Below are 57,362 nucleotides of genomic sequence, written 5' to 3'. Positions count from 1 at the left end.
ACTTTCGCCTCGGTCGCGCCCGACAGATTCAGGCGCGGCGCCGACGGCAAACGGCTCACTTCATTCGCACCGCAGATCGGACATTCGACGAGCTTGCGGGACTGCTGCGACTCGAAGTCATCAGCCGAAGCGAACCAGCCTTCGAACCGATGGCCAAGCGGACACTGTAAATCGAGGACCTTCATGTGGAATCAGGGCTTGCGTGCCAGTTTAGCGCAAAATGGAAATTTGTGAACGGTCGTTCGTAAATTTTTACGGACGGCGCGTTGACGCCAGGCGCCGGTGACAAATCGAACGCGGTGGGCGATTTTAACGCTTTGCGCAACTGACTGCCGAAGATGGCTCAGCCGGCGAACGGCACACCGGACCCGCAGATGAAAGGGAGCGCTGATCGTATGGGGTTCATGGGCCTGCGCGCTTGCCACTGCGTTCCTTCTTTTAAGCCACAAGCAACTCGAGCCGGCGATTAAGCCGCGGCTCGAGTTCGAGCGCCTCTTTGGCAAGGTTAATCTGCTTGGCCGATTTCGCGACGTCGAATATGTCCGCCTTGATGTCATACCCGCCGCGCGCGATCAGCCAGTCAAGAATGTCCGATAGATGCCACACCGACGCGCTGCCCTCGTGAACCGGTGGCGGAAAATCGATTGCATGGCTCAGCATCAGCTTGCGCATGTTTTGCCGTGACACGCCCGCTACCTCAGCGGCATCCGTGAGGCCGACGAAATCCGGCCCTGCCTCGACAAGACGCGCAGACGGCACTGCCTGCTTGATATCTTTGAGTGCGCTGACAAGTGCTTCAAACGCCGACGCGCCTTCGCGAGCAAAAACCAGCGCAATGCGCCCCGGTTGCCCCACGCCGATAGTCGCGTCGTCGCATCCGGCTTCGCCCAGCCGCTCGACAATCCCGTCAAGATCGCAATCTTCCGCAGCGAGCCGGTACTTCAAGGTGAACACATATTCCATAAGCTACTCCTGCCTTCATTCAGCTTCGGGCTTTTGCCCTTTGAACACTTTTACTGCCGGCGCGTCGTGCAGTTGTCGACGATGCGCCTGAGGTGCTTTGCGTGATTGCCGGGACTCTTGGGCGTACTCCACACACTCGAAATACAGAACTCGCCGCAACGACATTCCGCGTCGTTGTAAGGACAGTACATCTTTCCCCAAGCGTGACCTTTACCGCCGCCCTGGACACGCCAGCCGTTTCTTTCCGCGTAAGCCAGCGCGGCCTCGACCTCTTTCTTGGAATGGATCCCACGAACCATCTATACCCTCCAATTTAGAGCACGCGCGTATGGTTGTCAAATGACAACCATACGCGCGTGCAACCACAATCGAATCCATCTCACACCCTTCGTTATCCAAAATAAGTTTGATAACAAACCCGGTTGCCAGACTTCGATACTAGAGCGGCAACGGCCGTGAGGCGAGACTGTCAGATGGCATAGGACGGGACCCACTTTTCAGACATGGGGGTAACGCTTTGAGTCGATTTCATGGCTGCAATGACAAAGCCCCTGACGGTCGTAGACCAACAGGGGCTTTTTGCGAATTTTGCAGTCGGCGCCTGACTCGCGCCCGCTCTGCGTTCTGAACCGAGCGCTCTATTGCGACTCGGCCATCGGCCAGGCACCCGACAACACCTTCTCCAGCCAGAACGTACCGATGATGGTTTTCACGTCCGTCACCTTGCCCGTACGTACCCATTCCAACATATCGGTCACGCTGGCGGTGAACAGTTCAAGGAATTCACCGTCGTCGAGTTTGCGCTCGCCGGCAGTCAGCCCACGCGCCAGGTAAATATCGATGAACTCCGTCGAGTAGGAAATGATCGGATGAATGCGCGTCAGATAAACATACTCGCGCGCCGTATAACCTGTCTCTTCCTGCAGTTCGCGTTTCGCGCAGGCCAGCGCGCCTTCGTTCGGATCGAGCTTGCCCGCCGGATACTCGACCATGACCTTGCCCATCGGATAGCGGTACTGGTTTTCCAGCAACACGCGGCCGTCGTCGAATAACGGAATCACCATCACGGCACCCGGATGCTGAACGTACTCGCGCGTGGCCTGCTTACCGTCCGGCAAGCGGACGGTATCGCACTTGAGCGTGAGGAACGGCCCCTGGTGGATCGTTTTGCTCTCGAGACAGGTCTCGGTGAGCGCGGCGTCGTGATCGGGAAGTTCAGCCATATGCGACCTCAGGACAGCTTGGTGCGCGACGGCGAGACGCCGTCAGCGACGTTTGACGAGATACTGGAAGGTAAAGCCGGGGAATGCGAACACAACGAACAACGCGAACGTGATCGCGTAGAACTGCCACCCCTGTTCGAAGCGGTTACCCGCGCGCGCTTCCAGCAGAAAACCGAGCGTGCCGACCACAAAGTACAGCACGATCAACTCGGCGATCCGGATCCAGGCGCTCTTCTTCGCCGCTTTCAACGGCACGGCGGCGAAGAGGCGCTGATTCAGAAACGGCAGATTGGCGCCGACCAGCGCCAACAACACGATAAACCAACCCGCAGCCGACATCAGAGCAGCAGCGTGTGCTGGATAGCCTGCAGGCAGGCCTTCAACAGCGGATCCGGCACGATACCGAGCACCAGCACGGCAACACCATTGAGCGCCAGCAAGGCACGCGTGCTGGTGTCAGCAACGATCGGCGACTTGTCTTGCGGTTCGTCGAAATACATCAGCTTGACGATACGCAGGTAGTAGAACGCACCGAACAGCGAAGTGATCACGGCCAACACGGTCAGCCAGGTCAAACCGGCATTCATGGTTGCCTGCAGCACCGCGAGCTTGGCGTAGAAGCCGACTGCAGGCGGGATGCCGGCGAGCGAGAACATCATCACCATCATGACGAACGCGAACACCGGGCTGCGTTGATTCAGGCCCTTGAAGTCTTCGAGCGTGTCCGCCTCGAAATCGCGGCGTGCCAGCAGCATGACGACGCCGAAGGTGCCCAACGTCGTAATCAGGTAGACGATGCTGTAGTACATTGCCGAACCGTACGCATTGGCCGCGCCGGTCGTCTTCTGATCCACCACGCCGGCCAGCAGGCCGAGCAGCACAAAGCCCATGTTCGAAATCGCCGAGTACGCGAGCATACGCTTGACGTTGCGTTGCACGATACCGGTGATGTTGCCGACGATCAGCGACAGCGCGGCCAGGATCACCAGCATTTCCTGCCATTCGACCGCCAGCGGCAGCAGGCCCATCACGAGGAAGCGCAGGCCCCACGCGAATGCCGCCACCTTCGGACCGCCGCCCACCATCAGCGTCATGGCCGTCGGAGCACCCTGATACACGTCAGGCACCCACATGTGGAACGGCACCGCGCCCATCTTGAACGCCACGCCTGCCACGATGAAGATCACGCCAAACAGCAGCACGCTCGGATCGTAGTGGCTCGTGCCAATCGCCTTGAATACTTCGTTCAGGTCGAGCGAACCGGTCGCGCCATACAGCATAGAAATGCCATACAGCAGGAAGCCGGAAGCCAGCGCACCAAGCACGTAGTACTTCATTGCCGCTTCGTTCGACTGCGCCGCGTCACGACGCAATGCAATCGCAGCGTACAGCGACAACGACATCAGTTCCAGACCAAGGTACAGCGTCAGGAAGTTGTTGCCGGAGATCATCACGAGCTGGCCGAGCAGCGAGAACATGCCCAACAGGAAGAAGTCGCCGCGGAACAACCCGCGATCCTCGAGGTACCGGCGCGAATAAACGATCGACACGGCATAGCCGAGCGTCACCACTGCTTTCATCACATTGGCGAACGAATCCACCACATACATGTGACCGAAGAAGTAGTGCACCTGCGGGTCGAACGCGTTCACCGCAAACCAGATGCCGGCAATCAGCGTCGAGAAGAACGCGATGAAATACGTGGTACGGCGACCGGCCTGGCCGACGAACGTGTCGTTGAGCCACGCAACGACAACGGCAAGCATCACCAGTGCGTCGGGCAACAAGGCAGTCATAGGGGCGTTTTGCATGATCTTTAGATTCCTCCGCTCTGCATTACTGTGGCAACGGCAGCTTGGACTGCGCGACGTGGGAGAGGAGGTTTTCCACGGATACGTGCATCACATCGGTAAAGGGCTTCGGATACAGGCCCATGAACAGCGTCAGTGCAGCGAGCACTGCCAGCATGAAAAATTCGCGACGGTTGATGTCGAGAAGACCCTTCACGTGATCGTTGGCAACTGCGCCGAAGTACACGCGCTTGTACATCCACAGCGTGTAGGCCGCACCGAGAATCAGCGTGACAGCCGCACCGCCTGCGATCCAGAAGTTGTACTGGACAGCAGCCAGAATTACCATGAACTCGCCGACGAAACCGGAAGTACCCGGCAAGCCGCAATTGGCCATCGAGAACAGCATCACGAACGCTGCGAACTTCGGCATCACGTTGACGACACCGCCGTAATCGGCGATCTGACGCGAGTGCATACGGTCATACAGCACGCCGATACACAGGAACATCGCGCCCGACACGAAACCGTGCGAGATCATCTGCACGATCGCGCCTTCCATGCCGAGTTGGTTGAAGATGAAGAAGCCGAGCGTCACGAAACCCATGTGCGCGATCGACGAATACGCGACCAGCTTTTTCATGTCCGTCTGCACCATCGCGACCAGACCGATGTAGATCACCGCGATCAGCGACAGCGTGATGACGACCGGGGCGAGAAAGTGGCTTGCGTCAGGTGCGATCGGCAGCGAGAAGCGCACGAAACCGTATGCACCCAGCTTCAGCATGATCGCGGCCAGCACGACCGAGCCGCCGGTCGGCGCTTCCACGTGGGCGTCAGGCAACCACGTGTGAACCGGCCACATCGGCACCTTCACCGCGAAGGCCAGGAAAAACGCTATGAATAGCAATATCTGCGGCGTCATGCCGATCTGCGCGTTCTGCCACGTAGCCAGATCGAACGTGCCGGTCTGAACGTACAGGTACAGCAACGCGACCAGCATCAGCAGTGAGCCCATCAGCGTGTACAGGAAGAACTTGAACGCCGCATACACGCGGTTCGCCCCACCCCACACGCCGATGATGATGTACATCGGGATCAGCGTCGCTTCGAAGAACACGTAGAACAGCATGCCGTCCGCTGCGCTGAACACGCCGACCATGATGCCGGACAGGATCAGGAACGAAGCGAGGTACTGGGCCACGTTCTTCGTGATGACTTCCCACGCGGAGATCACGACGATCACCGTAATCAATGCGGTCAACACAACGAACCACATTGAGATGCCGTCGACACCCAGGTGGTACGTGATATTGAAGCGCTCGATCCAGTTCGCCTTTTCGACGAACTGCAGATCGGCCGTGCTCGAATCAAAACTCGTAATCAGCGGGATCGTCACGATGAAGCTGACGACCGAGCCGATCAGCGCAATCCAGCGCGCCGGAGCAGGGTTCCGGTCGGAACCGATAGCCAGGACCAGGAGACCTACGAGGATCGGTAACCAGATCGCGATACTGAGAATCGGATAAGCGTGCATTAGTGTCCCTCGCCTTATTTGCCGCCGAGCGTTACAAACAGGGTCAGGAGCCCCAACATGCCAATAATCATGGCAAACGCGTAGTGGTAGATGTAGCCGGATTGGAGGAAGCGGATCACGCCGGCAAACCAGCCGATAAAGCGTGCACTGCCGTTGACGATGCCGTCGATAACCACGACGTCGCCTTCCTTCCAGAGACCACGGCCAATTGCCACAGCGCCCCGTGCGAACACGACTTCGTTGATCTTGTCCATGTAGTACTTGTTGTCGAGCAGCGTGTAGATCGGACCGAACGCACGCTTGACGACAGCCGGCAGATCAGGACGAACCAGGTACAGGAACCACGCGACCACCACACCCGCGAGCGCCAGCCAAACCGGCAGACCTGAGACGGAATGCAGGCCCATCGACGCCCAGCCCTGGAATTCTTCAGCCATGTCATGCAGCGCCAGATGGTTTTCGCCGACAAAGATCACCTTGTCGAACGCCACACCGTGCTGGAAGAAGTCACCGAACAGCAACGGACCGATAGCGATCGCGCCGATCACCACCGACGGAATCGCCAGCAGCACGAGCGGCAGCCACACCACCCACGGCGTTTCATGCGGCTCGTGCGCGTGGTCGTCGTGACCATGACCATGGCCGTGTGCGTCATGGCCGTGACCGTCATGCGCATGCGCTGCGGCTTCGATGCCCATCGGCGATTCCGGATGCTTAGGATCGCGGAAGCGCTCCTTGCCGTGGAACACCATGAAGTACATACGGAACGAATACAGCGCAGTAACGAACACGCTCGCCACCACTGCGAAGTACGCGAAACCCGAACCCGGCAGATGCGAGAACTTCACTGCGTCGATGATCGAGTCTTTCGAGTAGAAGCCTGAGAAGAACGGCGTACCGATCAGCGCCAGCGAACCGACCAGCGACGTGATCCACGTGATCGGCATGTACTTGCGCAGGCCGCCCATGTTGCGCATGTCCTGATCGTGGTGCATACCGATGATCACGGAACCCGCGCCGAGGAACAGCAACGCCTTGAAGAACGCGTGCGTCATCAGGTGGAAGATGGCGACCGAGTAAGCCGATGCGCCAAGTGCGACCGTCATGTAACCGAGCTGCGACAGCGTCGAGTAAGCCACCACGCGCTTGATGTCGTTCTGGACGATCCCGAGGAAGCCCATGAACAGCGCCGTGATCGCACCGATCACCATCACGAACGACAGCGCCGTATCCGACAGTTCGAACAGCGGCGACATGCGCGCGACCATGAAGATACCGGCCGTCACCATGGTTGCCGCGTGAATCAGTGCGGAGATCGGCGTCGGGCCTTCCATCGAATCAGGCAGCCAGACGTGCAGCGGGAACTGCGCCGACTTACCCATCGCGCCGATGAAGAGGCAAATGCAAGCGACCGTCAGCAGACCCCAGTCTGTGCCCGGGAAGCTCAATGCCGCGAGTTCGGTGCGCTTCGCGAACACGTCGCCGTAGTTCATCGAACCGGCGAAAGCGAACAGCAGGCCGATACCGAGCAGGAACCCGAAGTCGCCGATGCGGTTCACGATGAACGCCTTCATGTTCGCGTAGATCGCGCTTTCACGGGTGAAGTAGAAGCCGATCAGCAGGTACGACACCAGACCCACCGCTTCCCAACCGAAGAACAACTGCAGGAAGTTGTTGCTCATCACGAGCATCAGCATCGAGAACGTGAACAGCGCGATGTACGAGAAGAAGCGCTGGTAGCCGTCGTCGTCGGCCATGTAGCCGATCGTGTAGATGTGCACCATCAGCGACACGAAGGTCACCACGCACATCATCATCGCCGTCAGCGAGTCGACCAGGAAGCCGACCTCGAACTTCGTCTTGCCGATCGCCATCCATTCGTAGACGGTCGCGTTGAAGCTCGCGCCGTCCATCACCTGGAAGAAGACGATGACCGAGAGGATGAACGAGATCGCGACGCCGAGGATCGTGACCGAATGCGCGCCGGCTCGCCCTACCGCTTTCCCAAACAGCCCCGCAATCAGGGAGCCGGCCAGCGGTGCCAGCGGGATCGCCAGCAGCAGGTTTTCATTGAGTGTCGTTGACATAACCGCTTTACCTGAAATTAACCTTTGAGCTGATCGAGGTCCTCGACATTGATCGTGTCGAGGCTACGGAACAGGGTCACCAGAATTGCGAGTCCGATCGCCGCTTCCGCTGCTGCAACCGTCAGCACGAAGAAGACGAAGATCTGGCCATGCACGTCGCCGAGGTAATGCGAGAACGCGACGAAATTGGTGTTCACCGCCAACAGCATCAGTTCGATCGCCATCAGGATGATGATGACGTTGCGGCGGTTCAGGAAAATACCGACGACGCTGATCGCAAACAGGATCGCGCCGAGGACAAGGTAATGAGCAAGGGTCAACATGATTTTTATCTCCTGTCCGCTCAGCTGTTTTTAGCGGGTGCCGAGTCGGCCGCTGCGGCGGCTTCTTCCGCCGCGACAGTTGCCGCGGTCTTTTCAGATGCCATCTTCACGATGCGCACGCGGTCTTGAGCACGCACCTTGACCTGCTCGCTGACGTTCTGGCGCTTGCTGTCTTTCTTGTGACTCGTGGTCAGCGCAATCGCCGCGATGATCGCCACCAACAGCACGAGGCCGGCGACTTCGAACGCGAAGATGTAGTCGGTGTAGATGACCTTGCCGATGATGCGGGTGTTCGACCAGCCCGCCATCCCGTTGGCCGCAGCCGTGGTGTCACGCAGCACCGTGGTGGTCGCGCCGTAGCCGTGCCACAGGATCAGCGCCGTCTCGATCACGATGATCGCGCCCACTAGCGTAGCCATTGGCACGAAGCGTTTGAAGTCTTTTCGCAGCACGTCGATGTTGATGTCCAGCATCATCACGACGAACAGGAACAGCACCATCACCGCGCCAACGTACACCAGCACCAGCAGGATCGCGAGGAACTCGGCTTGCAGCAGCATCCAGATCGCGGCTGCGTTGAAGAACGCCAGCACCAGAAACAGTGCGGACGAAACCGGGTTGCGCGAGGTGATCACCTTCAGCCCTGAAACCACCAGGAGCAGCGCGAAGATGTAGAACAGTACGGTCGTGAATTCCATGATTACCGGTTCATCGTTAGGCCATCGTCAGGCATTGTTCTTTGGCACGTGTGGCGGATAAAAGCGGCCGAAACCGCCAGAACAACCGCACAAGTGCGCCGTGCCGCGGCGGTCAGACCGCGGCGCTCGGCCCGACAACAGGCCGTGTTACTGCTGCATTTACTGCTTCAACAGAAGCGCTTCAACGATACGGTGCGTCGGCTGCCTTGTTCGCAGCGATCTCCGCTTCGTAGCGATCGCCCACGGCCAGCAGCATGTCCTTCGTGAAATACAGGTCGCCGCGCTTTTCGCCGTGATATTCGAGAATGTGCGTCTCGACAATCGAATCGACCGGGCAGCTCTCTTCGCAGAAACCGCAGAAGATGCACTTGGTCAGGTCGATGTCGTAACGCGTCGTGCGGCGCGTGTTATCCGCACGGGTTTCCGATTCGATCGTGATGGCGAGCGCCGGGCACACCGCTTCGCACAGCTTGCACGCGATGCACCGCTCTTCGCCGTTTTCATAGCGGCGCAGCGCATGCAGGCCGCGGAAACGCGGCGAAATCGGGGTCTTCTCTTCCGGAAACTGCACCGTGATCTTGCGCTGGAACGTATAACGTCCGGTCAGCGCGAGGCCTTTGAGCAGTTCCGTCAGGAAGAAGGTCTTGAAAAAATTTTGGATTGCGGTCATGGGTTCATCCGCCCTTTATTTCCAGATATTCAACGGCGACATGATCCAGAAGCCGACCACGATGAGCCACACCACGCAAACCGGAATGAAAATCTTCCAGCCCAGACGCATGATCTGGTCATAGCGATAGCGCGGGAACGTGGCACGCGCCCAGATGAATACCGACAGCAGCAAGAAAACCTTGGCGACGAGCCAAACGATGCCCGGGACAAACGACAGGAAGCCGAACGGTGCGCTCCAGCCGCCGAGGAACAGTGTTGCAGCCAATGCCGAGATCACGATCATGTTGATGTACTCGGCGAGGAAGAACAGCGCAAACGCCATCCCCGAGTAATCGATCATGTGGCCCGCGACGATTTCCGACTCCCCTTCCACCACGTCGAACGGGTGACGGTTCGTTTCGGCGATGCCCGAGATAAAGTACACGACGAACATCGGCAAGAGCGGCAGCCAGTTCCACGACAGGAAGTTCAAGCCGTAGCCGGCGAAAATGCCGCGCTCTTGCGACGTCACGATATCCGACAGATTCAGGCTGCCCGAGGTCATCAGCACGACGACGAGAGCAAAGCCCATCGAAATTTCGTACGAGACCATTTGAGCGGCCGCGCGCATGGCACCGAGGAACGCGTACTTCGAGTTCGACGCCCAGCCGGCCAGGATCACGCCGTACACGCCGACTGACGAAATCGCGATCGCGTACAAGAGACCCGCGTTGATGTCGCCGAGAACCGCGCCAGCCTGGAACGGAATCACCGCCCAGACCGCGAAGGCCGGCACCACCACCATGATCGGCGCGATCATGTAGATCCAGCGGCTTGCCTGAGCCGGCTGAATCACTTCTTTCAGCAACAGCTTCAGCACGTCGGCGATCGGCTGCAGCAAACCTGCGGGGCCCACGCGGTTCGGGCCGAGACGCACGTGCATCCAGCCGATCAGCTTACGCTCCCAGAGAATCAGGTAAGCCACGCACAGCAGGATCACGACGGCCACCACCAGGATGCGCACCAGTGCCCACACCGTGGGCCATGCCACACCGAGAAGCTGGGTGCCGCCCGAGTTGATCGTATCGAACAAGCTCATTTACGCCTTCTCCACCAGCAGTTCACCGAACAGGCTGCCCAGCGCGGCACCGGCGGGCGTAGCCGCCGATACGCGGACGACCGTCTCCGCAAGATTCGCGTCGCGCACGGCCGGCAACTGCACCGATTGCTCGCCCTGGCGCACGCGCACTGCGTCGCCTTCCTTCAAACCCAGTTTGTCGAACAGCGCAGCCGGCAGACCGACCGAATTCGCTGCGCGCGCCGCTGCCGTCAGGTGCAGCGACTCAGCGCGACGCACCAGCGCGTCGGCGTGATAAATCGGCACGTCGGCGATACGCTCGAACTTGCCTTCCGCTGCCTTCGCTGCCTTGCCGCATGCAACCGTGACACCCGTCTTGTTCGACAGACGCGACTTGATCTCGCCATCGCCGAGGGCTGCCGCGCGCACTTCTTCCGACGTGTCGAATTCGAAGCCAGGTACGCCGAGCAGGCTGCCCAACACACGCAAGACCTTCCATGCCGGACGCGTGTCGCCGAGCGGGCGCACGACGCCGTTGAACGTCTGCACGGTACCTTCAGCATTGACGAACGTGCCGGCCGTTTCCGTGAACGGTGCGATCGGCAGCAGGACGTCAGCGTATTCAGCACCCATCTGGAACGGCGACATCACGACGACCATTTCAGCTTGCTTCAGCGCGGCCAAAGCCTGCGCCGGATTGGCCGCGTCGAATTCCGGCTCGACGTTCAGCAACACATAACCCTTGCGCGGTTGCTCGAACACTTCGCGAGCGTTCAAACCACCCTCGCCCGGCAACGCGTTCACGAGATGCGCACCGACCGTGTTGGCCGCTTCCGTCAGGAAACCCAGCGTTGCGCCGGTCGCGCCTGCAATCCATTGCGCCGCAGCGTGAATCGCGGCGAAGTCCGGATGACGGACCGCGCCGTTGCCGAGCAGCACCACACGGTGTTCGCCGGTGGCGAGCGACTTCGCGACTTGTTTGTTGGCGTCCGTCGGCTGCGTGCCGGCGAAGGCTTCCGGCAGTGCCACGCCGTTTGCTTCCGACACCGCGCCGGCGATGCCGGCCAGTGCGTCGAGCCATGCCGACGGCGCAGCAACGACACGTCGCGCTTGCGGGATCATCGCGTCGTCGTTGGTGGCTTGCACCAGCGTGAGCTTCGTACCGCTCTTGGCGGCTTGACGCAGACGCGCGGCAAACAGCGGATGATCGCGGCGCAGATCCGAACCGATCACGAGCGCCGAATCCACGTTCGACAGATCGGCGATCGTCGTGCCAAGCCACGGCGCACCGTTGACGGGCGCGGAGAAATCCGACTGACGCAGACGGAAGTCGACGTTAGGCGTACCGACCGCTTGCGCCAACTGCTTCAACAGGAAAAGTTCTTCGACGGTGCTGTGGGCGCTACCGAGAACGGCCAGCGCGTTCGCGCCGTGGTCGCCCTTGATGCCCTTCAGCCCCTTGACCACATATTCGAGCGCGGTTTGCCAGTCAGTCTCGACCCACTTGCCGCCTTGCTTGAGCATCGGCTGCGTGAGACGTTCCGGGCTATTCAGCGCTTCGTACGAGAAGCGGTCCTTGTCCGAAATCCAGCATTCGTTGATGGATTCGTTTTCGAACGGCAGAACCCGCATCACGCGGTTGTTCTTGACTTGCACCACAAGGTTCGCGCCGACGGAATCGTGCGGGCTCACCGACTTGCGGCGCGACAGTTCCCACGTGCGGGCGCTGTAACGGAACGGCTTGCTGGTCAATGCGCCGACCGGGCACAGATCGATCATGTTGCCCGACAGTTCGGAGTCGACCGTCTTGCCGACGAACGACGTGATTTCCGAATGCTCGCCGCGGCCCAGCATGCCGAGTTCCATCACGCCGGCGACTTCCTGGCCGAAGCGGACGCAACGCGTGCAGTGAATGCAGCGCGACATTTCTTCCATCGAGATCAGCGGGCCGACGTTCTTGTGGAACACCACGCGCTTCTCTTCGCTATAACGCGACGACGATTTGCCGTAGCCCACGGCCAGATCCTGCAGCTGGCACTCACCGCCCTGATCGCAGATCGGGCAATCCAGAGGGTGGTTGATCAGCAGGAATTCCATCACGGCTTGCTGGCCCTTCACCGCCTTCTCAGACTTGGTGCGCACGATCATGCCGGCCGACACCGGCGTGGCGCATGCAGGCACGGCCTTCGGCATCTTTTCGACATCGACTAGACACATCCGGCAGTTGGCCGCAATCGACAGCTTCTTGTGATAGCAGAAGTGAGGAATGTACGTGTCGACCTTATGCGCAGCCTGGATCACCATGCTGCCTTCAGGCACCTCTACTTTCTTGCCGTCTATTTCAAGTTCAACCATGATGGTCAATCTTCCTTAACCTGTTACCGCTCAATCGTTCGCCCTGTTCAGCGCCCGTTTCAGGCGATGAATCCCGCGGTTGACGTGTTCTGGTGCGCTGTTCGGCGTACTCAGGCAGCCACTGTTTCTGACGCCGTTGCCGCACCAGCGTGACCGCCGACGAGGCAATGCTTGTGGGCGACGTGGTATTCGAATTCGTCCCAGTAGTGCTTGAGCATGCCGCGAACCGGCATGGCCGCTGCATCGCCGAGCGCGCAAATCGTGCGGCCCATGATGTTCTCAGCAACCGAGTTCAGCAGATCCAGATCTTCCGGACGGCCGAGCCCGTGCTCGATACGATGCACGACGCGATACAGCCAGCCGGTGCCTTCGCGGCACGGCGTGCACTGACCGCACGACTCTTCGTAATAGAAATACGACAGACGCAGCAGCGAACGCACCATGCAACGCGTCTCGTCCATCACGATGACCGCGCCGGAACCGAGCATCGAGCCAGCCTTGGCGATCGCGTCGTAGTCCATGTCGGTCTGCATCATGATGTCGCCCGGGATCACCGGCGCCGACGAGCCGCCAGGAATCACCGCCTTGATCTTCTTGCCGCCGCGCATGCCACCGGCGAGTTCCATCAGCGTTGCGAACGGCGTGCCGAGCGGAACTTCATAGTTGCCCGGACGCTCCACGTCGCCTGCCACCGAGAAAATCTTCGTGCCGCCGTTGTTCGGCTTGCCGATCTCGAGGTAGTTCTGCGGACCGATCGCGAGCAGGAACGGCACGGCCGCGAACGTCTCGGTGTTGTTGATCGTGGTCGGCTTGCCGTACACGCCGAAGCTCGCCGGGAACGGCGGCTTGAAGCGCGGCTGACCTTTCTTGCCTTCGAGCGATTCGAGCAGCGCGGTCTCTTCGCCGCAAATGTAGGCGCCGTAACCGTGGTGCGCATGCAGTTCGAACGAGAAGCCCGAACCCATGATGTTGTCGCCGAGGAACCCGGCGCGGCGAGCCTCTTCCAAGGCTTGTTCAAAGCGCTTGTAGACTTCCCAGATTTCGCCGTGGATATAGTTGTAGCCGACCGTGATGCCCATCGCATACGCGCCGATGGCCATGCCTTCAATCAGCGAGTGCGGATTGAAACGCAGGATGTCGCGGTCTTTGAACGTGCCCGGTTCGCCTTCGTCCGAATTGCAGACGAGGTACTTCTGCCCCGGGAACTGACGCGGCATGAAACTCCACTTCAGACCGGTCGGGAAGCCCGCACCGCCGCGGCCGCGCAGACCCGACGCCTTGACGTCGGCGATCACCTGTTCGGGCGGAATCTTTTCTTCCAGAATACGGCGCAGCTGAGCGTAACCGCCGCGCGCCACATAGTCTTCGAGATGCCAGTTTTCGCCGTTCAGGCCGGCAAGAATCAGCGGTTTGATGTGACGATCGTGTAAAGACGTCATTTCGAAAGTTCCTCGAGCAGCTGGTCGATCTTCGCGCGGCTCATGAAGCTGCACATGCGATGGTTGTTCACCAGCATCACCGGCGCATCGCCGCACGAGCCCATGCACTCACCTTCTTTCAAGGTGAACTTGCCGTCAGCCGTGGTTTCGCCGAAGTCGATGCCGAGCTTCTGCTTCAGATATTCAGCGGCGCTGTCAGAGCCGCCGTCCGGGCCGAGCTGGCACGGCAGGTTCGTGCAGAGCGTGATCTTGTACTTGCCGACCGGCGAGGTCTCGTACATCGTGTAGAAGGTAGCCACCTCCTGCACGGCGACCGCCGGCATGCCGAGATAGTCCGCGACGAACTGCATGAGTTCGGGCGACAGCCAGCCATGCTCTTCCTGAGCAGTAGCCAGCGCCGACATCACGGCGGACTGTTTCTGATCGGCGGGATACTTCGCGATCGCACGATCGATTTCTTTCAGGCCTTCAGCTGAGATCATTTTCAGACACGACTCTTTCAATTCCTACCGAACGAAAACCCGTCGCTCACATCATGCTGCGACAGACCCGGCGTTCCTTTTCTTGACGCGCGCTTCGGTGCAATCTGAAGACGCGCGCCGATGAATACGTCCTAGCGATCCACTTCGCCGAACACGATGTCCTGCGTACCGATGATCGTCACAGCGTCGGCGATCATGTGACCGCGCGCCATTTCATCGAGCGTGGACAGATGCGCATAGCCCGGCGCGCGAATCTTCAGGCGATACGGCTTGTTCGCACCGTCCGAGATCAGGTAGATACCGAACTCGCCCTTCGGATGTTCGACGGCCGCATACGCTTCGCCTTCCGGTACGTGGAAGCCTTCCGAGAAGAGCTTGAAGTGGTGAATCAGCTCTTCCATGTTCGACTTCATGCCGACCCGCGAAGGCGGCGCAACCTTGTGATTGTCGACCATCACCGGCCCCGGATTCTTACGCAGCCACTCAATGCACTGTTTCACAATTCGCGTGGACTGGCGCATTTCTTCGACGCGAACCAGATATCGGTCATAACAGTCGCCGTTAACGCCGACCGGAATGTCGAAATCGAGCTTGTCGTAGACTTCGTACGGCTGTTTCTTGCGCAGATCCCACTCGATACCCGAGCCGCGCAACATCGCGCCGGTCATACCGAGGTTCAGCGCGCGTTCCGGGCTAACCACACCGATACCGACCAGACGTTGCTTCCAGATCCGGTTGTCGGTGAGCAGCGTTTCGTATTCGTCGACGCACTTCGGGAAACGCGTAAAGAAATCGTCGATGAAGTCGAGCAGCGAACCTTGACGGTTCTCGTTCATCCTCGACAACGCCTTCGCATTGCGGATCTTCGACGCTTTGTATTGCGGCATTGCGTCAGGCAGATCGCGGTACACGCCACCCGGACGGTAGTAAGCCGCGTGCATCCGCGCACCGGAGACCGCCTCGTAGACGTCCATCAGGTCTTCGCGCTCACGGAACGCATACAGGAACACCGCCATCGCGCCGACGTCGAGCGCGTGTGCGCCAATCCACATCAGGTGGTTCAGCACCCGCGTGACTTCGTCGAACATCACGCGGATGTACTGCGCGCGAATCGGCACTTCGATGCCAAGCAGCTTTTCAATCGCCATCACGTAGCCGTGCTCGTTGACCATCATCGACACGTAGTCGAGGCGGTCCATATACGGCACGGACTGGATGAAGGTTTTGGTTTCCGCGAGCTTTTCAGTCGCGCGATGCAGGAGGCCGATGTGCGGATCGGCGCGCTGGATGACTTCGCCGTCGAGTTCGAGCACGAGGCGCAGCACGCCGTGCGCGGCCGGGTGCTGCGGACCGAAGTTGAGCGTGTAGTTCTTGATCTCTGCCATGGCGTTCTCTTAGTGTTTCAGACCGCCATAGCGATCCTCGCGGATCACGCGCGGCGTGATTTCCCGCGGCTCGATCGTCACAGGCTGATAGACGACGCGCTTCTCTTCCGGGTCGTAACGCATTTCGACGTAGCCGGAGACAGGGAAATCTTTACGGAACGGGTGACCAATGAAACCGTAGTCGGTCAGGATGCGGCGCAGGTCCGGGTGACCCTCGAAGACGATGCCGTACAGGTCGAATGCTTCGCGCTCGTACCAGTTGGCCGAACTCCAGATATCGACGACTGACGCGACGATCGGCACTTCGTCGTCGGGTGCAAACACACGCAGACGCAGACGCCAGTTGTTCTGCACCGACAACAAATGCAGAACGGCCGCGAAACGCGGACCGTCGTATGCGCCATCGCCGTAGGTCTGATAGTCGACGCCGCACAGATCCATCAACTGCTCGAAACCGAGCGAGCGGTCGTCGCGCAGACGCGTTGCCACGTGAATGTAGTCGCTCGCCTTCACGACGATCGTCAACTCACCGATTGCCTCGGTGGTGCTCAGCAGGAGGCCGCCAAAGGCCGCCTCGAGGTTCGCTTTCAGGGTCTCGAGTTTGCTTGCCATATTGTGGGGGAGGCGTTGGCCTTATTGACGGGCGATGGTGTTGGTGCGACGGATCTTGGCCTGCAGCTGGATCACGCCATACACCAGCGCTTCCGCCGTAGGCGGGCAACCCGGCACATAGACGTCGACCGGTACGATCCGGTCGCAGCCGCGCACTACCGAATAGGAATAGTGGTAGTAGCCGCCGCCGTTCGCGCACGAGCCCATCGAAATCACCCAGCGCGGCTCGGCCATCTGATCGTAGACCTTACGCAGAGCCGGCGCCATCTTGTTGCACAGCGTGCCGGCGACGATCATCACGTCCGACTGACGCGGACTCGGACGAAACACCACGCCGAAACGGTCAAGGTCATAACGGGCAGCGCCCGCATGCATCATCTCGACCGCGCAGCACGCGAGACCGAACGTCATCGGCCACAACGAGCCGGTGCGCGTCCAGTTGATCAGTTTGTCTGCCGTCGTGGTGACAAACCCTTCCTTCAAGACCCCTTCGATACTCATTTGCTTTCCACTCCAGACGGGGTGGCAAGCCTTGGCCACCCACGCAAACCGGCGATTAATCCATCATTCCCAGTCGAGGCCGCCCTTCTTCCAGATATAGGCGAAGCCCAACAGGAATTCGAGCAGGAAAATCATCATCGCCATGAAGCCAGGCCAGCCGATGTCGCGCAGGGCCACACCCCACGGAAACAGGAACGCGGTTTCAAGGTCGAAAATGATGAAGAGAATGGCGACGAGGTAGTAGCGCACATCGAACTTCATGCGCGCATCTTCGAATGCTTCGAAGCCGCACTCGTATGGTGCGTTTTTCTCGGTATCGGGCTTGTTGGGACCGAGGATCTTGCCAATGCTGACCAGTGCTACGCCTAAACCGGTGCCCACAACGAGGAACAACAAGACGGGGAAATAGGCTGCGAGGTTCAAGACTATCCTCTATCGGTTGGTTCTGAATGCCGCCAAGAGCATAGCACTCCTGACGCGAAATCACTTCGGCAACGCACATGCCGCAAGCCCAACGCAAGCCGCGCGTCAGAAGTGAAAATGCCAGCCGAAGCGAAGCAAGCGGCTGGCATTTAGATAACATTTGGTGCCGACGGCGAGACTCGAACTCGCACAGCTTTCGCCACTACCCCCTCAAGATAGCGTGTCTACCAATTTCACCACGTCGGCACTAACTGCAATCCGGGAAAACAACTTATAAAACCCGCGAATCGCTTCAAGACTTAGATTGTAACTGGTCTAAACAGTTTGTTCAACGCACAAAAGCACTTTGAACGAAAATTTATTTCGGTACGTCCGTAGCGGGGACAGATGCAGCCGACGCCGGCAATACAGCCGAGCCACCTACCGGCGCGGCCGCGGCGGAAGCTGCGACCGGCGCAGTCACAGCCGTGCCCAGCAAGCCTGCGGACGGTTTTGCACGATACGCACCGAGGTACGTGAGCGTCAATGTCGTTACAAAAAACACGGCTGCGAGGACGGCCGTGGTACGCGACAAAAAGTTGGCCGAACCGGTCGCGCCGAACAGGCTGCCCGATGCGCCGCTACCGAAAGCAGCGCCCATATCGGCGCCTTTGCCGTGTTGCAGCAAGACAAGGCCGATGACCCCGAGTGCCGACAACAGCTGAACGACGATAATCAATGTTTTCAAATACAGCATCACACTCACCTGAGTCTTTATTTAACCGCGCCACACAAACTGTGCCGCGCGGGATTGGGTCATCCTCGCCGAGGCGCCCTGCTTAACCGGCGACGCTCGTCGCGGCCGCCGCCTTGCAGATCGCCAGGAAATCCTGGTCTTTCAACGACGCGCCGCCGATCAGGCCGCCGTCGATATCCGGCTCGCGGAACAACTCTTCCGCGTTCTCCGGCTTCACACTGCCGCCGTACAACAACGGCACATCCGCCACCGCCGCGCCCTTTGCCGCCAGACGCGAACGCAGGAACGCATGCACTGCCTGCGCCTGGTCCGACGTAGCGCTCTTGCCCGTGCCGATCGCCCAGACCGGCTCATACGCGACAACGATACGTGCCGCGTCCTCCACCGACAGCTTAGCCAGCACTTCATCCAGTTGCGCGCCGACCACCTGCTCGGTCGAACCGGCCTCACGCTCTTCGAGCGTTTCGCCGACACACACGATCGGGGTCAAACCCGCTTCCAACGCCCGCTGCGTCTTCACCGCCACCAACTCTGAGCTTTCACGATGGTAAGCACGGCGCTCCGAGTGCCCAACGATCGCAAGGGTGGCGCCGAAATCCACCACCATCTGCGCCGCCACTTCGCCGGTATAGGCTCCATGCGTGAACGCGGAAACGTCCTGCACGCCCCACACGACCTTGCTGTCTTCCAGCAACGCTTGAGTCTGCGCAAGATAAGGGCACGGCACACAGACACCGACGCGCACATCAGCCGGCAATTCGCCCGCGCCTTGCGCCACCGCCTGCAACAGCGTTGTGTTCGCGGCGAGGCGCCCGTGCATCTTCCAGTTACCGACTACCAGCTTGGCTCGTTGTTTCGACATCGTCTCGTCGTCTCATCTTGTATTGGCGGCGGACTTGGTTTGCGCTTACAGCCCGCCTTTCGGATTCATGCGGCGTGCGCAAAACGCGCAATTTTACTGCGTGGGGTGGATCGGGTCAAACCGACCGTGTCAAGCGTCCTGACCCCAAGTCAATACGATCTTGCCGACGTGCGTGCTGCTTTCCATCAGCGCGTGCGCTTCGGCGGCCTGCGCGGCCGGAAACACACGATGCACCACCGGCTTGATACGGCCATCTTCGAGGTGCGGCCACACGCGCTCTTTCAATTGCGCGGCGATCTTCGCCTTGAACTCGATCGGCCGCGGGCGCAACGTCGAACCCGTCACCGTCAGACGGCGGCGCAGCACTTCGTTCAGATTCAGCTCCGCCTTCGCGCCGCCCAGCAAGGCGATCAGCACGATGCGGCCACCGTCGGCCAACGCCGTCAGCTCGCGCGGCACATAACTGCCCGCCACCATGTCGAGGATCACGTCGACGCCGCGATCGTTCGTCAGCGATTTGATGACCTCGACGAAATCTTCAGTCTTGTAGTTGATCGCACGTTCGGCGCCGAGCGCTTCGCAGGCGCGGCACTTTTCGTCCGATCCGGCCGTGGCAAACACGCGAAAACCGAGCGCATGCGCGATCTGGATCGCCGTCACGCCGATACCGCTCGAGCCGCCCTGCACCAGCAGCGTCTCGTTCGGAGCGCCTTCGCCTTTGCCGAGCTGCGCGCGGTCGAACACATTGCTCCACACCGTGAAGAATGTTTCCGGCAGCGAAGCCGCCTCGACGTCCGACAAGCCCGTGGGCACCGGCAAGCACTGCAACAGCGGCGCGGTCGCATATTCCGCGTAACCGCCACCGGCGAGCAATGCACACACGCGGTCGCCCACTTTCAGACCGAACGGGTTGTTCTTCTCGTCGATAGTGCCGCCGACGATCTCACCCGCCACTTCCAGCCCCGGCAGATCCGAAGCACCCGGCGGCGGCGCGTAGCCGCCTTTGCGCTGGAACACGTCCGGACGGTTGATGCCGGATGCCGCCACCTTGATCAGTACCTCGCCCGCTTTCGGCTGCGGCATGGGCCGCTCCGCCAGCTTGAGGACTTCCGGCGCGCCGAATTCGGTGATTTCGATCGCTTTCATCTGCGTCTACTCCAAGATTGGATTGCGTTGCCGACTGACGGAAATCGTCTGAGCTGCGACGAAGCGCTTCAGGCAAACAGAGTACCCGCTTATGCCGGTTTGCACCTGCTCGCGTCTGTTTGCGCTTGCCTGCGCCTGTTCGCAACGCAATCCACCCTGCACCCTTCATGAAAAACGGCCGGCGCGCATTTGCGCTGCCGGCCGTCGCCCTGCTACCGCATTACTGCGGCGTCGGTTCGCCTTGCGGCGCGCCGTTCGCGGCGTCGTTCAGCAACGCCTTGGCCGACAAACGCACGCGGCCCTTTTCGTCCGTCTGGATGACCTTGACCTTCACTTGCTGGCCGTCCTTCAGGTAGTCGTTGATGTCCTTGATACGCTCGTTGGCGATTTCGGAGATGTGCAACAGACCGTCCTTGCCCGGCAGAATGTTCACGATCGCGCCGAAATCGAGCAGCTTGAGCACGGTGCCTTCATACACCTGGCCCACTTCGACTTCCAGCGTGATGTTCTCGATACGCTTCTTCGCTTCGGCCATCCCTTCGCTGCTGGTGCTGGCGATGGTGACGACGCCGTCGTCCGAAATATCGATCGTCGTGCCGGTTTCTTCCGTCAACGCGCGGATCACCGAACCGCCCTTGCCGATCACGTCGCGGATCTTCTCCGGATTGATCTTGATGGTGATCATGCGCGGTGCGTAATCCGACAGCACCGTGTTCGCGCCCGACACAGCCGAGGTCATCTTGCCGAGGATGTGCATACGGCCTTCCTTCGCTTGCGCGAGGGCGACCTGCATGATTTCCTTGGTGATGCCCTGGATCTTGATGTCCATCTGCAACGCGGTCACGCCTTGCTCGGTACCTGCCACCTTGAAGTCCATGTCGCCGAGGTGATCTTCGTCGCCGAGGATGTCGGTCAGCACGGCAAACTTGTTGCCTTCGAGGATCAGGCCCATCGCGATGCCGGCGACGTGCGCCTTCATCGGCACGCCGGCATCCATCAGTGCGAGGCAGCCGCCGCACACCGAAGCCATCGACGACGAACCATTCGATTCGGTGATTTCCGACACCACGCGAATCGAGTAGCCGAATTCGTCGGCGCTCGGCAGGCATGCAGCCAGCGCGCGCTTGGCCAGACGGCCGTGACCGATTTCACGGCGCTTCGGCGAACCGACGCGGCCCGTTTCGCCGGTCGCGAACGGAGGCATGTTGTAGTGGAGCATGAAGCGTTCGCGGTACTCGCCTTCGAGCGCGTCGATGTTCTGCTCGTCGCCCTTCGTGCCCAGCGTTGCGACCACCATGGCCTGCGTTTCGCCACGCGTGAACAGTGCCGAACCGTGCGTACGCGGCAGCACGCCGGTACGGATTTCGATCGGGCGCACGGTACGCGTGTCGCGGCCGTCGATACGCGGCTCGCCGTTCAGGATCTGGGTACGGACGATCTTCGCCTCAATGTCGAACAGCACATTGCCGACGCTAGCCTTGTCGGCTGCAACCGTGCCGGCTGCCGCGGCTTCTTCTTCCAGCTTGGCCGACGTCGCTGCGTAGACTTCCTTCAGCTTGGCCGAACGCGCTTGCTTGTCGCGGATCTGATAAGCGGCGAGCAGATCGGCTTGCGCCAGTTCCGACACGCGGGCGATCAGCGGCTCATTCTTGGCGGCCGGCTTCCAATCCCATTCCGGCTTGCCACCTTCGCGAACCATCTCGTGGATCACGTCGATCGCGACCTGCATTTGCTCGTGGCCGAACACCACTGCGCCGAGCATCACTTCTTCGCTCAGTTGTTGCGCTTCCGATTCCACCATCAGCACCGCGCGTTCCGTACCGGCGACGATCAGGTCGAGTGCCGATTCCTTCATCTGCGGACGCGTCGGGTTCAACACGTATTCGTTGTTGATGTAGGCCACGCGTGCTGCGCCGACCGGGCCGTTGAACGGCAGACCGGAGATGGCGAGCGCCGCCGACGCGCCGATCAGCGCGGGGATGTCAGCGGGGATTTCGGGGTTCAGCGACAGGACGTGGATCACGACCTGGACTTCGTTGTAGAAGCCTTCCGGGAACAGCGGACGCAGCGGACGGTCGATCAGGCGCGAAATCAGCGTTTCGCCTTCCGACGGACGGCCTTCACGGCGGAAGAAACCACCCGGGATCTTGCCTGCAGCGTAGGTCTTTTCGAGGTAATCGACGGTCAGCGGGAAGAAGTCCTGGCCCGGCTTGGCGGTCTTGGCGCCGACCACAGTAGCCAGCACAACGGTGTCTTCGACGTCGACGATCACCGCACCGCTCGACTGACGAGCGATTTCGCCCGTTTCGAGGCGAACGTTGTGTTGGCCCCACTTAAATTCTTTGACGATCTTGTTGAACATAGTCATTGCTTTTCCTCTTCGTTATGCCGCGCGGACCAGAAGCGGCGCGGCAACGCCAGGACCGGCGCCACATGGGAAGAGTAGTGTTATGCCATTCCAGAGAACCACGCTCTACGCGCGCGAACCGCTGGAATGACACAAAGCTCTGCCCTGAGGCCCGGCCATATTTCTGCTTTTTTGCTGCTTTTTTACTGCTGTCTTCCTGCTAGCCGCCGCATGAATCGTCACGCTACCGCGACCGGCAGGCAGTGCGCATCACATGAAGCGCACCGTGCAAAAACAAAATGCCTGTATCAGTGGAACTGACACAGGCATCTTGCTGAACGACTGGCCGATTACTTACGCAGACCCAGCTTCTCGATCAGTGCGCGGTAACGATCCGCGTCCTTACCCTTCAGGTAGTCGAGCAGCTTACGACGGCGGCTCACCATGCGCAGCAGACCGCGGCGGCTGTGGTGATCTTTCGTGTGTGCCTTGAAGTGAACGGTCAGTTCGTTGATACGGGTCGTGAGCAGCGCGACCTGAACTTCGGGGGAGCCGGTGTCGTTAGCTGCGCGTGCGAATTGCGCAACGACTTCGGACTTCTTGCTTGTTTCAACTGCGGACATGTCGATTTCCTTAAGAACTAGACAGGCGGTCACGGAAGAAAGGCCGTGCCGTGGGTTACCCGTGTGTGCTTTCGCATTCAATCGCGCTGCAAGCATTAAAAACATGCAACACGCCTAACAACGGGACGCGTATTGTAGCACAGCCCGATCCGGCCGCGAACCCCGCTGTGCCGGGGGATCGTGGGTGGCTTGTGTTTGCTCAGGGTCCGCTTTACGGCCGTTTCATCTTGCACACGGTTGGCGGCACAGTGCGCTCGGGCGGCAAAGCCAGCACCGTGCGAAAACCGTAGCCTGAACCTTCGTTATCGAACTTGACGCCCGGCGTGCCGGCCTTGTCCATCTCCATTACGTAAAGGGGCTGGATCAGCTGGTGGTCGTCGGCCCGCATCCACGAAGCGTGGAAACCGTTGTCGAACTTGATACCCTCCAACGCCCGGGCGACGGCCGTCGGGTCGGCACTGCCGGCGCGGCTCATCGCCGCGGCCAGGGTTTCGATCATCAACGGCATGCGCAACACCGGGTAATCGTCCTGCGCGGCCGGGAACCGGGCTCGAAACGCCGCATACCAGGCGTCGGAGGCCGCGCCGCCGGCGTTCGGGTGCCAGTCGGCTACCGCGATCACGTGTTTGACGCCGGCATCGCCTAAAGCAGCAGGCGCGCCGAGGCTGTTACCGTAGAAGGTGTAAAACTTGGTGTCCAGGCCCTGCTCTCGCGCAGCCTTGACCAAAAGCGTCAAATCGTTACCCCAGTTGCCGGTGATAACCGCGTCCGCGCCGCTCGCGCGGATCTTGGCGATGTACGGCGCGAAGTCCTTCACCCGGCCGATCGGATGAAATTCGTCGCCGACGATGGCAATATCCGGGCGCTTTGTCGCCAGCGTCGAACGCGCGAGACTGCTGACGTCGTGGCCGAAGCTATAGTCCTGGTTCAGCAGATAAACTTTCTTCACCGCTTTGTCGCGCTGGATCACATCAACCAGCGCATCCATCCGCATGCCCGCGTGCGCGTCGAAGCGGAAGTGCCAGAAACTGCAATTAGCGTTGGTCAGCGCGGGATCGTCGGCGGAATAATTGAGGAACAGTTCGCGATTGCCCGGCTCGCGGCTGTTTTGCTTATCGATCGCGCCGATCAGCGCGGCCGCCACCGCCGAGCTGTTGCCTTGCATGATGTAACCGATGTGCCGGTCCGCGGCGGCGCGCAGTTGCACCAACGCCTCCTCGGCGCTGCCCTTGCTGTCGAGCACGACCAGCTCGAGCGGATGCGCGCCGTCGGCGAGCTTCACGCCGCCTTGCGCATTCACCTGTTCGACACCGAAGCGCAGATTGCGCTCCACCGCCGCGCCCGCGTTCGCGAATGGGCCGGACATGCCTTCGATCAGCGCCAGCTGGATCGGCGTGCCCGTGGGCTGACCTATCGGCTTGCTTGCCGGACCAGACGCCGTTTCTCCCGCGGCGTAAGCCGCAGCGGCCATCGAAATCGCCGCCAGCGCCACGACTGCCGCTGCTGTCACCCGTTGCCACTTCGCCATCATCATTGCCCCGCTTGATTCGTCGAAGCGCGGATCATAGGGCGTTCCAGACGGAATAAGCAAGCCGGCAAATCCGTTACTGTGATTCCAGCGACGCCTTGTACGAAGCGCCAAATCTTTTGCTGCCGCCCGTGTCAAAATAATGCGTCTCGATGATAAAAACCGCTACTCAAATGCCATCGGAGGAATTCATGTTCAACCGCCACCCATCCCCGGCGGCCTCGATCGAAGCGCCGCCCGCAGCACGCCTGCGCCGCGCCGCGCTCGTCTGCCTGAGCGCGCTCGCGCTCACGGTGACGCTCGCCGGCTGCGTACAGCCTTGGCAGCAATACAGCCAGGGCGCGGACGAATCGACCATCATCGCCCGCCTCGGCGCGCCGCGTGAAAGCTACGACCTGCCCAACGGCGGCAAGCGGCTGATGTGGCCTACCCAGCCGATGGGCGAAACCACCACCGCCGCCGACATCGACGCATCCGGCAAGATCGTCACCGTGCGCCAGGTGCTTCAGCCCATGGAGTTCTACCGGGCGGAAATCGGCAAGTGGACGAAGAGCGACGTGCTGGTGAACTTCGGCCGCCCCGTCGAAACGTCGTACTTCCCGTTGATGAAGCGCGAGGTCTGGACGTATCGGTATATGGAAGACAACGTCTGGTACATGATGTACAGCTTTTATTTCGACGATCAGGGCATTGTGCGGCTCACGCAAAAAACACCTGATCCGCTGCACGATCCGGATCGCCGCAGCCTGTTCTGAGCACCCGCTCGAACCCATTGCGCATGGATTGAAAAAACCGCCTCTTCAGGCGGCTTTTTCTATTTATTGCGCAACGGCGGCGAGTTTTATCTCGCGCCCCGCCTCTGCGTCACTCCGAACGTTGCGGATTCAACTTATCGAAGTTCGAATGCAGCTTGTTCAGCGCCGAGATATACGCCTTCGCGGAAGCCGCGACGATATCCGGATCGGTGCCCACGCCGTTGACGATGCGCCCGCCCTTCGACAGCCGCACGGTCACTTCGCCCTGCGCCTGCGTACCGGTTGTAATGGCGTTCACCGAATACAGCAGCAATTCCGAACCGCTGCCCACTTCCGTTTCGATCGCATTGAGCGTGGCATCCACGGGACCGTTGCCGCGTGCTTCCCCGGTCACTTCCTTGCCCTCGACCGCGAACACGATCTTCGCGTGCGGCTGCTCGCCGGTTTCCGAATGCTGCGACAGCGACAGGAACTTGTAGTGCTCCTTCTCCTGCGCCTCAGCCGATTCCTCAGTGACGATCGCGATAATGTCTTCGTCGAAGATTTCCGACTTGCGGTCCGCCAGTTCCTTGAAGCGTGCGAACGCGGTATTCAACTCGCCTTCGCTATCGAGCGCGATTCCCAACTCCTGCAGACGCTGCTTGAACGCATTGCGGCCCGACAACTTGCCGAGCACGATCTTGTTCGCGCTCCAGCCCACATCTTCGGCACGCATGATTTCGTACGTGTCGCGCGCTTTCAGCACGCCGTCCTGGTGAATGCCGGACGCGTGCGCAAATGCGTTCGCGCCAACCACCGCCTTGTTCGGCTGCACGACGAAACCGGTGATCTGCGACACCAGTTTCGACGCGGGCACGATCTGCGTCGTATCGAGACCGATATCGAGGCCGAAGTAATCCTTGCGGGTCTTCACTGCCATCACGATTTCTTCGAGCGACGTATTGCCCGCGCGCTCACCGAGACCGTTGATCGTGCACTCGACCTGACGCGCGCCGCCAATCTTCACACCGGCCAGCGAGTTCGCCACCGCCATGCCGAGGTCGTTATGGCAATGCACCGAGAACACCGCCTTATGCGAGTTCGGAATACGCTCACGCAGCGTCTTCACGAGCTGGCCGTACAACTCCGGCACGCCATAGCCGACCGTATCCGCGATGTTGATCGTGGTCGCACCTTCGGCGATGACCGCTTCCAGCACACGGCACAGGAAATCCATGTCCGAACGGCTGCCGTCTTCCGGCGAGAACTCCACGTCGTCCGTGAACTTGCGGGCGAAACGCACCGCCAGCTTTGCCTGTTCGAACACCTGATCCGGCGTCATGCGCAGCTTCTTTTCCATATGCAGCGGCGACGTTGCGATGAACGTGTGGATGCGGAAATGATCGGCCGGCTTGAGTGCGTCAGCAGCGCGTTGAATGTCTTTGTCGTTTGCACGGGCCAGCGAGCAGACTGTGCTGTCCTTGATCAGGCCCGCGATAGTGTGGATCGAATCGAAGTCGCCATTCGAGCTGGCCGCAAAGCCTGCTTCGATCACGTCCACTTTCATCCGTTCGAGTTGCTTCGCGATACGGATTTTTTCTTCCTTCGTCATCGACGCGCCGGGCGATTGCTCGCCGTCACGCAACGTGGTGTCGAATATGATCAGTTTGTCGGCCATGTCGGGTCTCCTGAGGAGTCGTTCAATTGTGGGGATCGGATATTTGAATTCGGGCGTTTGCGCCACCGCTGGCGACGCTATAAACCACAGACGAGGCGGACGCGGAGGGCGGAAACGGTCAGCGATCAGCGCGGTGACGCGCCAGCACTAGCACGCCTGGCTGCGCACCGGCTTATTGAGGCTCGCCTCGCGGCTCAAATGGGAACGTGAACGCATTTATCAAACGACTATAGCGGCATTCCCGTCAACGTGCAATTGGCGTCAGACCTGCCTGCCGCGCACCGCCGGACGGGCTCCGCAAACGAAAAACGGCAGCCCGAAAGCTGCCGTTTCTTTGTGTCATTTCCATGCAAAAGCGGTGCGCAATTATCTGTCCCGCGCCACCGATCGAGCCGGATTCGCCCTGCCCCGCAGCGTCTGGTAGCCCCAGAACACATAGCCCGACAGACCGTACAGTACGAACAGGCCGAACAGCATGAGCGGCGGATCGGACGACACCAGCACGAACGCCACCACGACCAGCAGAATCACGCCGAACGGCACGCGGTGCCGCACGTCGAGCGCCTTGCCGCTATAAAACGGCGCGTTCGACACCATCGTCACACCGGCGTAGATGGTCAGCACGAAAGCGACCCACGGCAGCCACACCAGCTTGAGCGGCACACGGTTATCGGTGGCGAGCCACACGAAACCGGCGATCAACGCCGCAGCCGCCGGACTGGGCATGCCCTGGAAGAAGCGCTTGTCGACCACACCGATGTTCGTGTTGAAACGCGCAAGACGCAACGCCGCCCCCGAACAGTAGACGAACGCTGCGAGCCAGCCCCAGCGGCCGAGATCTTTCAGGATCCACTCGTACATCACGAGCGCCGGCGCCACGCCGAACGACACCATGTCCGACAGGCTGTCGAACTGTTCGCCGAACGCGCTTTGCGTATGCGTCATGCGAGCGACCCGGCCGTCCATACCGTCCAGCACCATCGCCACGAAGATCGCGATCGCCGCGATTTCGAAGCGCACGTTCATCGCCTGCACCACGGCGAAGAAGCCGCAAAAGAGTGCGGCGGTAGTAAACGCGTTCGGCAGCAGGTAAATGCCACGCTTCCTCAGAAACTGCTGACGCTGAGCGCGCCGGCTATCGACTGCCGGCGACTCCGCCACGATCGGCTTGTTACGGCGGAACGGACGCGGGAGCTGTCCGCTGTTGCGGGGTCGACGCGGTTTGAATGCGGCCATTCGGAAAACCTCCTTGATGCCGCTTTATAGTTCAGCGAGGATCGTGGACGACGCGGAAACCTTCTCGCCAATCGACACACGCGGTCGGCTGCCAACCGGCAGATAAACGTCGACACGCGAACCAAACCGGATAAATCCATAACGCTGGCCACGCGTAAGCGGCTCACCCGAACGAACGTAGCAGAGAATACGCCGCGCAATCAGACCGGCGATCTGCACCGAGGTCACCGTCTGGCCGCCGGCCATTTCGATCACTACCGCATTGCGCTCATTTTCGAGCGAAGCCTTATCCACGGCGGCATTCAGATACGCGCCCGGAAAATATTCGACCTTGGAGATCGCACCATCCACCGGCGAGCGTTGCGAGTGGACGTTGAAGACGTTCATGAACACGCTGATCTTCAGCGCTTCACGGTTGGCATACGGGTCATGCGCTGTTTCGACTGCAACGATACGGCCGTCTGCCGGGCACAGCACAGCGTTGGCCTGAGTCGGAATCGGGCGGGCCGGATCGCGGAAGAACTGCACCACGAAGGCCAGAATCAGCCAGAACAGCCATGCCAAGCCGAACCCCGCGAAGAATTGAACCAGTAATGCTACGACGGCTGCGATGGCGATGAACGGCCAGCCTTCTCGCGCGATGATCGGATGAGGGTAATTCATGGATGGCTTCAGTATTTTTGTAAAACCGTAGGATAGCAAAAGCCGCCCAGGGTTCAGCACCCTTGGACGGCTTTTTGCATTACCGGCTGCCGCGACGATGCGCCGCGCCGGTCAGAGGCTGTAAAGCGGGCCTCTTAGTTCTTCGACTGGTCGACCAGCTTGTTCGCAGCGATCCACGGCATCATCGAACGCAGCTTGGCACCGACCGTTTCGATCTGGTGCTCAGCCGTCAGACGGCGGCGCGATTGCAGCGTCGGTGCGCCGGCCTTGTTTTCGATGATGAAGCTCTTTGCGTACTCGCCGGTTTGAATGTCGGTCAGCACTGCCTTCATCGCCTTCTTCGTTTCAGCCGTCACGATACGCGGACCCGTCACGTACTCGCCGTATTCGGCGTTGTTCGAGATCGAGTAGTTCATGTTCGCGATGCCGCCTTCGTAGATCAGGTCGACGATCAGCTTCAGTTCGTGCAGGCACTCGAAGTACGCCATTTCCGGCGCGTAGCCCGCTTCCACCAGCGTTTCGAAGCCGGCCTTGATCAGGTCGACCGTACCGCCGCACAGCACGGCTTGTTCGCCGAACAGGTCGGTTTCCGTTTCTTCGCGGAAGTTCGTTTCGATGATACCAGCACGGCCGCCGCCGTTCGCTGCCGCGTACGACAGGGCGATGTCACGTGCTGCGCCCGACTTGTCTTGCGCAACGGCGATCAGGTGGGGCACGCCGCCACCTTGCGAGTACGTACCGCGAACCGTGTGGCCCGGGGCCTTCGGCGCGATCATGATGACGTCCAGATCCGCACGCGGGATCACTTGACCGTAGTGCACGTTGAAGCCGTGCGCGAAGGCCAGCGCCGCGCCTTGCTTGATGTTGGCGTGCACTTCTTTTGCGTAGACTTCAGCGATCTGCTCGTCCGGCAGCAACATCATAACGACGTCCGCGCCCTTGACGGCTTCCGCCACTTCCTTGACTTGCAGGCCAGCGTTTTCAGCCTTGCTCCACGATGCGCCGCCCTTGCGCAGACCGACCGTGATGTTCACGCCGCTTTCCTTCAGGTTCAGCGCGTGAGCATGGCCTTGCGAGCCATAGCCGATGATGGTGACTTGCTTGCCCTTGATGAGGGAGAGGTCGGCGTCCTTGTCGTAGAAAACTTTCATGTCGGTTCCTTGGCTAAATTCGGTGAAATCAGTGAAATACAAATACTGCGAATGGTGTGTTGCTTGGCCGGGTTCTTAAACAGACTGCCCGGCTTCGATCGAGACGGTGGATAACGCAACTTCCAACCGCTACTCAGCGCGCGCGTCAAACCTTCAGAATGCGCTCGCCGCGGCCGATGCCCGAACTGCCCGTACGGACGGTTTCGAGAATCGCAGTCGCGTCGATCCCTTCGATGAAGGCATCGAGCTTGTCGCTCGCGCCCGTCAGTTCGATCGTGTAGGTCTTTTCGGTGACGTCGATGATCCGGCCGCGGAAAATATCCGACATCCGTTTCATCTCCTCACGTTCCTTGCCGACCGCCCTCACCTTGATCAACATCAGCTCGCGCTCGATGTGGGCGCCCTCGGTAAGGTCGACCACTTTCACCACCTCGATCAGGCGGTTCAGATGCTTCGTGATCTGTTCGATCACGTCGTCCGAGCCAATGGAGACGATGGTCATGCGCGACAGCGAACGGTCTTCGGTCGGAGCCACCGTCAAGGTTTCAATGTTGTAGCCGCGTGCCGAGAAAAGACCCACCACGCGTGACAGCGCGCCCGGTTCGTTTTCCAGCAGGACAGAAATAATGTGTCTCATGTTTCGCTTCTTCCAGATGTTTTGTCGATGTATGCGAGCGGCTTCGCGCCGCTTCGTCCGCTTTCGCCCTTTGTGGAGGCGCGCATGACGAAGCCAACGCAGATGCCGTCGTTATAGATCTTCCGAACCCATGAGCATCTCAGTGATGCCCTTGCCGGCCTGGACCATCGGCCAGACGTTTTCGGTCGGATCGGTCTGGAAATCGAGAAACACCGTGCGATCTTTCAGGCGCAGCGCTTCCTTCAGCGCCGGCTCCACATCGGCCGTGCGTTCGATACGCATGCCGACGTGACCATACGCTTCGGCGAGCTTCACGAAATCAGGCAGCGCATCCATGTATGAATGCGAATAGCGCTTGCTGTATTCGATCTGCTGCCACTGGCGCACCATGCCCAGATAGCGGTTGTTCAGCGAAATGATCTTGATGGGCGTCTCATACTGCTTGCAGGTCGAGAGTTCCTGAATACACATCTGGATCGAACCTTCGCCCGTGATACAGAGCACGTCGTCGTCCGGGTGCGCCATCTTCACGCCCATCGCCGCCGGCAGGCCGAAGCCCATCGTGCCGAGGCCACCGGAGTTGATCCAGCGGCGCGGCTTGTTGAAGCGATAGAACTGCGCTGCCCACATCTGGTGCTGGCCGACGTCGGAACACACGAAGGCATTACCGTCGGTCAGTTCCCACGCCTTTTCCACCACGTACTGCGGCTTGATGATGTCGCTCTTGCGGTCGAACTTCAGGCAGTCTTTGGCGCGCCAGGCTTCGATGTCCTTCCACCAGTCGGCGAGCGCCTCGGTGTCGGGGCCATGCTCGGCCGTTTGCAACTGCTCGATCAGCTCCTTCAGCACTTCCTTCACGTCGCCGACGATCGGAATATCGACCTTGACGCGCTTGGAGATGGAAGAAGGATCGATGTCGATATGGATGATCTTGCGCGGACGCGACGCGAAGTGCGCCGGGTCGCCGATCACACGGTCGTCGAAGCGCGCGCCGATCGCGATCAGCACGTCGCAGTGCTGCATCGCCATGTTGGCTTCGTACGTGCCGTGCATGCCGAGCATGCCGAGGAATTTCTTGTCGCTCGCACGGTAGCCGCCCAGACCCATCAACGTATTGGTGACGGGATAACCGAGCAGATCGGCGAACTGGTTCAGCTCACGCGATGCATCCGCGAGGATGATGCCGCCGCCGGTGTAGATGTACGGACGCTTGGCCGACAACAGCAGGGCAACCGCCTTGCGAATCTGGCCGGAGTGCCCTTTCGTGACCGGGTTGTACGAGCGCAGCGAAACGGTCTTGAGCGGTTCGTACTGGCACGGCGTCTTCGACACGTCTTTCGGAATGTCGATCAGCACCGGGCCTGGACGGCCGGTACGGGCGATATAGAAAGCTTTCTTGACGGTAGCGGCGAGGTCGCGCACGTCCTTCACGAGGAAGTTGTGCTTCACGCAAGGACGCGTGATGCCGACCGTATCGCACTCCTGGAACGCATCCTGACCGATCGCAGCAGTCGGCACCTGGCCGCTGATGATCACCATCGGGATCGAATCCATGTAGGCCGTCGCGATGCCGGTCACCGCATTGGTGACGCCGGGGCCGGAGGTCACGAGGCACACACCCACTTTGCCGGTGGAACGCGCATAGGCGTCAGCGGCGTGGACTGCGGCTTGTTCGTGGCGCACGAGGACGTGCTGGAATTTGTCCTGCTTGTACAGCTCGTCGTAAATGTAGAGTACCGAGCCGCCGGGATAGCCCCAGATAAACTCGACGTCTTCGTCGGCCAGTGCCTTCATGAGCACGGTGGCGCCGATAGAGTCAGCTTCGGGATGGGGGGTCGTATCCGACGTGGAGAATTCCGCGCTGGGCATATTCATTTATTCACCTTTCGAATTTTCGGCAAAAAATTGATCGGGTGCTCTCTGCCGGGCTTGTGGCTCGGGTTCAAGCGGCGCGTCCAGTTGACAGGTGAGCTTCTTGGGCCACACCTCAATTGAGACAAGTCACTTATGTTGCGAACCAGCGACGATATCTGCAGATGTCCACGCGGTCAAGCAAATATTGCCCTGGCGCCCTGCCCCTGAATCTCGCCACTGGCTAAAAGTGACCGAAACCTTGTTATATAGATGCAAGTTAGGGCGGGTTTCGCCCCAGCGACGCGAAAGTTTGTTAGCATCCGCGAGTTTTACGACATTTTTCGACCGATTACGCGCACGCACGCTGCGCCGACCCCCAACGGATGGCATCAGACAAGGAACTCGCCGATTTTTTGGCGGGCGTCGAAAGGCGCGCATTCAAGCAGACGGTCTACGCCGTGCGGGACGACGACGCCTCGCTCGATATCGTGCAGGACGCGATGATCAAGCTCGCCGAAAAATATGGCGACCGTCCTCCCGCCGAACTTCCGCTGCTGTTTCAGCGTATTCTTCAGAATGCGATGCACGACTATTTTCGTCGTGCCAAAGTGCGCAATACTTGGGTTAGTCTATTCTCGTCGCTCGGCAACGCCGACGACGACGAATTCGACCCACTCGAAACATTCGAGGCGCAACAAGGTTCAGCGGGCTCAGAAAGCAACGAACAGAAACTCGAACGCGAACAAGTCTTACAGTTAATCGACGACGAGATCCAAAAGTTACCGGCACGTCAACGGGAGGCGTTTCTCATGCGTTATTGGGAAGATATGGATGTCGCCGAGACTGCCGCCGCGATGGGCTGCTCCGAGGGCAGCGTGAAAACGCACTGCTCGCGGGCCACCCACACGCTGGCGCAAGCGCTCAAGGCTAAAGGAATCACGCTATGAGCTCCCTAGAAACCAAAGAACTCGAGTTCGCCCGCCAGGTGCGCCGCGCGCTCGACGAAAACGCCGCCAGCATTCCGTCCGCCACGGTCGACCGGCTCGCCGTGGCGCGCCGCGCCGCGCTTGCTCGCAAGAAGCCCGAAACCGTGAGCGCGCCGGTGTTCGTGCCCGCCTTCGCCGGCGCCGGCATGCCGGCCGGTATGCCGCAAGTCGACATGCCGCAGCGCCGCCGCTCGCCGCTGCGTCGCTTTGCGCTCGCCTGGCCGCTTGTCGCACTGGTCGTTAGCCTCGTGGCCATCGCCTACTGGGAAGACCAGCAACGCACCGCCGAACTCGCCGATATCGATGCAGCCATGCTAAGCGACGACCTGCCGCTCAATGCCTATCTCGACCACGGTTTCAACGCGTACCTATCACGCGCCCACTGAGCGGGAGATTCTTCGGGTGAGTTACAAGCGCGGCTTGGCCGTTGTTTTCGGATGCACGATCGCGGCGCTCGTGTCGTTTGCCGCGACGTATCCGCGCTTTTATCCGAGCCCGTCGACCGCCAATGCGCCTGCCGCTGGCGGCAACGCGACCGCCAAGGCGCCCGCACCTACCCTCGCCGTCGATCTGCCGGGCCTGTCCGACAGCAATAGCCCGATGGCATGGTCGCGCCTGACCTCGGCCGAGCACGTTGCGCTTGCACCATTCGCCGGCGAATGGGATTCCTTCAGCGACGAACGCAAGCGCAAATGGATCAAAATCGCGGCGCGTTACCCGAAGTTATCGCCCGATGCGCAAAAACGCCTGCATGATCGAATGACTGAATGGGTGCGCATGACACCCGATCAGCGGCGCGTTGCACGCGAAAACTACCAGGTGTCGAAGGAATTGCCGCGTGAGACCCGCCAGAATGCGTGGAAGGCGTATCAGCAATTGCCGGAAGAACAGAAGGAGCGGCTCGCCGCGAGCGAGCGCAAGAGGCGGCCGAGCGTCGTGAGTGCGCCGCCATCCGGCAAGACCGAGATCAAGGGGCTCGATCGTCTGGTCAATGCCCGGGAGCACGGCGCGAGCGGTACCGCAGCGGTGAGCGCCGCGGCTGCCGCTTCATTGCCGAGCCCGGCCACCACACCGGCAATTCCCGCTACGGGCAGCTTCGTGCCCGCCACGCCGCTGCCGGTTTCGCCGGCCGAGGCGCCGTCGATCTTCAACGGCTCCTGATCCGGGCCCGACTGTGTCCCAGCCGCTCGCCACCTCGACACTGCCCGCCGATTCAGCCGGCACCGCGCCCACCGTGCGCCGGCGGCTTGCCGCGCTGCTCTACGAAGCCGTGATCCTGTTCGGCGTGGTGTTCATTGCGGGTTATCTGTTCAGCACGTTGACGCAGCAGCGCAACGGCCTCACCCATCACAACCTGCTCGCCGCGTGGATCGGCCTCGTGGTCGGTCTGTATTTCGTCTGGTTCTGGACCCACAGCGGCCAGACGCTGCCGATGAAAACGTGGCGCCTGCGCGTCGTCGCGGCTGACGGCGCGCCGCTGTCCACGGGCCGCGCGATCGTTCGTTACGTGCTGGCGTGGCTGTGGTTTTTACCGCCGCTCGCGCTGCATCCGCTGCTCGGCCTCACCGTGCCGCAGACGCTGCTGATCGCCGCGATCTGGTTCGTGCTGTGGGCCGCCACGGGCCGTTTCGACCCGCAGCGTCAATTCCTGCACGACCGCCTCGCCGGCACGCGCGTCATTAGCGTCGCAACCTGAGCAAACCGGCCACCCGGTCATTCATCCCGCCGCGCCCGCGTTTCGTACCTGCCTCACCGCGGTTGCCGCTCGCCACGGCCCTTCTCCGCGCGCCGCCGCTGCCGTCCCGCTGCCTCCCTATCCCGACACAGTAATAAGAACTTCTCGTGACTGTCACGGCAGGGTCACGCGCGGCTGGCGCAATACGGGCACCGCAACTCGACGCGTGAGCCATGGACCCCAAAACGTCCGCGACTTCCCTGTTCCGCCAGACCGGCCCGAGCGTCGACCCTGTCGCGTTCCGCCCGGAACCCAACCCCAGTCACGGCTTGCCGCTGCCTGTGCCGTCACTGCCACTCGACGCGCACGCCGGACATCACGACGACGAGCACGCCGAACCGCACCGCTATCGCACCATCTGGCTGTCCGACATCCACCTCGGCTCGAGCGGCTGTCAGGCGCCGTATCTGCTCGACTTCCTGAGGCACAACGAGTCGGAATACCTGTACCTCGTGGGCGACATCATCGACGGCTGGCAGTTGAAAAAAGGCTGGTACTGGCCGCAGGCGCACAACGACGTCGTGCAGAAGGTGCTGCGCAAAGCGCGCAAAGGCACCCAGGTCATCTACGTGCCGGGCAATCACGACGAAGCCGCGCGTCAGTTCTGCGACCTTGCGTTCGGCGACATCCATGTGCGCGGTGAAGCGTTCCACACGACGCTCGCCGGCAAGCGCCTGTGGATCGTGCACGGCGATCTGTTCGACGGTGTGATCCAGCACGCCAAGTGGCTCGCCTATCTCGGCGACACGCTCTACACGATGATCCTGATCCTGAACCGCTGGTTCAACCGGATCCGCAGCCGCCTCGGCTTCCCCTACTGGTCGCTGTCGCAATACCTGAAGCATCAGGTGAAGAACGCGGTGAATTTCATCTCGTCGTTCGAGCGCGTGATGACCGACGAAGCACGCCGCCGCGGTTGCGACGGCGTGGTCTGCGGACACATTCACAAAGCAGAAATTCGCGACATCGACGGGGTGCTGTATTGCAACGACGGCGATTGGGTGGAGAGTCTTTCCGCACTCGTCGAGACGTATGAAGGCGAACTCAAAGTGATCTACTGGACCGTGATGCGCGCACCGGAAGTCGGCGTGCAAAAGGCCCGGGCGACCGCGTAGTCCCTCTCCACTTCTATTGGGCCGAAACCGATGAAGATCATGATCGTCACCGACGCATGGGAACCGCAGATCAATGGCGTCGTGCGCACGCTGAAAAACACCACGCGCGAGCTCACCGTACTCGGCCACCACGTCGATCTGCTGACGCCGCTCGAATTCAAGACGATTCCGTGCCCAACCTACCCTGAGATTCGCCTGTCGCTGCTGCCGCGCCGCAAGCTGCATCGGCGAATTGACGAATTCGCGCCCGACGCGCTGCACATCGCCACCGAAGGCCCGCTCGGCATGGCCGCACGCTCCTATGCGATCCGCCACAAGCTGCCGTTCACGACCGCTTATCACACGCGCTTTCCCGAATACGTGCAGGCGCGTTTCGGCATTCCGATCGCGGCCACCTACAAATTCCTGCACTGGTTCCACAAGCCGTCGCTGGCGGTGATGGCGCCCACGCCCGTGGTCAAGACCGACCTCGAAAAATTCGGCTTCACCAACGTGGTGCTGTGGACCCGTGGCGTCGACCTCGACATCTTTCACCAGATGGACTCGAAGGTTCTCAACACCGCGCGGCCGATCTTTCTGTACGTGGGACGTGTGGCGGTCGAAAAGAACGTCGAGGCGTTTCTGAAGCTCGATCTGCCCGGCTCGAAGTGGGTTGCCGGCGAAGGCCCGGCGCTGGCCGAACTGAAGTCGCGCTATCCGCAAGCGAATTACCTGGGCGTCCTGACGCAAGCTGAACTGGCCAAGGTCTACGCGGCCGCCGATGTATTCGTGTTCCCGAGCCGCACCGATACCTTTGGGCTCGTGCTGCTCGAAGCGCTGGCCTGCGGCACGCCGGTCGCGGCGTATCCGGTGACCGGTCCGATCGACGTGCTCGGCGACGGTGGCGCGGGCGCGATGCACGAAGACTTGCGCGAGGCTTGCCTCGAAGCGCTCAAGATCGATCGCAGCCATGCACGCGCGTGGGCCGAACGCTTCTCGTGGGCAGCGGCGTCCGAGCAGTTCGCGGCGCATCTGAAGCCACTGCCACGCACCTCGTACAGCGAGGAAAGCGCCGCCGCATGATGCGACGCGCCGAGCCGTCTATGCGAACTCGACATTCCACCGCGGCACGCGCGTCGAACAGCGCGTTGCACGCCGTCGATGCCAACACCGACACCGACGCCACCAACCGCGAGCCGTTCGACGACGTGAGCGAGCACGGCACGCCGAATCATGTCGATCACGCGAATGGTTTTCACGGCGTGAACGGCGCGAGCCTCGGCAACCCCGAGAGCGAAACCCACAACGAACCGCTCAGCCCCGACGACCCGTTCGCACCGCTTCCCTTCAACCCGTACAAGGGCAATCGCGGCCTGACCCGCGCGTGGCACGCGATGAAAAATTCGCTTGCCGGTTTTCGCGTCGCGATCCGCGAAGAAAGCGCGTTTCGCCAGGAACTCACCCTCGCCGCGATCCTGATTCCATGCGGCGTGCTGGTGCCTGTCGATCCCGTGTCGCGCGTACTGCTGCTCGGCTCGGTACTGCTGGTGCTGATCGTCGAGTTGCTGAATTCGAGCGTCGAGGCGGCCATCGACCGGATTTCGCTTGAACGCCATGAGTTGTCGCGTCGTGCCAAGGACCTCGGCAGCGCGGCGGTGATGGTCGCGCTCGGCATGTGTCTGATGACGTGGGGGCTGATCGTGGGGCCGCTCGTCGTGCATTGGGTCAAAGCATGGCTATGAGCGTAGCGATGGAATCCACCCTGCAGCACCGCCTGGCGCCCTTTTCCTGCGTCCCAAAGAATGAAAACCCTGAGTATCCGCTTGGTATAAGAACGGTCGGTTTATAATCGGCCGATAGTCTCACGGGAAACCGTGGGGCGCTCAATATACCAACCGCGTCCGGGTGGATCACGCAGTAGCGGCACGCCGCCATGCGTCCAGCCCGGCGTAACCAGGGCCGGACGACATGGAAGCCAAACCTCCCCGCCGCACCCGCGAACGGATCCTCGAACTGTCGTTGAAGCTGTTCAACGAGATCGGCGAGCCGAACGTCACCACGACGACGATCGCCGAGGAAATGGAAATCAGTCCAGGCAACCTGTACTACCACTTCCGCAACAAAGACGACATCATCAACAGCATCTTCAGCCAGTTCGAGCAGGAGATCGAAAAGCGTCTGCGTTTCCCCGACGACCACCGCGCGACCATCGACGAAATGTGGTCGTACCTGCAGTACATGGTCGATTTCACCTGGCGCTATCGCTTCCTGTATCGTGATCTGAACGATCTGCTGGCGCGCAATCGCACGCTGGAAACACACTTCAAGCAGATAATCAGCCACAAGGTGCGCTTTGCGAGCCAGTTCTGCGAGCAATTGGTGGCGGACGGCGAAATGGTTGCGACGCCCGAAGAGTTGCACGTGATCGCCACCAATGTCGGCGTGATCGGCACGTACTGGCTGTCGTATCAGTTCGTGATGAACCCGCGCAAATACAACGAGCAGGAAACGATTCGCGCTGAACTGCATCAGGTAAGCGTGCAGATCGTGTCGCTGATGGCGCCTTATCTGCGCGGCCGCTCGCGGCAGATTTTCGACGACCTCGTCTCCGGCAAGCTGCCCAAGCGCGAGTTCTACGACTACCTGCCGCCGAAAGAAGGCGCCGCGCCCCGCAACGAACCGAAGGACGTTTGAGTATGAAGTCGGTGTGTGTGTATTGCGGCTCCTCCGACGGAGCCAAACCGTTGTACGCCGAAGCCGCGCGCGCTTTCGGCCGCGCGCTGGTGCAGGCCGATCTCGCGCTGGTCTATGGCGGCGGCAAGGTGGGCCTGATGGGCGTGATCGCCGATACGGTGATGGCCGAAGGCGGCCGCGCAATCGGCGTGATTCCCGAACTGCTGGTCAACAAGGAAGTCGGCCATAACGGCCTGACCGAGCTGCATGTGGTACCCGACATGCATCATCGCAAGAAGATGATGGCCGACCTGTCCGACGCGTTCGTCGCGATGCCGGGCGGCGCGGGCACGCTCGAAGAGCTGTTCGAGGTCTACACGTGGGCGCAACTCGGCTATCACCAGAAGCCGGTGGCACTGCTGAATATCGACGGCTTCTACGATCCGCTGATCGCGCTGCTCAAGCATACGGTCGAGGAAGGCTTCATGCGGCAGACTTATTTCGACATCCTGCAAGTGGATGCCGATCCCGTTGAGCTGATCGACAAGCTGCAACGCTATCAGCCGCCTGCCAATGACAAATGGGCCATCAAACGCGACGCCGTTTGATCTTCGATTGATCTCCGCTTGATCCCCGTTTGTTACGCTTCTTCGGCCTTCTGAACACCCGCCGCACGCTCCCTGCGGGCAATTCACCCGAACGATGAGATTGCAATGACGAAAACCGTTCTGATCACCGGTGGCAGCCGCGGGATTGGCCGCGCGACCGCGCGTCTGCTGGGCGCACGCGGCTGGTCGGTCGGCGTGAATTACGCGCAAAACCTCGCCGCAGCACAGGAAACCGTGGCTGAAGTGGAACGTGCCGGCGGCCATGCACTGCCGATTGCCGGCGACGTCGCCAGCGAAGCCGACGTGATCGCGATGTTCGACACGCTTCAGCAGAAATTCGGCCGGCTCGATGCGCTCGTCAACAATGCCGGGATCGTCGCGCCGTCGAGCCAGCTTGCGGATATGGACCTCGCGCGTCTGAAGCGCATGTTCGACGTCAACGTGCTCGGTGCGTTTCTGTGCGCGCGCGAAGCCGCGCGCCGGATGTCGACCACGCGTGGCGGCGCGGGTGGCGTGATCGTGAATATCTCGTCGGCGGCTGCGCGGTTGGGTTCGCCGAACGAATACGTCGACTATGCCAGCTCGAAAGGCGCCGTCGACACCATGACGATCGGCCTCGCCAAGGAACTCGGCCCGCAAGGCGTGCGCGTGAATGCGGTGCGTCCGGGCCTGATCGATACCGACATCCACGCCAGCGGCGGCAAGCCCGAGCGCGCCGCCCAACTCGGCGCGACAACGCCGCTGGGCCGCCCCGGCAGCGCCGACGAAGTCGCCGAGTCGGTCGTCTGGTTGTTGAGCGACGCCGCCTCGTACGTGACGGGTGCGCTCCTCGACGTCACCGGCGGACGCTGACTCCCGCTCTTCTGTTCCTGCGTCCGGCCGTTTCAGGCGGCCGCCTTCTCCTTTCCGGACTTCGAATTCCCGTCAATTTGACGAGGAATCAGCACGATCCGGCCGACCAACTGCGACATTCCCCGCATTTTCTGTAATCGGCCGTAATAAACTCGGACTACAATCGCAGCGTCCGCATGCACCCGCATGCGGCGCATAGCCAGAGCATAAGTCCGCGGCCCACGTCGCCGCGTACGGTGATCCGAGATTCTCATGTACGAAAACCCATCCGCGCCTTGGCGCACGGGGAACGTCGCGGTTGCGACGCCAGCGCCGGCCGTCTCCGCCGACGGTGCGCCGGACACACACACCGGCTCGGCACACGTTGCCGAATCCGGCGCGGCCTGGCCAGCCGGCCACATTGCCGAAGCCGAAGCCGCCGAGCCCGCAAGGCCCACCGCCCCTGCCGGTCCCACGGAGCCCACTGCTCCGGCTCCCGTTTCGCGTGGCGCCCAGCGCTTGCGCGCGCTCACGGCTGCCCGTCCGTTGATGTGGCTGGTCGCGCTGGCGATCCTGTGCGCGTGGCTGTTGCCTGGCACCTTGGGCCACGAGCCGTGGAAACAGGACGAGACCTACACGTTCGGCATCATCCAGCACATGCTCGACACCGGCGATCTGGTCGTGCCGACCAACGCGGGCCAGCCCTTCGTCGAAAAACCGCCGATCTACGACTGGGTCGCCGCCGGCCTCGCCTGGATGTTCGGCCGCTATCTGCCTTTACATGACGCTGCACGCCTCGCGAGCGCGCTCTTTGCCGGACTGACCGTCTACTACACGGCACGCGTCGCCCGCCGTGCGGTAGCCGCGTCGAGCTGGCTGGACGTCCGCGTGATCGGCACGCTTGCGTTGTTCGCGAGCACACTCGTCATCATTAAGCACGTGCACGACATGATGACCGACGTCGCACTGATGGCCGGCGCCGCGATCGGTTTCTGCGGACTGTTCGAACTCGTACTCGTGCATCTGCGCGACGAAGCGCGCCTGCTGCCGGTCGACGCACGCCGCCGGCGCCACGCGATTCTGAGCGGCGCGGCAATGTTCGGCGCGGGTGTGGGCGTGTCATTGCTGGCCAAGGGCCTGTTCGTGCCGCTCGTGTTCGGCGCCACCACCGTCGCGGTGCTGGTGCTGTATCCCCCTTGCCGCACCCGCAGCTTTGCAGGGGCGCTCGGCATCGCCGCGCTGGTCTGCGCGCCCTTCGCGCTGATCTGGCCGATCTGCTTCTATCTGCGCTCCGAAGCGCTCTTCAAGGTCTGGCTGTGGGACAACAACATCGGCCGCTTCTTCGGCTTTTCGGTGGCGGAACTCGGCTCTGAAAACGAAAGCCGTTGGTTCGTGCTGCGCACCGTGCTGAGCGTCGGCTTTCCGGTGGTGCCGCTTGCATTGGCCGCGCTCGCCGGCGGCGGGTGGCGCCGCTGGCGCGATCCGCGCGTGGCGCTGCCGGTGATTTTCGCGGGCACCGGTTTCGCCGTATTGCAAAGCTCGGCAACGGTGCGCGAACTGTACATCCTGCCGTTCATCGCCCCGCTCGCCTTGGTGGCGATGCAAGGCATCGACAAGCTGCCGCGGCGTCTGCACGCGAGCTGGGACATCGCGAGCCGCGTGCTGTTCGGCGGCACGGCCGTACTCGCGTGGATCATCTGGTCGATCATGAGCGGTCCGGCCAACACGCATGCGTCGCTGCACTGGCTCGGCCGCTGGTTGCCGCTCGACTGGGTGATGCCGGTCAAGCCTGCGCTGATCTCGGCCGCGCTGTTGATGACGCTCGGCTGGCTGTGGCTGCTGCCGGTCTTCAAGCACACCGGCAAATGGCGCGGCGCGCTGAGCTGGTGTGCGGGCGCGATTCTCGCGTGGGGACTGGTGAGCACGCTGCTGCTGCCGTGGCTCGACTATGCAAAGAGTTACCGCTCCGTGTTCGAAAATCTCGGCGCCAGCATGAATATCGAATGGAACGACGGCGATTGCATGGCCAGCACAGGGCTCGGCGAATCCGAAGCGCCGATGCTGTACTACTACACCGGTATCGAGCATCAACCGGTCGCGAACACCGCGACGACCGGGTGCACGTGGCTTATCGAACAGAGCCGCCGCGACAACGCACGCACGCCAGCGGGCGATTGGCGGCTGTTCTGGTCAGGCGCGCGCCCAGGTGACACCGACGAACTGTTGCGGGTGTTCGTGCGGACGCCGGCGACGCCCGCGCGCGGCGAGTAGCACGTCGCGTACGGACGGCACCTGGCCGGTGTTGGCGCGTTTTCCTTGCGCCTAGAACGACGAGCGGGGTTTTGTCAGGAAGGCCGTCTCTTCAGCCGTCGACTGACGCCCGAGCAGCGCGTTGCGATGGGGAAAACGCCCGAAACGCTCGATGATTCTGGCGTGCCTGACCGCGGAGCCGTAGTAGGACGCACCGTCCGGCTCGGCCTTCAACTGTTTGAACAGGCGCAGCGACTCGTGCTGGCTGGCGAGCGTTTCATCGTGTTCGAACGGCAGATACGCGAACGCGCGGTGATGCGCGGTCGGCAATAAAAGATCAGCGCCGCTTGCGATCATCTGTTGCGCGATGCGCAGCGCTTGATGATCGGCAGCGAAAGCGCGCGGTGTACCGCGATAGCAATTGCGAGAAAACTGATCCAGCACGATGACCAGCGCTAACGCGCTGAGCGGTGTGTCCGTCCAGCGGTCGAGGGACCCTTCGCGCGCTGTGTCGATGAGTGTCCCGAAGCGTTCCAGCAGCATCGCATCAAAGGCCTTGTCGCGGGAGAACCAGAGCTTGCGCGCACGGCCGAAGGTGGGTGCATCAGGAGCGCCGAACCAGCAGTCGAGGACTGCGTGTGCCGCTGAGCGCTCAGGCCCCACGGCCCCCTCAACCATTGCGATTGCGCATCCAATCCGCAGTCTCGAAGAACGACGCCAGCAGCCGCTCCCTCAACGCTTCCGAAAGCCCGACGTCTTCCATGGCCCATGCCATGCACCGAAGCCACTGGTCCCGCTCGCTGGAAGCGATCGGAAACGGCATATGCCTCGCCCTCAACCTCGGATGGCCGAACCGGCTGATGTAATGGTCGGGCCCACCCATCCATCCGCACAAGAACCAGAAAAACTTATCGCGAGAGCCGTCGAGCGATTCCGGATGCAAAGCCCGGATCCCGGCGAAATCCGCTTCGAGATCCATCAAGTCATAAAACCGGTCGACCAGCTCGCGCACGCGCGCCTCACCACCCACCAGTTCGAAGGCCGTCGGCTGTGCGGCGGAGACTTCGTCGTTAAGATCGCTCATACCCAATCACAAAAACAAGAAAGAAAAATCACGCATCCCGCAGTGACTGCAACGCCGGCCGCGCCAGCACATGCCGCAAGCTAAGCCAGCCGCCCACACCCGCGCAGACGATTCCGGCTGCGATACCCGCGGGCAGCAGCCACGGATCGAACGCCAGATAAAACTCGAACACGCGCGTCGCCAGTTGCCAGCCGATCACCTGCGCACCGAGCGCCGCCATCAACCCGGCCAGCGCGCCGACCGCCACAAACTCGGCGATCTGCACCGCGCGCACCTGGCGATGCGAGGCCCCTAGCGCGCGCAACAGCGCGGATTCTCGCATACGCTCATCGCGGGTGCCGGCAAGCGCCGCGTAGAGCACCAGCACGCCGGCCGCAAGCGTGAACGCGAACAGGAACTGCACCGCGCCGATCACCTGCTGCAATACGCGCTGCACCTGCGCCAGAATCGGACCGGTGTCGATCGCCGTGAGGTTCGGATAGGCGGCGATCAACCCGTCGATGGTCGACTGTTGTTCCGGCGGCAAATGGAAACTCGTGATGAACGTCGCCGGGAAATCCTGCAAGGCGGCCGGCGGCATCAGCACGAAAAAGTTGACCTTGAACGAGCCCCAGTCGAGCTTGCGCACACTCGTCACCGGCGCATCGATTTGCAAGCCCGTCACGTCGAAGCGCAGCGTGTCGCCGGGCTTCACGTTGATCAGCTTCGCGAGCCCCTGCTCGATCGAAATCTGCGGTGTCTTCGTGTCGCCGTACCATGTGCCGGCAGAAAGGCGGTTGTCGTCGGGCAACTCAGTCGTGTACGACAGATTGAATTCGCGGTCGACGAGCCGCCTGGCATCGTCGCCCTTGAACGAATCCGGATTGACCGGCTTGCCGTTGATGGCGATCAGCCGGCCGCGCACCATCGGCGCGAGCACCGTGCCGGGCACGCCGTGCGTGCTCAGGTAGTGCGTGACGGCGTCGCGCTGGTCGGGCTGGATGTCGATGATGAATTCGTTCGGCGCATCGGGCGGCGTCGATTTGCGCCAGCCGGCCACCAGGTCGTTGCGCGTCATCGCGATCAGCAACAGGCACATCAGGCCGATGCCAAGCGCGGTGATCTGCAATGCACTCGCGCCGCTGCGCCGCTCCAGCGACGCCAACGCGTAGCGCCAGCCGATTCCCGCGTTCACGCGCTCGCTGCGCACGACACGCGAAGCGCCCCACAACGCCAGCCGCGCGATGCACGCGAACACCAGCATTCCGCCGGCGAAGCCGCCCGCGACGATGCCGCCGAGCTTCAACTCACCGGCTGCGACGATCAGGAGTGCGGCGAACAGTACGATGCCAAGCGCATAAGCGGCCCAGGCGGTGCGCCCCGCTTCGCCCCATTCGCGACGCAGCACGCGCACCGGCGGCACGCGCGTCAGCGGCAACAACGGCGGCAAAGCGAAGCCGAGCAGCAGCACGAGACCCGCCGCGATACCTTCGAGCGCCGGCCATACGGTGGGGTACGGCAGCGTGACGTCGATCAGACTACCGAGCCACGTCAGCAAAGCCATGTGCCCCAGGTAACCGAGCGCCACGCCGAGCGCGCCGCCGATCAAACCCAACCCGACGAATTCAAGTGTGAACAGCGCGCGTAGCGTGGCCTGGCTGACACCCAGACAGCGCATCGCCGCGCAGCCATCCAGATGCCGGCGCATATACCGATGCGCGGCCATCGCGATCGCCACCGCCGCGAGCAACGCGGTGAGCAGCGAGACCAGCGTGAGGAAGTGACTCGCGCGATCGAGCGTCTGGCGCACTTGCGGCTGGCCGTCCTGCAACGATTCGAGCGCAACGCCGCGCATCTTGCCGCCGTCCACCTTGTCATGCGCGAATTGCGCGAAGCGCGCCACCGCAGCATCCGTGCCCGCGACCAGCAACCGATAGGTCACGCGGCTGCCGTAGGTGATGAGGCCGGTCGACTGGACATCGTCGGCACGCAGCATCAAACGCGGCGAAAAATTGACGAACGAGAAACCACGGTCGAGTTCGCGCGTGATGACCGCGCCGATCGTGAAGCTGCGAGACCCGACCTTTACGGCGTCGCCGACATGCAGCTTCAACGCGTCGAGCAGGGCCTGATCGACCCATACCGTACCCGGCGCCGGAATCGATTGCGTGGGATGGTCCGGCGCGCCCGGCGCCGCAGCGATCCGCAACGCGCCGCGCAACGGATAACCCGGCGACACCGCCTTGACGGCGGCCAGCCGTGAGACCGGCTGCGCGCCGGTCGAGTTGATCATGCTGGGAAAGATCGCCGTGCTGGCGGTATTCAGACCGAGCGCTCGCGCTTGCTGCGCGAACTGAGGATCGACCGGATGATCGGCGCGAACGATAAAATCAGCGGCGATCATGCGCCGCGCATCGCGCTCGAGCCCCTGATGCAAACGGTCAGCCAGAAAGCCGACACTCGACAACGCCGCGACGGCCAGCACCAGCGCCAACAGCAGCATCGTCAGTTCGCCGGCGCGCCAGTCGCGCGCCGTCATGCGGATGGCCTGGCGCAGCACATCCGCGCCACCCAGCCGGCGCGTTGGCCGTGTGGCCGCCCGTGCCGTCACACCCCTTACCGTATCGCTCAATCGTGCCTGCTCCTGGCAAACCGCGACACCATATGTGTCGCCATCCCGCGAAAACCACCCTGCACGCCGCGCCAAAGGCGCGGCAACGCCCAAGCGGCCAGCATCAGGAAGCCCACCATCAACACCAGGAACAGGACCGGCACAAACAGCGCGAGCAGCATGCCGCCGAACACGAGACCGTCTTCAGCGGTCGACGTCACGACATTCGACACCGGTTCCGGCGACAAATTGATCAGCGCGCGCGTGCCCGCTTTCGCCAGATGCGCGGTGCCCGCCAGCGTGCCGCCCGCGAGTGCCGCGACCGTCAGCAGCGCAGGATCGGCATGGCCGAGCGCGCCGGCCGCCAGCACGGCGCCGGCCGGAATACGGATAAAGGTATGGACCGCGTCCCATAAGGAATCGAACGCGGGGATTTTGTCGGCGAGAAATTCAGTGACCGTCAGCACGCCGGCTACACCGATTACCCACGGCGACGACAGGGCGGACAGCGTATCGGGTAGATGGATGAGGCCGAGACGTGCGAACACGCCGGCCAGCAGGACTGTCAGATAGAGGCGCAGACCGCTGCCCCATGAGAGGCCCGCAGCGAGCGAAAGTGATTCAAGCATGGCCGCCTCCAGGCGCGCTGTGCGTGCCAGGCGCTTCGACGGGCAATGGGAAGGGAGTCGCCGCACCGAAGTCGTCAGACCCGCGCCAAGCCGGCCGCGCCAAATGGGCCGCGGGCAAATTCAGGTTGGATTCCATCCCATTATAGCCACGTTAATTCGCAGAACGCAGAGCGGCGAACAAATGGCGGACTCTAATGGTGGATAGTGCGAGCGCACGCGGACACGATAATCGGGCTCGCCAACGGGGCTCAATGCCCCGACGACAGCTTCAACCCGATCAAACCGATCACGATCAGCGCCGCGCTCGCCACCCGCGCGACCGTCAGGGCCTCGCCCATCATGACGATGCCGAAGATGAACGCGCCGACCGCGCCAATCCCCGTCCACACGGCGTAGGCCGTGCCAAGCGGCAGTTGGCGCATCGCCATGGCGAGCAGAACAAAGCTACCGAGCGCGGTCACGGCCGTGAACACGGAGGGCCAGAGCCGGGTGAAGCCATCGGAGGTTTTGAGACCGGCCGCCCACGCGACTTCGAGCAAACCGGCAATCAGCAGAAGAATCCAGGACATGAGACAGCTCCATGGTCAGATGGGGCCGTCCCCGTTTGTAGCAGATGCGCAAGGCCGTCCTTACGATCTTGTAATTATACCAAAATAGCGCGCCGCCTTGCTGCGGCGAGCAGCCGCAAGGGCACGGCGGACGCCTCGGACAGGCTCAAATCGCGCCAACCAGCCGGTATCCCACGCCCGTTTCCGTAATGATATGTTCCGGTTGCGCCGGGTCACGCTCCAGTTTCCCGCGCAGATGCGCCATATAGATACGCAGATAGTGATGGCTCTCGACATGCGACGGCCCCCACACGTCGCGCAGCAATTGCCGGTGCGTCAGCACGCGGCCGGCGTGGCGCACCAGCGTCGCCAGCAGGCGGTATTCGATCGGTGTGAGATGGACAGCGGCGCCGTCGCGGCTCACCTGGCGCAAGGCCAGATCGACCGTCACCGCGCCGAAGCGCACCAGCGGCGATTCATTCGCGCCGCCCTGATTGCGGCGCCGCATATGCGCGCGGATCCGCGCAAGCAGTTCGGAGACGCCAAACGGCTTGGTGAGGTAATCGTCCGCCCCGGCATCGAGCGCGGCGACTTTCTCGGTTTCCTGGGTGCGCGCCGACAGCACGATGACCGGCAACTCACTCCAGCCACGCAGCTCACGGATCACGTCGAGACCGTCGGTGTCGGGCAAGCCGAGATCGACGATGACGAGATCGGGCTTGCGCGTCGCGGCTTCGACGAGACCTTGCTTGCCGGTCTCGGCGTCGTGCACGACGATGCCCTCGCCTTCCAGCGCGGTTCGCACGAAACGGCGAATCTGCTTTTCGTCTTCAATCAGGACGACGGTGATGCTCGGGTCACTCATGGCTAGGCTTGGAAAGCAGGTTAGGAGTTGAATCGCGGTCGGGCAAAGCGTCGGCGCCTTCGTCTTCCAGCGCATCGGGTGCTTCGGGCGGCGTTTCCACCGGCAAGGTGAACCAGAAGCGCGCGCCTTCGACGCGACCGTCCGGTGACAGACGATTGAGCGCGCCGATTGTACCGCCGTGCGCTTCGACGATTGCGCGGCAGATCGCGAGGCCGAGGCCGATGCCCGGCTTGGCCGACTCCTTCTCGCCGCGCGTGAATTTCTCGAACACCCGCGCTTCCATGCCGGCCGGCAGGCCCGGCCCGTTGTCGTCGACAGCGACACGTACGAACGACTTGCCGTCCGCGTCGAGACGTTGCGCGCCGATCGTCAAGGGTGTGTCCGGCGGGGTGTATTTGGCCGCGTTCTCGAACAGGTTCGAGAAGAGCCGCTCCATCAGCACGGCATCGAGGTGCAGCAGCGGCAAATCCGCGGGCAGCTTCACCTGCACCGGATGACTCGCCAGCACGCGTTTGCATGCGCGCAGCGCCGCGCCCACCGTTTCTTCGAGGAGCGTCCACTGCTGGTTCAGTTGCAGGCTACCTGCCTGCAAGCGCGCCATGTCGAGCAGATTGGTGACGATGCCGGTCATACGCAGCGCTTCTTCGTGGATCGCGTCGACCAGATCGTCGCCGGGTTGCGCACCGGGATGCGCCTCACGCGATTGCGCCAGCATCGACGAGAAACCGACAATCGTGGTCAAGGGCGTGCGCAGATCGTGCGATATCGCCGACAGCAGCGAGTTGCGCAAGCGCTCCGATTCCATATTGACGAGCGCATCGCGCGCGATGTCGACGTAGTGCACACGCTCGAGGGCCAGCGCGATTTGCGCGGCGAACGCGTCGAGCATGCGCTGCTGCTCGGGCACGTCCAGCTCGCGCTCGTCGCGCATCACGACCGCAAGCACGCCGCGCGTGCGCATCGGCGCCTTCAGCGGCAGGTACAGCGCGGCAGCGGCCGGCAGCGTATCGGTGCCGTGCCCGGCTGGCTTCTGCTGATCGTAGACCCATTGGCCGACGTCGATGTCGAGCATCTCACCTTCGAGCGTGATCGTTGCATCCGGGTCTTCGATCTTCTGCTTCACCTGATCGACGCTGTCCGGCAACAGGATCGCGACGCGCGCGCCGAACACTTCGCTGACATGCCGGCTGCCGATGCCGACGATCTGCTCCATGGTAAGCGCCGCCGCCAGCTCACGCGCCATCGCATACATCGCGCCGGTGCGTTGCTCCCGACGCCGCGCAACACTCGCCTCGCGGCGCAAGCTCGACGTGAGATGGCTGATGACGAGCGACGTCAGCAGCATGCTGAAGAAGGTCAACAGATACTGCGTATCGGACACCGACAACGACATGCGTGGTGGCACGAAGAAGAAATCGAATGCCGCCACGCTTATGAACGACAGCACGACGCCCGGCCCGCGCCCCAGCTTCACGGCGGTGAAGATCACGCCGAGCAGGTACAGCATGACGAGGTTGGTCAGATCGATATGGTCGATCAGCTGGCTCGACAGCAGCGTAATGGCCGCACAGATCGCCAGCGCGATGCCGTAGGCGCGCGGCGGCGAACGGCGTTCGCGCGCCGTGCTCAACGCCTCGCGCCACGCGTTGGCGGTGGTGTTCAGTAAGCGGCGATGTTCAGCGCCATCACGTTCCGACGACGCGCGAATCAGCGTGAGATCGAGATCGCCCGCGCGTTCGGCGATGCGCTCGCCAAGCGGTCGGCGCAGCCAGCGCTTGAAACCGGTGCGCGCCGAAGCGCCGGCTACCAGCTTCGAGACATTGCGAGCCTGCGCGTAACCGATCAGCGCGACAACCGCATCGGTACCGGCGAGCGTCGCGGTTTCGGCGCCGAGTTCGGCGGCGAGCTTCAAGGCGTTCAGCGTGCGTTCGCGACGCGCGTCGGGCAGGCGCTGCAGTGCGGGCGTTTCCACATAGACGGCGATCCAGTCAGCCTTCAGGCTGGCGGCGAGGCGCGCTGCCGCGCGCACCAGCATCGGCGCTTCCGGGCCGGGGCCGACGCACACCAGCAAGCGCTCACGCGCCTGCCAGATCCGCTGGATCGAACGATCGGCGCGATATTCCCGCATCTGCGCATCGACACGGTCGGCGGTACGGCGCAATGCCAGCTCGCGCAGCGCGATCAGGTTGCCCTTGCGAAAGAAGTTGCGCACCGCGCGCTCGGCCTGCTGCGGCAAATACACCTTACCGTCGCGCATCCGGTCGAGCAGTTCTTCGGCGGGCAGGTCGACCAGCGTGACTTCGTCGGCGCGATCGAACACGCGGTCGGGCACCGTCTCCCAGACGCGGATGCCGGTGATCTGGCCGACGACGTCGTTCAGGCTTTCGAGGTGCTGGACGTTGACCGTGGTGTAGACGTCGATGCCCGCATCGAGCAGTTCGTAGACGTCCTGCCAGCGCTTCAGATGCCGTGCGCCCTGCACGTTCGAATGCGCGAGCTCGTCGACGAGAATCAGTTGCGGTTTGCGGGCGAGCGCGGCGTCGAGATCGAACTCGCCAAGCTTGCGGCCGCGATACTCGATCACCGCGAGCGGCAGCACGTCGAGCCCTTCGAGCAGCGCAGCGGTTTCGCTGCGGCCATGCGTTTCGGCGATGCCGACCACCACGTCCGCGCCTTCATCGGCTCGGCGCCGCGCGGCCTGCAACATCGCATAGGTCTTGCCGACGCCCGCCGACGCGCCGAAGAAAACCTTCAGCCTGCCCCGCTGACGCTTTTCTTCGTCGCGTTGCAGCTTGTCGAGCAGTTCGTCAGGATCGGGTCGGTTCATGCTTTCTGTTTATGGGTCTGTTCGATGACAGCCTGCGTGGGTCCACGGGGCTGCATCAGGTACATGGTGGCACGGTAGTGGCTTCACCGCAAATGGCGGCCCCGTCAAATGGCGGCCACAAAACGCCGCGCCACAAAAGGCAAAGACGGCGCCGCACCGGGCGCCGTCCTTGTCCTCCCCACTCGCTTAGCCTTGATGCGCAGCGTCGAGTGCGAGATTCAACTGCAGCACGTTGACGCGTGCTTCACCAAGTACACCGAACTGGCGGCCGGTGGTGTAGCGGTCGACCAGCGCCTGCACGTCGTTCGGCGACATCTTGCGCGCCTTCGCGACACGGTCGATCTGGTAAGCCGCCGCAGCCGGGCTGATTTCCGGATCGAGGCCACTACCCGACGACGTCACGAGGTCGATCGGCACCGGCTTCGACATGTCGGTACCCGCCGCTTTCAACGCGTCGAGACGGCCTTTGACTTCATCCGACAACGCCGGGTTGGTCGGCCCGAGGTTCGAGCCACCCGAGTTCGTCGAGTCGTACGGTTTCGGGCTGATGGCCGACAGACGGCCCCAGAAGTACTGCGGCGCATCGAACTGCTGGCCGATCAGCTTCGAGCCGACCACCTTGCCGTTCTGTTCGATCATGCTGCCGTTGACCTGATCGTGGAACGCGGTCTGGCCGATGGCGGTCATCACGGCCGGGTAAGCGAGACCCGTGATCGCCGACAGCACGACAAAGATCACGATAAGCGGACGAAAAAGTTTCATGATTGGCAATCCTTTTAGACGCGTCCGGCAGCCAATGCCGCCGGACACAGCCTGTTAAACCCAGCCGAGCGCGGCCAGCACCATGTCGATCAGCTTGATGCCGATAAACGGCACGATGATCCCGCCAAGGCCATATACCAGCAGATTGCGGCGCAGCAGGATCGAGGCACCGAGCGGCCGGTACTTCACGCCCTTCAGCGCCAGCGGAATCAGCAGCACGATGATCAGTGCGTTGAAGATCACCGCCGACATGATCGCCGAGGCCGGTGTGGCCAGATGCATCACGTTCAGCCTGTTCAGTGCCGGATAGGTGCTCGCAAAGGCAGCCGGGATAATCGCGAAGTACTTGGAGACGTCGTTGGCAATCGAGAACGTCGTCAGCGAGCCGCGCGTCATCAGCATCTGCTTGCCGATTTCGACGATCTCGATCAGCTTGGTCGGGTTCGAATCGAGGTCGACCATGTTGCCGGCTTCCTTCGCCGCCTGCGTGCCGGTATTCATCGCCACTGCGACGTCGGCTTGCGCCAGCGCCGGAGCGTCGTTGGTACCGTCACCGGTCATCGCCACCAGCTTGCCTTCGGCCTGGTGCGCGCGGATCGTTGCAAGCTTCGCCTCCGGGGTGGCTTCCGCGAGGAAGTCGTCAACGCCCGCTTCCGCGGCAATGGCGGCTGCCGTCAGGCGGTTGTCGCCCGTCACCATGATGGTCTTGATACCCATCTTGCGCAGTTCGGCGAAACGCTCCTTGATGCCGCCCTTGACGATGTCCTTCAGCTCGATCACGCCGAGCACGCGTGCGCCATGCTCGCCCTTCTCGGCCACCACCAGCGGCGTGCTGCCACGACGCGCCACTTCAGCCACGGCGTTGCTCACTTCCGTCGGATAACGGCCGCCGTTCGCTTCGACGTAGTTCTTGACGGCATCGGCTGCGCCCTTACGGATCTCGCGGCCCGGCAGGTCCACACCGCTCATCCGCGTTTGTGCGGTGAAGGCGAGGAAGACTGCATGCAACGACGCCATGTCGCGAGCGCGGATGTTGAAGCGCTGCTTGGCGAGCACGACGATACTGCGGCCTTCCGGCGTTTCGTCCGCCAGCGACGACAGTTGCGCAGCATCAGCCAACGTTTCTTCGGTCACGCCCGGCGCCGGCACAAAGGTCGAAGCCTGACGGTTACCGAGCGTGATTGTGCCGGTCTTGTCGAGCAGCAGCACATCGACGTCACCTGCAGCTTCCACGGCACGGCCTGACGTTGCAATCACGTTGGCCTGCATCATGCGGCTCATACCGGCCACACCAATGGCGGACAGCAGGCCGCCGATGGTGGTCGGAATCAGACACACCAGCAGTGCCACGAGCGCGGTGATGCTCACCACATGGCCAGCCTTGACGGCTTCGACGGAGAACATCGAGAACGGCAGCAGCGTCGCGGTGGCGAGCAGCATCACGATCGTCAGCGCAACCAGCAGAATCGTCAGCGCGATTTCGTTCGGCGTCTTTTGACGCTTCGCGCCTTCGACCATCGCAATCATGCGGTCGAGGAAGGCTTCGCCCGGATTCGCCGTGACGCGCACGACGATCCAGTCCGACAGCACGCGCGTGCCGCCCGTCACCGACGTAAAGTCGCCGCCCGATTCGCGGATCACTGGTGCGGATTCGCCGGTAATCGCCGATTCGTCAACCGACGCGACACCGTCGATCACTTCGCCGTCGGCCGGAATCACGTCGCCGGTTTCGACCAGCACCACGTCGCCTTTACGCAGATCGGACGCCGTCAGAATGCGAATCGGCGACTTCGGATGCGGCTCGTTGAGCTTCTTGGCCATCACGTCTTTCTTCGCACTGCGCAGCGACGCAGCCTGGGCCTTTGAACGGCCTTCAGCGAGCGCTTCTGCGAAGTTGGCGAACAGCACCGTGAACCACAGCCACAGCGCGACCGCGAGGATGAACCCCGCGGGCGCTTCGGCCTGGCCGCCCAGGGCGGCGATCCAGAGGATCGTCGTCAGGATGCTGCCGACGTACACGCAGAACATCACCGGGTTACGGAACTGCGTGCGTGGCGTGAGTTTCTTGAATGAGTCCACGATCGCCGGACGCACTAGCGCCGGATCGAACATGGACCGCGTTGCATTATGTTCAGTCATTGAATCCTCGTTTTTCTCGAATGGCCCGTATTAATGGCCGGCGATCATCAACAGATGTTCGACGCCGGGGCCGAGAGCGAGCGCAGGCACGTACGTCAGTGCGCCGACGAGCAGCACGGTGCCAAGCAGCAGCACGACAAACAGCGGACCATGCGTGGGCAGCGTGCCACCGGTAACCGCCAGGCGTTTCTTGCCTGCCAGCGAGCCGGCAATTGCCAGCACCGGAATGAGCGAGCCGAAGCGGCCAAACCACATCGCAATCGCGGTCAACCAGTTGTAGAACGGTGTGCTGACCGTCAGGCCGGCAAACGCGCTACCGTTGTTGTTCGCAGCCGAGCTGAACGCGTAGAGAATTTCCGAGAAGCCGTGCGGACCGGGGTTGGCGATACCTGCCTTGCCCGCATCGGTCAGCACCGCGATCGAGGTCCCCACGAGCACCAGCAGCGGCGTGAGCAGCACAACGATCGACACCATCTTCATCTCATACGCTTCAATCTTCTTGCCGACATATTCAGGCGTGCGACCGATCATCAGGCCTGCCACGAACACGGCGAGCATGGCGAACACAAGCATCCCGTACATACCGGAGCCGACACCGCCGAAGATCACTTCGCCCAACTGGATCAGCAGCATCGGATAGAGGCCGCCGAGCGGGGTCAGCGAGTCGTGCGTGTTGTCGACTGCACCGCACGATGCCGCCGTCGTGGCGACTGTGAAGATGCCCGACTGCGCGATACCGAAGCGCGTTTCCTTGCCTTCCATGTTGCCGCCGGACTGCAACGCATTGGCGGACTGGTCGACGTTCAGCGAGGCCAGGGTCGGGTTGCCGGCCTGTTCCGCGCTGATTTCACCCACCACGCACGCAGCGAATGCGATCGTCATCACGGCAAGTACAGCAATACCCTGTTTGCGGTCCGCGATCATCCGGCCGAACACCAGGGCCAGCGCCGCCGGGATAATCAGCATCGAAAAGATCTGCAGGAAGTTGCTGAACGGCGTCGGGTTTTCGTACGGGTGTGCCGAGTTCGCGTTGAAGAAGCCGCCACCGTTGGTGCCGAGCATCTTGATCGCTTCCTGCGACGCCACCGGGCCCATTGCGATGGTCTGCGTCGTCACCTTGGTGTCGACCGTCACCGCATTGCCCTTCGCGTCCTTCACCGGGTTGCCTTGTGCATCGAGCTTCGGCGCAGCATACGTTGTGGTTTGCAGGGTCGGCACGTCCTGATACGACTTGAAGTTCTGGATGACGCCCTGGCTCATCAGCAAGCCAGCGACGATCACCGCCATCGGCAGCAGCACGTACAGCGTCACACGTGTGATGTCGACCCAGAAGTTACCGATGGTCTGCGCCGTATGACGTGCGAAGCCGCGGATCAGCGCGATGACCACGACGATGCCGGTGGCAGCGGACAGGAAGTTCTGCACCGTCAGGCCGAGCATCTGCGCCAGATAGCCGGCGGTCTGCTCAGGCGTGTAATCCTGCCAGTTGGTGTTGGTGACGAAGCTGACAGCCGTATTGAAGGCGCTGTCGACCGACATCGGACCGAAGGCTTGCGGGTTGCCCGGCAGCCAGCCTTGCACACGCAACAGGAGGTACAGGACCAGCACGCCGAGCACGTTGAACGCGACCGTGGCGATGGCGTAGTGCTTCCAGCTCATTTCCGTCGACGAGTCGACCCCGGCGATACGGTACAGCAAACGCTCGAGCGGACCGCCGAAGCGGACCACGCGAGAGGTGCCGTCCATCACGCGCGTCAGATAGCGGGCAACGGGCACGGCGGCCGCGAGCAGCACGACCAGAAAAATGACCGTTTGCAGGACATTGTTGGAGTTCATTCAATGTCCTCCGCGCGCAGCAGCGCATAGACGAGGTAAGCGAACAGCAGCGCAGTAGCAGCGCCTGATAGCCACAGAATCCAGGTCATGAGCGTGCTCCCTGGCCGCGCCGGAACTGCATCAACTTCTCGCAGCCGGCAATCAAAGCAAAGGTCAGCGCTGCGAATAGCACCATCCCCCCGACGTACAGCACATCCATTTGTGTTCTCCATTAGCGGACTTTGGATGGGTAGAACGTTATGCCGATCCGCGTAAAGGCCTGGTCAAAGATGGCAGGGGTGGTATAAAAAACGCGTAAACGAAACAGGCCGCTCCACTGGGTATGGAACGGCCTGAGGCCCATGGGGTCTGGCTTTGCGGGGAAAGGCAACGCTCGCGCGGGCTATGGTGCAGCGCGGAATTTCTATGGCGTCGCTTTTGCGCCTTGATGGCAGGATGCAGCGCGCCGGCGACTTGCCGGGCGCTGCTTGCCGGGTGTTGCCTGCTCCCGCGTGGCGATGTGGCCACGCGCCCCGGCATTGACGCGTTTACGGCAGCAGAATCGTCGAGCCCGTGGTACGGCGTCCTTCGAGGTCGCCGTGAGCCTTGCCAACATCCGCCAGCGCGTAGCGCTGGTTGATGCTCGTCTTCACCTTGCCCGACACCAGCACGTCGAACAACTCCGAGGACATCGCCTCATAGTCGCTGCGTTTGGCGATATAGGTAAAGAGCGTCGGGCGCGTAAAGAACAGCGAACCGCGTCCGGCGAATTCCGACGAATCGAGCGGCGGCAACGGTCCGGACGCATTGCCGAAGCTCACGAACATGCCGAGCGGCGCGAGGCAGTCGAGCGAGCCCGTAAAAGTATCTTTACCGATCGAGTCGTACACCACCGGCACACCCGCGCCGTTGGTGATCTCGCGCACGCGCCTCGTGAAGTTCTCGCGCGTATAAACGATCGCATGGTCGCAGCCGTGCGCCTTGGCGATCTCGGCTTTCTCATCGGAACTGACCGTGCCGATCACCGTCGCGCCAAGCGCCTTCGCCCATTGGCAAACCAGCAGGCCGACGCCGCCCGCCGCAGCCTGGATCAGGATCGTATCGCCGGCTTTCACCGGATACGTACGGCGCAGCAGATATTGCGCGGTCAGCCCTTGCAGCATCACGGAGGCCGCCTGTTCGTC

The 57,362-nt window shown here is 61.8% G+C and carries 56 protein-coding genes and 1 tRNA gene (2 of these 57 running past the window's edge); 12 read left to right on the top strand and 45 right to left on the bottom strand.

Translation table 11 applies throughout. The features are described 5' to 3' along the window. From GNZ12_RS21240 to GNZ12_RS21120, 26 genes are all read right to left on the bottom strand, one after another. Positions 1 to 185 carry the start of a DUF1178 family protein gene (locus tag GNZ12_RS21240; RefSeq protein ID WP_172313341.1) on the bottom strand. It extends 241 nt beyond the left edge of the window, so the window shows 185 of its 426 coding nt (coding positions 1–185); its start codon is at positions 183 to 185; its stop codon lies beyond the left edge, outside the window. A gap of 253 nt (positions 186 to 438) precedes the next feature. Next, positions 439 to 963, bottom strand: a complete 525-nt coding sequence (locus GNZ12_RS21235) for a helix-turn-helix transcriptional regulator (protein WP_172313339.1) — start codon at positions 961 to 963, stop codon at positions 439 to 441. 50 nt (positions 964 to 1,013) lie between these two features. Continuing rightward, positions 1,014 to 1,262, bottom strand: a complete 249-nt coding sequence (locus tag GNZ12_RS44485) for a hypothetical protein (RefSeq protein WP_235993831.1) — start codon at positions 1,260 to 1,262, stop codon at positions 1,014 to 1,016. A gap of 339 nt (positions 1,263 to 1,601) precedes the next feature. Beyond that, positions 1,602 to 2,186, bottom strand: a complete 585-nt coding sequence (locus tag GNZ12_RS21230) for an NUDIX domain-containing protein (protein WP_172313337.1) — start codon at positions 2,184 to 2,186, stop codon at positions 1,602 to 1,604. 42 nt (positions 2,187 to 2,228) lie between these two features. Beyond that, complete coding sequence (locus tag GNZ12_RS21225; protein ID WP_074284905.1) at positions 2,229 to 2,525, bottom strand: DUF2818 family protein; 297 nt, start codon at positions 2,523 to 2,525, stop codon at positions 2,229 to 2,231. Continuing rightward, on the bottom strand, positions 2,525 to 3,997 hold the full coding sequence (gene nuoN / locus GNZ12_RS21220) for an NADH-quinone oxidoreductase subunit NuoN (protein ID WP_172313335.1): 1,473 nt from the start codon (positions 3,995 to 3,997) through the stop codon (positions 2,525 to 2,527). The genes GNZ12_RS21225 and nuoN overlap by 1 nt, the downstream gene beginning before the upstream one ends. Positions 3,998 to 4,022: 25 nt before the next feature. After that, on the bottom strand, positions 4,023 to 5,513 hold the full coding sequence (locus tag GNZ12_RS21215; RefSeq protein ID WP_172313333.1) for an NADH-quinone oxidoreductase subunit M: 1,491 nt from the start codon (positions 5,511 to 5,513) through the stop codon (positions 4,023 to 4,025). A 14-nt stretch (positions 5,514 to 5,527) separates the two neighbouring features. Next, positions 5,528 to 7,600, bottom strand: a complete 2,073-nt coding sequence (gene nuoL, locus GNZ12_RS21210) for an NADH-quinone oxidoreductase subunit L (protein WP_172313331.1) — start codon at positions 7,598 to 7,600, stop codon at positions 5,528 to 5,530. A gap of 17 nt (positions 7,601 to 7,617) precedes the next feature. Then, positions 7,618 to 7,923 (bottom strand): NADH-quinone oxidoreductase subunit NuoK, encoded by a 306-nt coding sequence (nuoK, locus tag GNZ12_RS21205; RefSeq protein ID WP_013339863.1) that lies wholly within the window; start codon positions 7,921 to 7,923, stop codon positions 7,618 to 7,620. Positions 7,924 to 7,943: 20 nt separating this feature from the next. After that, a complete protein-coding gene (locus GNZ12_RS21200; protein ID WP_172313329.1) occupies positions 7,944 to 8,621 on the bottom strand; it encodes an NADH-quinone oxidoreductase subunit J in 678 nt (225 codons plus the stop codon). A 181-nt stretch (positions 8,622 to 8,802) separates the two neighbouring features. Next, positions 8,803 to 9,291 carry an NADH-quinone oxidoreductase subunit NuoI gene (gene nuoI / locus GNZ12_RS21195; RefSeq protein WP_012401389.1) on the bottom strand — a complete coding sequence of 163 codons (489 nt, stop codon included), beginning with the start codon at positions 9,289 to 9,291 and terminating at the stop codon, positions 8,803 to 8,805. Between the two features lie 15 nt (positions 9,292 to 9,306). After that, positions 9,307 to 10,371 (bottom strand): NADH-quinone oxidoreductase subunit NuoH, encoded by a 1,065-nt coding sequence (gene nuoH, locus GNZ12_RS21190; protein WP_172168824.1) that lies wholly within the window; start codon positions 10,369 to 10,371, stop codon positions 9,307 to 9,309. Next, on the bottom strand, positions 10,372 to 12,705 hold the full coding sequence (gene nuoG, locus GNZ12_RS21185; protein ID WP_172313327.1) for an NADH-quinone oxidoreductase subunit NuoG: 2,334 nt from the start codon (positions 12,703 to 12,705) through the stop codon (positions 10,372 to 10,374). A gap of 110 nt (positions 12,706 to 12,815) precedes the next feature. After that, positions 12,816 to 14,144 (bottom strand): NADH-quinone oxidoreductase subunit NuoF, encoded by a 1,329-nt coding sequence (gene nuoF, locus GNZ12_RS21180; RefSeq protein WP_172313325.1) that lies wholly within the window; start codon positions 14,142 to 14,144, stop codon positions 12,816 to 12,818. Next, a complete protein-coding gene (gene nuoE, locus GNZ12_RS21175; RefSeq protein WP_054034960.1) occupies positions 14,141 to 14,626 on the bottom strand; it encodes an NADH-quinone oxidoreductase subunit NuoE in 486 nt (161 codons plus the stop codon). The genes nuoF and nuoE overlap by 4 nt, the downstream gene beginning before the upstream one ends. A gap of 131 nt (positions 14,627 to 14,757) precedes the next feature. Then, on the bottom strand, positions 14,758 to 16,011 hold the full coding sequence (locus tag GNZ12_RS21170; protein WP_172313323.1) for an NADH-quinone oxidoreductase subunit D: 1,254 nt from the start codon (positions 16,009 to 16,011) through the stop codon (positions 14,758 to 14,760). Positions 16,012 to 16,020: 9 nt separating this feature from the next. Continuing rightward, entirely contained in the window at positions 16,021 to 16,623 is a 603-nt protein-coding gene (locus GNZ12_RS21165; protein ID WP_074284915.1) for an NADH-quinone oxidoreductase subunit C, read from the bottom strand. Positions 16,624 to 16,644: 21 nt separating this feature from the next. After that, complete coding sequence (locus GNZ12_RS21160) at positions 16,645 to 17,124, bottom strand: NuoB/complex I 20 kDa subunit family protein (RefSeq protein ID WP_006052903.1); 480 nt, start codon at positions 17,122 to 17,124, stop codon at positions 16,645 to 16,647. 63 nt (positions 17,125 to 17,187) lie between these two features. Further along, positions 17,188 to 17,547 (bottom strand): NADH-quinone oxidoreductase subunit A, encoded by a 360-nt coding sequence (locus GNZ12_RS21155; protein WP_013339872.1) that lies wholly within the window; start codon positions 17,545 to 17,547, stop codon positions 17,188 to 17,190. 161 nt (positions 17,548 to 17,708) lie between these two features. Continuing rightward, positions 17,709 to 17,793: transfer RNA gene (locus GNZ12_RS21150), tRNA-Leu, on the bottom strand. 112 nt (positions 17,794 to 17,905) lie between these two features. After that, positions 17,906 to 18,283, bottom strand: coding sequence for a preprotein translocase subunit SecG (secG, locus tag GNZ12_RS21145; protein WP_172313321.1), 378 nt, complete (start codon positions 18,281 to 18,283; stop codon positions 17,906 to 17,908). Between the two features lie 82 nt (positions 18,284 to 18,365). Then, positions 18,366 to 19,145, bottom strand: coding sequence for a triose-phosphate isomerase (gene tpiA, locus GNZ12_RS21140; RefSeq protein ID WP_172313319.1), 780 nt, complete (start codon positions 19,143 to 19,145; stop codon positions 18,366 to 18,368). Between the two features lie 129 nt (positions 19,146 to 19,274). Beyond that, on the bottom strand, positions 19,275 to 20,291 hold the full coding sequence (locus tag GNZ12_RS21135; protein WP_172313317.1) for an NAD(P)H-quinone oxidoreductase: 1,017 nt from the start codon (positions 20,289 to 20,291) through the stop codon (positions 19,275 to 19,277). A 220-nt stretch (positions 20,292 to 20,511) separates the two neighbouring features. Then, positions 20,512 to 22,659 carry a polyribonucleotide nucleotidyltransferase gene (gene pnp / locus GNZ12_RS21130; RefSeq protein WP_172313315.1) on the bottom strand — a complete coding sequence of 716 codons (2,148 nt, stop codon included), beginning with the start codon at positions 22,657 to 22,659 and terminating at the stop codon, positions 20,512 to 20,514. Positions 22,660 to 22,988: 329 nt separating this feature from the next. Beyond that, positions 22,989 to 23,261: a 30S ribosomal protein S15 gene (rpsO, locus tag GNZ12_RS21125; protein WP_011487489.1), complete on the bottom strand. Its 273-nt coding sequence runs from the start codon at positions 23,259 to 23,261 to the stop codon at positions 22,989 to 22,991. Between the two features lie 211 nt (positions 23,262 to 23,472). Further along, the gene (locus GNZ12_RS21120) at positions 23,473 to 24,792 is read right to left on the bottom strand and encodes a branched-chain amino acid ABC transporter substrate-binding protein (protein ID WP_172313383.1); all 1,320 of its coding nucleotides are present in this window, start codon (positions 24,790 to 24,792) and stop codon (positions 23,473 to 23,475) included. A 188-nt stretch (positions 24,793 to 24,980) separates the two neighbouring features. On the opposite strand from GNZ12_RS21120, the gene GNZ12_RS21115 reads away from it, so the two are divergent. Next, entirely contained in the window at positions 24,981 to 25,544 is a 564-nt protein-coding gene (locus tag GNZ12_RS21115; protein WP_172313312.1) for a hypothetical protein, read from the top strand. Between the two features lie 109 nt (positions 25,545 to 25,653). On the opposite strand, the gene GNZ12_RS21110 is transcribed toward GNZ12_RS21115, so the two are convergent. The 6 genes from GNZ12_RS21110 to GNZ12_RS21085 all read right to left on the bottom strand — a co-directional run bounded on the left by GNZ12_RS21110 (position 25,654) and on the right by GNZ12_RS21085 (position 32,763). Beyond that, complete coding sequence (locus GNZ12_RS21110) at positions 25,654 to 27,201, bottom strand: 2-isopropylmalate synthase (protein WP_172313309.1); 1,548 nt, start codon at positions 27,199 to 27,201, stop codon at positions 25,654 to 25,656. Positions 27,202 to 27,567: 366 nt separating this feature from the next. Next, positions 27,568 to 28,437 (bottom strand): CDP-diacylglycerol--serine O-phosphatidyltransferase, encoded by an 870-nt coding sequence (gene pssA / locus GNZ12_RS21105; RefSeq protein WP_172313306.1) that lies wholly within the window; start codon positions 28,435 to 28,437, stop codon positions 27,568 to 27,570. A 24-nt stretch (positions 28,438 to 28,461) separates the two neighbouring features. Next, on the bottom strand, positions 28,462 to 29,100 hold the full coding sequence (locus tag GNZ12_RS21100; RefSeq protein ID WP_172313303.1) for a phosphatidylserine decarboxylase: 639 nt from the start codon (positions 29,098 to 29,100) through the stop codon (positions 28,462 to 28,464). 134 nt (positions 29,101 to 29,234) lie between these two features. Beyond that, positions 29,235 to 30,251, bottom strand: a complete 1,017-nt coding sequence (gene ilvC / locus GNZ12_RS21095; protein ID WP_012432364.1) for a ketol-acid reductoisomerase — start codon at positions 30,249 to 30,251, stop codon at positions 29,235 to 29,237. A 145-nt stretch (positions 30,252 to 30,396) separates the two neighbouring features. Next, on the bottom strand, positions 30,397 to 30,888 hold the full coding sequence (gene ilvN / locus GNZ12_RS21090; RefSeq protein ID WP_011487482.1) for an acetolactate synthase small subunit: 492 nt from the start codon (positions 30,886 to 30,888) through the stop codon (positions 30,397 to 30,399). 111 nt (positions 30,889 to 30,999) lie between these two features. Then, positions 31,000 to 32,763 (bottom strand): acetolactate synthase 3 catalytic subunit, encoded by a 1,764-nt coding sequence (locus GNZ12_RS21085; RefSeq protein WP_172313301.1) that lies wholly within the window; start codon positions 32,761 to 32,763, stop codon positions 31,000 to 31,002. A 362-nt stretch (positions 32,764 to 33,125) separates the two neighbouring features. Between GNZ12_RS21085 and GNZ12_RS21080 the strand changes: the two genes are divergently transcribed. The 11 genes from GNZ12_RS21080 to GNZ12_RS21030 all read left to right on the top strand — a co-directional run bounded on the left by GNZ12_RS21080 (position 33,126) and on the right by GNZ12_RS21030 (position 42,940). Next, positions 33,126 to 33,689, top strand: a complete 564-nt coding sequence (locus GNZ12_RS21080; protein WP_063495282.1) for an RNA polymerase sigma factor — start codon at positions 33,126 to 33,128, stop codon at positions 33,687 to 33,689. Further along, complete coding sequence (locus GNZ12_RS21075; RefSeq protein ID WP_172313298.1) at positions 33,686 to 34,114, top strand: DUF3619 family protein; 429 nt, start codon at positions 33,686 to 33,688, stop codon at positions 34,112 to 34,114. Before GNZ12_RS21080 ends, GNZ12_RS21075 begins: the two co-directional genes overlap by 4 nt. A 16-nt stretch (positions 34,115 to 34,130) precedes the next feature. Next, positions 34,131 to 34,889 carry a DUF3106 domain-containing protein gene (locus tag GNZ12_RS21070; RefSeq protein WP_172313295.1) on the top strand — a complete coding sequence of 253 codons (759 nt, stop codon included), beginning with the start codon at positions 34,131 to 34,133 and terminating at the stop codon, positions 34,887 to 34,889. Between the two features lie 13 nt (positions 34,890 to 34,902). Then, positions 34,903 to 35,424 (top strand): RDD family protein, encoded by a 522-nt coding sequence (locus GNZ12_RS21065; RefSeq protein ID WP_172313293.1) that lies wholly within the window; start codon positions 34,903 to 34,905, stop codon positions 35,422 to 35,424. A 212-nt stretch (positions 35,425 to 35,636) separates the two neighbouring features. Beyond that, complete coding sequence (locus GNZ12_RS21060; protein ID WP_074284929.1) at positions 35,637 to 36,578, top strand: UDP-2,3-diacylglucosamine diphosphatase; 942 nt, start codon at positions 35,637 to 35,639, stop codon at positions 36,576 to 36,578. Positions 36,579 to 36,608: 30 nt separating this feature from the next. Further along, positions 36,609 to 37,640: a glycosyltransferase family 4 protein gene (locus tag GNZ12_RS21055; protein ID WP_172313290.1), complete on the top strand. Its 1,032-nt coding sequence runs from the start codon at positions 36,609 to 36,611 to the stop codon at positions 37,638 to 37,640. A 20-nt stretch (positions 37,641 to 37,660) separates the two neighbouring features. Next, positions 37,661 to 38,299, top strand: a complete 639-nt coding sequence (locus tag GNZ12_RS21050; protein ID WP_172313287.1) for a diacylglycerol kinase — start codon at positions 37,661 to 37,663, stop codon at positions 38,297 to 38,299. Between the two features lie 226 nt (positions 38,300 to 38,525). Then, entirely contained in the window at positions 38,526 to 39,251 is a 726-nt protein-coding gene (locus GNZ12_RS21045) for a TetR/AcrR family transcriptional regulator (RefSeq protein ID WP_054034977.1), read from the top strand. 2 nt (positions 39,252 to 39,253) lie between these two features. Next, positions 39,254 to 39,838, top strand: coding sequence for an LOG family protein (locus GNZ12_RS21040; protein ID WP_172313284.1), 585 nt, complete (start codon positions 39,254 to 39,256; stop codon positions 39,836 to 39,838). Positions 39,839 to 39,943: 105 nt separating this feature from the next. Continuing rightward, positions 39,944 to 40,690, top strand: coding sequence for an SDR family oxidoreductase (locus GNZ12_RS21035; protein WP_172313281.1), 747 nt, complete (start codon positions 39,944 to 39,946; stop codon positions 40,688 to 40,690). 252 nt (positions 40,691 to 40,942) lie between these two features. Beyond that, positions 40,943 to 42,940 carry an ArnT family glycosyltransferase gene (locus GNZ12_RS21030; protein WP_172313278.1) on the top strand — a complete coding sequence of 666 codons (1,998 nt, stop codon included), beginning with the start codon at positions 40,943 to 40,945 and terminating at the stop codon, positions 42,938 to 42,940. Between the two features lie 51 nt (positions 42,941 to 42,991). Here the strand turns inward: GNZ12_RS21030 and GNZ12_RS21025 are convergent, their stop codons facing one another. The 13 genes from GNZ12_RS21025 to GNZ12_RS20965 form a co-directional block, all read right to left on the bottom strand. Next, on the bottom strand, positions 42,992 to 43,597 hold the full coding sequence (locus tag GNZ12_RS21025) for a DUF924 family protein (protein WP_172313275.1): 606 nt from the start codon (positions 43,595 to 43,597) through the stop codon (positions 42,992 to 42,994). Further along, entirely contained in the window at positions 43,590 to 44,003 is a 414-nt protein-coding gene (locus GNZ12_RS21020) for a group II truncated hemoglobin (RefSeq protein WP_172313272.1), read from the bottom strand. The genes GNZ12_RS21025 and GNZ12_RS21020 overlap by 8 nt, the downstream gene beginning before the upstream one ends. A gap of 28 nt (positions 44,004 to 44,031) precedes the next feature. Further along, positions 44,032 to 46,614 (bottom strand): ABC transporter permease, encoded by a 2,583-nt coding sequence (locus GNZ12_RS21015; RefSeq protein ID WP_407947719.1) that lies wholly within the window; start codon positions 46,612 to 46,614, stop codon positions 44,032 to 44,034. After that, positions 46,611 to 47,222: a DUF4126 domain-containing protein gene (locus GNZ12_RS21010; RefSeq protein WP_172313269.1), complete on the bottom strand. Its 612-nt coding sequence runs from the start codon at positions 47,220 to 47,222 to the stop codon at positions 46,611 to 46,613. Before GNZ12_RS21010 ends, GNZ12_RS21015 begins: the two co-directional genes overlap by 4 nt. 248 nt (positions 47,223 to 47,470) lie before the next feature. After that, positions 47,471 to 47,791 carry a quaternary ammonium compound efflux SMR transporter SugE gene (gene sugE / locus GNZ12_RS21005; protein ID WP_172313267.1) on the bottom strand — a complete coding sequence of 107 codons (321 nt, stop codon included), beginning with the start codon at positions 47,789 to 47,791 and terminating at the stop codon, positions 47,471 to 47,473. A 145-nt stretch (positions 47,792 to 47,936) separates the two neighbouring features. After that, positions 47,937 to 48,635: a two-component system response regulator KdpE gene (gene kdpE, locus GNZ12_RS21000; protein ID WP_172313264.1), complete on the bottom strand. Its 699-nt coding sequence runs from the start codon at positions 48,633 to 48,635 to the stop codon at positions 47,937 to 47,939. Beyond that, the gene (locus tag GNZ12_RS20995) at positions 48,628 to 51,462 is read right to left on the bottom strand and encodes a DUF4118 domain-containing protein (RefSeq protein ID WP_172313261.1); all 2,835 of its coding nucleotides are present in this window, start codon (positions 51,460 to 51,462) and stop codon (positions 48,628 to 48,630) included. The genes kdpE and GNZ12_RS20995 overlap by 8 nt, the downstream gene beginning before the upstream one ends. Before the next feature lie 186 nt (positions 51,463 to 51,648). Then, positions 51,649 to 52,227, bottom strand: a complete 579-nt coding sequence (kdpC, locus tag GNZ12_RS20990; RefSeq protein ID WP_172313379.1) for a potassium-transporting ATPase subunit KdpC — start codon at positions 52,225 to 52,227, stop codon at positions 51,649 to 51,651. A 51-nt stretch (positions 52,228 to 52,278) separates the two neighbouring features. Continuing rightward, complete coding sequence (gene kdpB / locus GNZ12_RS20985; protein WP_172313259.1) at positions 52,279 to 54,363, bottom strand: potassium-transporting ATPase subunit KdpB; 2,085 nt, start codon at positions 54,361 to 54,363, stop codon at positions 52,279 to 52,281. 30 nt (positions 54,364 to 54,393) lie between these two features. After that, positions 54,394 to 56,199, bottom strand: a complete 1,806-nt coding sequence (gene kdpA, locus GNZ12_RS20980; RefSeq protein ID WP_172313256.1) for a potassium-transporting ATPase subunit KdpA — start codon at positions 56,197 to 56,199, stop codon at positions 54,394 to 54,396. Next, positions 56,196 to 56,288: a K(+)-transporting ATPase subunit F gene (gene kdpF, locus GNZ12_RS20975; protein WP_063495262.1), complete on the bottom strand. Its 93-nt coding sequence runs from the start codon at positions 56,286 to 56,288 to the stop codon at positions 56,196 to 56,198. Before kdpF ends, kdpA begins: the two co-directional genes overlap by 4 nt. Further along, complete coding sequence (locus tag GNZ12_RS20970) at positions 56,285 to 56,398, bottom strand: hypothetical protein (RefSeq protein WP_063495261.1); 114 nt, start codon at positions 56,396 to 56,398, stop codon at positions 56,285 to 56,287. The genes kdpF and GNZ12_RS20970 overlap by 4 nt, the downstream gene beginning before the upstream one ends. A 328-nt stretch (positions 56,399 to 56,726) precedes the next feature. Next, positions 56,727 to 57,362 carry the 3' portion of a quinone oxidoreductase family protein gene (locus GNZ12_RS20965; RefSeq protein WP_172313253.1) on the bottom strand. It continues 339 nt past the right edge of the window, so only the last 636 of its 975 coding nucleotides appear in the window; the start codon falls outside the window, past its right edge; its stop codon occupies positions 56,727 to 56,729.

It is taken from the genome of Paraburkholderia solitsugae, from assembly GCF_013177695.1.
GTDB lineage: Bacteria > Pseudomonadota > Gammaproteobacteria > Burkholderiales > Burkholderiaceae > Paraburkholderia > Paraburkholderia solitsugae.
This window is presented reverse-complemented; position numbering and strand designations above follow the sequence as displayed.

Coding starts and splice junctions, on each gene's coding strand:
- GNZ12_RS21235 (WP_172313339.1), bottom strand. CDS start 963: ATGGAATATGTGTTCACCTTGAAGTACCGGCTCGCTGCGGAAGATTGC.
- GNZ12_RS44485 (WP_235993831.1), bottom strand. CDS start 1,262: ATGGTTCGTGGGATCCATTCCAAGAAAGAGGTCGAGGCCGCGCTGGCT.
- GNZ12_RS21230 (WP_172313337.1), bottom strand. CDS start 2,186: ATGGCTGAACTTCCCGATCACGACGCCGCGCTCACCGAGACCTGTCTC.
- GNZ12_RS21225 (WP_074284905.1), bottom strand. CDS start 2,525: ATGTCGGCTGCGGGTTGGTTTATCGTGTTGTTGGCGCTGGTCGGCGCC.
- nuoN (WP_172313335.1), bottom strand. CDS start 3,997: ATGCAAAACGCCCCTATGACTGCCTTGTTGCCCGACGCACTGGTGATG.
- GNZ12_RS21215 (WP_172313333.1), bottom strand. CDS start 5,513: ATGCACGCTTATCCGATTCTCAGTATCGCGATCTGGTTACCGATCCTC.
- nuoL (WP_172313331.1), bottom strand. CDS start 7,600: ATGTCAACGACACTCAATGAAAACCTGCTGCTGGCGATCCCGCTGGCA.
- nuoK (WP_013339863.1), bottom strand. CDS start 7,923: ATGTTGACCCTTGCTCATTACCTTGTCCTCGGCGCGATCCTGTTTGCG.
- GNZ12_RS21200 (WP_172313329.1), bottom strand. CDS start 8,621: ATGGAATTCACGACCGTACTGTTCTACATCTTCGCGCTGCTCCTGGTG.
- nuoI (WP_012401389.1), bottom strand. CDS start 9,291: ATGACCGCAATCCAAAATTTTTTCAAGACCTTCTTCCTGACGGAACTG.
- nuoH (WP_172168824.1), bottom strand. CDS start 10,371: ATGAGCTTGTTCGATACGATCAACTCGGGCGGCACCCAGCTTCTCGGT.
- nuoG (WP_172313327.1), bottom strand. CDS start 12,705: ATGGTTGAACTTGAAATAGACGGCAAGAAAGTAGAGGTGCCTGAAGGC.
- nuoF (WP_172313325.1), bottom strand. CDS start 14,144: ATGACGTCTTTACACGATCGTCACATCAAACCGCTGATTCTTGCCGGC.
- nuoE (WP_054034960.1), bottom strand. CDS start 14,626: ATGATCTCAGCTGAAGGCCTGAAAGAAATCGATCGTGCGATCGCGAAG.
- GNZ12_RS21170 (WP_172313323.1), bottom strand. CDS start 16,011: ATGGCAGAGATCAAGAACTACACGCTCAACTTCGGTCCGCAGCACCCG.
- GNZ12_RS21165 (WP_074284915.1), bottom strand. CDS start 16,623: ATGGCAAGCAAACTCGAGACCCTGAAAGCGAACCTCGAGGCGGCCTTT.
- GNZ12_RS21160 (WP_006052903.1), bottom strand. CDS start 17,124: ATGAGTATCGAAGGGGTCTTGAAGGAAGGGTTTGTCACCACGACGGCA.
- secG (WP_172313321.1), bottom strand. CDS start 18,283: ATGCTGTATTTGAAAACATTGATTATCGTCGTTCAGCTGTTGTCGGCA.
- tpiA (WP_172313319.1), bottom strand. CDS start 19,145: ATGTCGAAACAACGAGCCAAGCTGGTAGTCGGTAACTGGAAGATGCAC.
- GNZ12_RS21135 (WP_172313317.1), bottom strand. CDS start 20,291: ATGAAAGCGATCGAAATCACCGAATTCGGCGCGCCGGAAGTCCTCAAG.
- pnp (WP_172313315.1), bottom strand. CDS start 22,659: ATGACTATGTTCAACAAGATCGTCAAAGAATTTAAGTGGGGCCAACAC.
- rpsO (WP_011487489.1), bottom strand. CDS start 23,261: ATGTCCGCAGTTGAAACAAGCAAGAAGTCCGAAGTCGTTGCGCAATTC.
- GNZ12_RS21120 (WP_172313383.1), bottom strand. CDS start 24,792: ATGATGGCGAAGTGGCAACGGGTGACAGCAGCGGCAGTCGTGGCGCTG.
- GNZ12_RS21115 (WP_172313312.1), top strand. CDS start 24,981: ATGTTCAACCGCCACCCATCCCCGGCGGCCTCGATCGAAGCGCCGCCC.
- GNZ12_RS21110 (WP_172313309.1), bottom strand. CDS start 27,201: ATGGCCGACAAACTGATCATATTCGACACCACGTTGCGTGACGGCGAG.
- pssA (WP_172313306.1), bottom strand. CDS start 28,437: ATGGCCGCATTCAAACCGCGTCGACCCCGCAACAGCGGACAGCTCCCG.
- GNZ12_RS21100 (WP_172313303.1), bottom strand. CDS start 29,100: ATGAATTACCCTCATCCGATCATCGCGCGAGAAGGCTGGCCGTTCATC.
- ilvC (WP_012432364.1), bottom strand. CDS start 30,251: ATGAAAGTTTTCTACGACAAGGACGCCGACCTCTCCCTCATCAAGGGC.
- ilvN (WP_011487482.1), bottom strand. CDS start 30,888: ATGAGACACATTATTTCTGTCCTGCTGGAAAACGAACCGGGCGCGCTG.
- GNZ12_RS21085 (WP_172313301.1), bottom strand. CDS start 32,763: ATGAATATGCCCAGCGCGGAATTCTCCACGTCGGATACGACCCCCCAT.
- GNZ12_RS21080 (WP_063495282.1), top strand. CDS start 33,126: ATGGCATCAGACAAGGAACTCGCCGATTTTTTGGCGGGCGTCGAAAGG.
- GNZ12_RS21075 (WP_172313298.1), top strand. CDS start 33,686: ATGAGCTCCCTAGAAACCAAAGAACTCGAGTTCGCCCGCCAGGTGCGC.
- GNZ12_RS21060 (WP_074284929.1), top strand. CDS start 35,637: ATGGACCCCAAAACGTCCGCGACTTCCCTGTTCCGCCAGACCGGCCCG.
- GNZ12_RS21055 (WP_172313290.1), top strand. CDS start 36,609: ATGAAGATCATGATCGTCACCGACGCATGGGAACCGCAGATCAATGGC.
- GNZ12_RS21050 (WP_172313287.1), top strand. CDS start 37,661: ATGCGAACTCGACATTCCACCGCGGCACGCGCGTCGAACAGCGCGTTG.
- GNZ12_RS21045 (WP_054034977.1), top strand. CDS start 38,526: ATGGAAGCCAAACCTCCCCGCCGCACCCGCGAACGGATCCTCGAACTG.
- GNZ12_RS21040 (WP_172313284.1), top strand. CDS start 39,254: ATGAAGTCGGTGTGTGTGTATTGCGGCTCCTCCGACGGAGCCAAACCG.
- GNZ12_RS21035 (WP_172313281.1), top strand. CDS start 39,944: ATGACGAAAACCGTTCTGATCACCGGTGGCAGCCGCGGGATTGGCCGC.
- GNZ12_RS21030 (WP_172313278.1), top strand. CDS start 40,943: ATGTACGAAAACCCATCCGCGCCTTGGCGCACGGGGAACGTCGCGGTT.
- GNZ12_RS21025 (WP_172313275.1), bottom strand. CDS start 43,597: ATGGTTGAGGGGGCCGTGGGGCCTGAGCGCTCAGCGGCACACGCAGTC.
- GNZ12_RS21020 (WP_172313272.1), bottom strand. CDS start 44,003: ATGAGCGATCTTAACGACGAAGTCTCCGCCGCACAGCCGACGGCCTTC.
- GNZ12_RS21010 (WP_172313269.1), bottom strand. CDS start 47,222: ATGCTTGAATCACTTTCGCTCGCTGCGGGCCTCTCATGGGGCAGCGGT.
- sugE (WP_172313267.1), bottom strand. CDS start 47,791: ATGTCCTGGATTCTTCTGCTGATTGCCGGTTTGCTCGAAGTCGCGTGG.
- kdpE (WP_172313264.1), bottom strand. CDS start 48,635: ATGAGTGACCCGAGCATCACCGTCGTCCTGATTGAAGACGAAAAGCAG.
- GNZ12_RS20995 (WP_172313261.1), bottom strand. CDS start 51,462: ATGAACCGACCCGATCCTGACGAACTGCTCGACAAGCTGCAACGCGAC.
- kdpB (WP_172313259.1), bottom strand. CDS start 54,363: ATGACTGAACATAATGCAACGCGGTCCATGTTCGATCCGGCGCTAGTG.
- kdpA (WP_172313256.1), bottom strand. CDS start 56,199: ATGAACTCCAACAATGTCCTGCAAACGGTCATTTTTCTGGTCGTGCTG.
- kdpF (WP_063495262.1), bottom strand. CDS start 56,288: ATGACCTGGATTCTGTGGCTATCAGGCGCTGCTACTGCGCTGCTGTTC.
- GNZ12_RS20970 (WP_063495261.1), bottom strand. CDS start 56,398: ATGGATGTGCTGTACGTCGGGGGGATGGTGCTATTCGCAGCGCTGACC.